This window comes from Enterococcus sp. AZ103, assembly GCF_051714685.1.
Taxonomy (GTDB): domain Bacteria; phylum Bacillota; class Bacilli; order Lactobacillales; family Enterococcaceae; genus Enterococcus_A; species Enterococcus_A alishanensis.
On the sequence record NZ_JBIOSI010000001.1, the window covers coordinates 1036221 to 1092195 of the forward strand.

The window sequence follows — 55975 nt, forward strand, 5'->3', positions numbered from 1 at the left end:
ATCAGAAAAACAAGTTTTTAAAACAACTTGGGGCGGACGTCCCTTGGAAGTTGAAGTTGGCCAACTAGCAAAACAAGCCAACGGTGCTGTCTTAGTACGTTATGGCGATACAGTCGTTTTGAGTGCCGCAGTTGCCTCAAAAGAAGCGAAGAACTTCGACTTTTTCCCATTAACGATTAACTATGAAGAAAAAATGTATGCAGTTGGTAAAATTCCTGGTGGATTTATCAAACGTGAAGGTCGTCCAAGTACCGATGCGACATTAACTGCGCGTTTAATTGACCGTCCGATTCGCCCAATGTTCGCAGAAGGATTCCGTAATGAAGTCCAAGTAACCAATATCGTAATGAGTGTGGAGCAAGATAATTCTCCAGCTATGGCAGCGATGTTTGGTTCATCTTTAGCTTTAGCAATTTCTGACATTCCTTTTGAAGGTCCGATTGCTGGTGTTGAAGTAGGTCGTGTCGATGGTGAGTATGTCTTGAATCCAACAACGGATCAAGCGGCTGCATCTGATATTGATTTAACCGTAGCTGGTACTAAAAAAGCCATCAACATGGTGGAATCTGGTGCTAAAGAAGCTTCAGAAGAAGATATGCTGGGCGCATTATTATTTGGTTTTGAAGCGATTAAAGAAATGGTTGCTTTCCAAAGCGAAATCGTGGCTGCTGTTGGTCAAGAAAAAATGGAAATTGATTTATTACAAGTCAATCCTGAATTGAAAAAAGAAATCTTCGACGAATATTACCAAACAATGAAAACGGCTGTATTAACAGAAGAAAAATTAGCTCGTGAAGATGAAATTCATAAAGTCAAAGAAACAGTTATCGAAGTTTATGCAGAAAAATTTGCAGAAGCTGAAGATGCAGAATCATTGGCAAAAGAAGTGAAACAAATTGCTGAAGACCTTGAAAAAGATGTTGTGCGTGAATTAATCACCATCGACAAAATTCGTCCTGATGGTCGTAAACTAGATGAAATTCGTGCTTTGGATGCAGAAGTTGGTTTATTACCACGGGTTCATGGTTCTGGTTTATTTACCCGCGGACAAACTCAAGCATTATCAGCTGCTACTTTAGCACCATTAGGTGAGCATCAAATTATTGATGGCTTAGGTGTGGAAGATAGTAAACGATTCATCCATCATTATAATTTCCCACAATTTTCAGTGGGTTCAACTGGTCGAGCTGGCTCTCCTGGTCGTCGTGAAATTGGTCACGGTGCTTTAGGTGAACGTGCGTTGGCACAAGTAATTCCAAGTGAAGAGGATTTCCCTTATACTATTCGTTTAGTGGCGGAAGTTTTAGAATCAAATGGTTCTTCTTCGCAAGCAAGTATTTCAGCTGGGACTTTGGCTTTAATGGATGCTGGTGTGCCGATTAAAGCACCAGTTGCCGGAATTGCGATGGGACTTGTTTCTGATGGTGAAAACTATACAATCTTGACTGATATTCAAGGTTTAGAAGATCACTTAGGCGACATGGACTTTAAAGTTGCTGGAACAAAAGACGGAATTACAGCCTTACAAATGGATATTAAAATCCAAGGAATCACGGAACAAATCTTAAAAGAAGCTTTGGACCAAGCGAAAAAAGCTCGTTTTGAAATTTTAGAAGTGTTAACTGAAACAATTGCTGAACCTCGTAAAGAGTTAAGCCCATACGCACCGAAGATTGAAATGATCAAAATTGATCCAGCCAAAATCAAAGATGTTATCGGTAAAGGTGGCGACACAATTAACGGCATCATTGAAGAAACTGGCGTGAAAATTGATATCGATCAAGAAGGTAATGTAAGTATCGCTTCAGCTGATGCTGATATGATTAAAAAAGCCATCAAGATCATTGAAGAATTAACTAAAGAAGTTAAAGTTGGCGAAGTATACTTAGGTAAAGTTGTCCGCATTGAAAAATTTGGTGCCTTCGTGAACTTGATTAAAGGCAAAGATGCTTTGGTTCATATTTCTCAACTGGCAAACGAGCGAGTTGGCAAAGTTGAAGATGTGGTGAAACTTGGCGATGAAGTCTTAGTGAAAGTCACAGAAATCGACCGTCAAGGCCGTGTGAATGCTTCTCGTAAAGTCTTATTAGAAAAAGACGAAGAGAAGAAAGAAGAAAAATAAGAATATTCTCTCATATCGCTTAATTTTCTTTGACAAATGGCAAAATTACGGTGATAATACATTGTGTTTTAGGGGAGTAGCGACATAGTTTTGACTATGCTTTTAGATCAACAACATCAAGTGTGATTACCACACTGGTCTAGAGGAGCAATTTGCAAGACCTAAACAAGCAGCCTGCTGTTTGTTTAGGTCTTTTTTTATAATCGAGGAGGAAGATTATTTTGGAGAAAACAAATCATAGCCAGAAGAAAAAGCTTTCCGTTGCGGGACTTTTGATTGCGATGGGTGTGGTATACGGTGATATTGGAACGAGCCCACTCTATGTAATGAAAGCAATTTTAAATGAACAGGGCGGCCTTGGTAGTGTCACCAATGACTTCGTAATTGGTGTTGTTTCACTAGTCTTTTGGACGGTCATGTTATTAACGACTGTAAAATACGTGATTATTGCTTTGAATGCAGATAACCATGGTGAAGGTGGGATCTTCTCTCTGTATGCTTTGGTTAGAAAAGGCGGAAAATATTTAATTGTACCTGCTATGATTGGTGGCGCCGCTTTGTTGGCCGATGGGGTCTTAACACCAGCAGTAACAGTCACGACAGCGATTGAAGGTTTGCGGGGAATTCCAGAATTTTCGGCGCACTTCGGGATGGATCAAAATATTATTGTCGTGATTACTTTGATGATTTTATTGGTCTTATTCTTTATTCAACGTTTTGGAACTGAATTGGTAGGTCGTGCTTTTGGACCGATTATGTTGTTATGGTTCACTTTTTTAGGCGTGATGGGCTTGATGAATATTCCGTATGATTTTTCCGTGGTTAAAGCCATCAATCCTTATTATGCTCTTCATTTATTGTTTAGCCCGGATAACAAAGCCGGCATCTTTATTTTAGGTAGTATTTTTCTAGCAACTACTGGTGCGGAAGCTCTGTATTCAGATATGGGACATGTAGGCAAGAAAAATATTCGTTTTAGTTGGCCATACGTGATGGCGTGTTTGACTTTAAATTATGCTGGTCAAGCGGCTTGGATGATTCATTCAAAAGGAAATGTGAATCTTCATCAAGTAGAAGAATTAAATCCATTTTTCCAAATTCTACCAGATGGCTGGATTATTTTCGGGGTTATTTTTGCGACGATTGCGGCAATTATCGCCTCTCAGGCCTTGATTTCTGGATCTTTTACCTTAGTCTCTGAAGCGATTAAATTAAAATTATTACCTCGTTTAAAAATTATGTATCCCGGCTCGTCGATCGGACAGATGTATATTCCAGCGATTAATTTGATTTTATGGTTGGCTTGTTCGTTGATTGTAGTGACCTTTAGAACTTCTAGTCACATGGAAGCGGCATATGGTCTATCGATTACAGTAACAATGTTAATGACAACTTTCTTGTTGTATCATTATATGCGGCAAAAAAATGTTTCTCGTTTATTGTCTTATTTAATGATTGTTTTCTTTGGTACTCTGGAAGGCTTTTTCTTTATTTCTAGTATTACTAAGTTTTTCCACGGTGGTTTTGTTGCTGTTGGTATGGCAGGTATAATTTTAATGGTAATGTATATCTGGCATCGTAGTAATCAAATTCAAGAAAACAATGCCGAAGAGGTTTCGTTAAAAGATTACTTACCGCAATTACAAGAATTGAAAGATGATAAACGTATTCCATATTACCAAACCAATGTCGTTTTCATGGTACCAAAATTAGAAAATGATCAGATTGGCAATCAATTTATTTATTCGATTTTAGATAAGCGTTTGAAGCGGGCAAAAGTTTACTGGTTTGTTAATGTGGAAGTAACCGATGAACCTTATACTAGAGAATATAGTATTGATATGATGGGTACAGATTTTATTGTCCAAGTGAAATTGTATCTAGGCTTTAGAATCTCTCAAGATGTGAATGTTTACTTGCGACAAATTATCCACGATTTAATGAGACAAGGGCGCTTAGATAAACAACCACAACATTATTCCTTGACACCAGGACGCCAAGTGGGGGATTTCCGATTTGTCTTGATTCAAGAAGAATTATCGACGGTAACCAATATTCCAAAATGGGATCGACAAATTATGCAGGCTCGTTTAGCAATTAAACGTTATGCCGTTTCACCAGAACGTTGGTTTGGAATTGAATATAGTGATGTTACTTACGAAACAGTACCGTTGGTTTTAGGTCAAGCGCGCAAAACTTGGTTGAAAGAACGGACATAAAAAAGATGCACAGTCTCTCTGATTATTCTTCAGAAAGACTGTGCATTATTTGTTTTTTAGCTTGTTCTTGGTTTTGTTCCTGATCTAATTTTTTTAAATGACGCATGGCTTTAAAATAAGAAGCTAGTAAAACAGCTACTGAACCCATCCAAGCTAGTGGCGGTGCAAAAGCGGCACCAGTATAACCAAATAATGGCGTTAAAATTAGAGCAGCAAAAGAGCGCATTACCAACTCCATAATTCCAGCAATTGTCGGCACTTTTGCTTGTCCCAAGCCTTGTAAGGTATAACGTAAAACAAAGAGAATCGCCAGAATCCAATAAAGAGAACCACTAATATTAAAATAGATTTGGGCCAATTGGAAAACCTTGACTTCACTACGGGCGACAAATAGATTAACTAAATGATCTCCAAAGAAAATCACGCCTAAACCAGCAAAAATACTAAAGCCGATGGTCATTATTAAACATTGTTTCACGCCTAATAAAATACGACCATATTTTTTTGCGCCAAAGTTTTGTGCAGTAAAAGTTGCCATTGTAATTCCAAAAGACATCATTGGTAAAATCGCAAACTGGTCAATTCGACTAGCTGTAGCTTGAGCCGCTACGACATTCGTACCTAAACTATTTAAAGCTGATTGTAATATCACTGCTCCGATAGCAATAATTGATGATTGAAAACCCATCGGTAAAGCAGAATTTAAATGGATTCGAATTTCTTCTTTATCCCAAGTAAAATGTTTGCGACTAATTTGTAACAAGGGGATTTTTCTTTTGATGTAAACCACACACATTAAACTTGCAAAAACTTGGGCAATCACAGTGGCAAAACCTGCACCGGCTACGCCCATATGAAAATGAATAATAAAGATTAAATCCAATACAACATTCACCACTACCGCAATTGCTAAGAAAAATAGTGGGGTGCGGCTGTCGCCTAAGGCACGAATCATATTAGACAGTAAGTTAAAAGCCATCGCCGCAAAAATTCCGGCTAAAATAATAGAAATAAATTGTTGCGCCTGGTCAATAATTTCTACCGGCGTCTGCATAAGCAATAATAAGGGCCGTAAAAAGATTAAACTCAACGTGGTTAAAACTACGGTAACGATCAGACTAATAATCACCGATGTAGCAAAACTTTTTCGAACAGCTAACGGATCTTTTGCCCCAAAACGCTGGGCTGTAATAATCGAAAGCCCTGCCGTTAAGCCTTGAGCAAAACCAATAATCAAAAAGTTTACCGATCCGGTAGCACCAACTGCAGCCAATGCATCTTTGCCTAATGTTTGTCCGACAATTATCATATCCACCATACTATAGAACTGTTGGAAAATATTTCCTACCAGCAAAGGTAAAGCAAAAAATAAGATTAATTTGGCAGGATTGCCATGGGTAAGATCTTTCATTATCTACTCCTTTTTGAGTGAAATCATTTTTGGTTCTACTGATATTACCACAGACTTTTCTGAATGCAAGGGTTATGAAAAAGTTTTTGAAAATTAATTGACATTAACACAGTGTCAACGTTTACAATAGAATAAACAAAGGGGGAAGCGTAATGTTTAAGATTAAACAATTTTCAAAACTGTCAGGAACCAGTAGTCGTATGTTACGTCATTATGAGAAAATGGATTTATTGAAACCCGCTAAAATTGATCCTGATAATAACTATCGTTATTATCAGGCAGAACAATTAACCACCGTCAATAAAATCAAGAAGCTCCAGTCATTTGGTTTTTCGCTGACTTTAATCAAGGAAATTTTAAACCAAGAAAATCCGGTTGATCTTGAGAAATATTTATACACCCGACAGCAAGAGTTGGCAGAGGAATTAGCAGTCATTACCCAGCAAAAAGATAGTTTGGCTCAAATTCAAGCAGAGTTGGATGACCGTCAAAACTTACTAGATTACCATGTGGTCTTAAAAGAATTACCCTCTCGTAAAGTCATGAGTATTCGAAAAGTTATTGCAGATGCCAGCGGTGAAGGCGAGTTATGGCAAACACTTGATGCTGTCGTTCAAGCTCAAAAGATTCAATTTAGTTCGCCACCGTTAGGAGTCAGTATCTATCACGACGAAGAATACCAAGATCAACAGATTGATTTAGAATTGCAAAGTACGGTTGTTGGTGACTATTCAGATATGGAGGAAGTCAAATTTTTTGTAGCTCCAGCCATACAAACAGCTTCGGTAACATTTCAAGGATCCTATGAACAAATGCCACAAGTAATGAATGCATTGGCTCGTTGGTTGGAAACCCAGGATTACGAAATGGCTGGACCGATGTTTAATATTAATCATGTCTCCCCTGCGCAAACGCCTGATCCAGAAAAATGGGTGACAGAAGCCTGTCTCGTTTTAAAATAAAGGAGGAAAAACAATGGCAAGAGCACGTACAAAATCAGAATTACTTAGCTTTTCTCAGGAGAATTACGACAAACTATTTACTTTGATTGACAGTCTGACGCCAGCAGAGCAAGTAGGCATTTTCCCATTCGAAGATCGCGATCGTAATATTCGCGATGTCCTAATTCATCTCTATGAATGGCACCAATTATTGTTGACTTTCATTGCTGAGAATCAAAAGAGCGAGCAGGTGGTTCCCTTTTTACCCGCTCCTTATAATTGGAAAAATTATGGTGAAATGAATCTGGTCTTTTTGGAAAAACACCAAACGACTGAACTGGCGGATGCCAAGAAAATGCTGTCGAAGAGTCACCAAGCGTTGATGGACTTGGTAGCGAATTTTTCTGAAGAAGAACTATTCACCAAAAAATATTTTTCTTGGACCGGTAGCACTTCGTTAGGTAGTTATTGCGCGTCTTCCATGAGTAGTCATTATGAATGGGCTTTGAAGAAAATTCGCCAGTATAAAAAAACTTTAGCTAAGTAATAGATAAAGCCAATGAAATCTGTTCAATAAGATTTCATTGGCTTTTGTTTATTTTGGTTCTTTGATACTCTCAGGATCGATGCCTAAAGCCGCAGCCATGTCTTTATTAACATAGAACGCTAAATCTTTAGCAGACTCTACTGGCATATCTTCAGGATTCGCTTCACCATCTAAGATTTTTGCAGCCATTTCACCTGTTTGGTAGCCTAATGAAACATAATCTACGCCTAAAGTTACTAAGCCGCCTTCTTTAACTTGGTCAACGGAACCGGCAACTAACGGAATTTTTTTCTCTTTAACAACTTCGCCAACTACGGCAGCCGCACTGGCAAAAGTACTGTCAGTTGGGATGTAAATACCATCAGCATCATTGGCTACAGATTCTGTTGCTTGTTGGACATCGTTGGTATTTGATGCAGTCTTGATAGTAGTTTCGATACCCAATTCTTTTAAATATTCGGTTGCGACATCAATTTGCACTTGTGAGTTCACTTCACCGGAATTGTATAATAAGCCAATCTTCTTAGCATCAGGAACGACTGATAGCAATAGATCGATTTGTTTTTTGATGGGTGATAAATTAGTAGTTCCAGAAATGTTGGTACCAGGTTTGTCGTAACTTTTCACTAATTTTGCGGTTTTTAAATCTGTTACAGCAGTAACTAAAGTCGGAATATCTTGTGTTGCTGTGGCTAAACCTTGACCAGCTGGTGTGCCGATACCTAATAATAAATCAGGCTGGTCGGAAACTAATTTTTCGCTCATACTTTGTAAGTTTCCTTGATTACTTTGAGCATTTTGATATTCGATTTCTAGATTTTCACCTTCTGTATAGCCGTTTTCAGCTAATCCTTGGATGAAGCCTTCCCGTGATTCATCAAAAGAACCGTGCTCAACAGTTTGTAAAATACCGATTTTTTTAACTTCGCTTTTTTCATCGGCTTCACCTTGACCACAAGCTCCTAATACTAATAAACTTAACAATCCTAACCCCATTAACATTTTCTTCTTCATATACTTCTCTTCCTCTCCATAAAAAAATCACCCACTTAGAAAAACTAAATGGGTGATGAATCGACGAGAATAGATCGTACATGTTCAGCCATTTAGAATTTCTTCTACGTGGCTGGTGGTACGTTAAAATCCTTTAGCCATCATAGATAGATACAAAACTTCGGTAGTCTGCATCCATCTTGATGAATACAAACCTATCTAAAAAAGCTAAAGAAAAAGCGGTTATTCAGTTGTGAGTAGATTCTGTTTGTCATAAGAATGACCTCCAACTTGTAATTGCTCACTAGTATACATGATAAAAAATGAGATGTAAATAAGAAAAATGGAAATATTTTAATTTTAAACACAGAAAAACGACAACAGAATGAAACTTCTGTTGCCGTGGCTAATTGTTTTATCCTCTTTGGCGAATTTCGCTAGGTAATAAAATGGTTTGTCTAGTACCATCATCGTAAGCATATACTTCACTAGGAAATTCAGTTGAATACATAAAAGGTAAGTCGACGCCCATCTCAACACTATCACCATCTTGCGAAAAATGCATCGTGACATGGCCATTATTATTAATTACACCAAAAGAAAGCATATTGTTTAAAGGGATTACGCCTTTGATGTCTAAGTCAATAATATACCAGATACTATCGATTAATTCGCCAGGTAGACTGGATACAACTCCGACTGAGGCATAACGGCTGCGATTAGAATCAAATGTTTCAAACATTTTGTATCCTCCTTTGGATTAAATTTCTTTTCCAGAAATTTAATCAGATTTTTCAATGCGGATACCATTCTGAATGAGACGAACGGGTACCTTTATCTGCAAAAATTACTTATGTAGTGATTAATTTTATCCTGTTTAAGTAGAAAAAACAAATTTTTGGTTTCCAAATATAAAAAAAGCAGCTATCAAAAATGATAACTGCTTGGGCTTTAAATTATTCAGCTTCTGTTGCGCCGATAACTTCTGGTTCAGCTGCTTCTGCTGGTGCATCAACTTCTTCAGCTGCTTGTGCTTCACTGATGTTTGCGATTTGTTCTTCAGGATCAGTAACCACAGTGTAGTCTGCATCCTTAGGTAGATCAGCAACAGTAATTGATTGGCCAATTTCTAAGTTGGTAATATCTACTTCAATGTTTTCTGGTAAGTTTGCTGGAGTAGCTGAAACAATAACTGTGTATGAAGTTTGGTTCAAGACACCGCCAGCTTTCACGCCAGCTGCTTCGCCGACTAAGCTTATTTCAGTTTCAACTTCAGTTTCTTCAGACATATTTACTGATAAGAATTCTGCGTGAGTTAATACACGTGTGAAAGTATCAGATTGTGTCGCATGTAATAAAGTGTTGATTTTTTTGCCGTTTAAATCTAAAGCAAAAACGGTATTCCCACCATTTTCTCTTAATGCTTTTGATAGTTCAGCTTCATCAATTGAGATTGATGTGCTTTCTACTTGGTAACCATAAACGACTGCTGGGATCTTACCTTCGTGACGTAGTTTGTTACGTAGGGAACGGGGACGAGTTGCTCTTTCTTCAACTTTCAATGTTACTGCCATAACCAAATTCCTCCTTAAAATAGACTGCCTGCTGGTTTGTCAGACAGATTTTTTAAGTGACGGTTATTCTCAGCACGTTGGCTTTGCGAGAACGCAAAAAGACAGCTTTTTACAGCTGCCTAAAAAAAGTCTAAATTCAACTTTCTCCACCAGGTCATTACGCTGTGTATGAGAAACCTTTGACATAATTATGTCGATTCACTTAAGATACAAAGTTAATTTCTTCGTATTAATTAATGTTAGGACACTTTGAGGTATTTTGCAAGGATAAATTACTCACTTTATTTTTTAAACCAGAAAAAAAGAGTTATAATAAAGCAAAAAAAGGAAGACCCATGCGTTTAGATAAAGTTATAGAAGAACAATTGCAGACGACTCGTAAAGCAATGAAGCGTTTGTTTTTAATGCATAAAGTTATAGTTGACGGTCAAATTGAGCGTAATCCAGCTCGCAATGTCGATAGCCAGCTGCATGAAATAATCGTTGATGGAGAAAGATTAGTCACCCAGCAGGTTTATTATTTGTTAAATAAACCATTCGGTGTAGTAACGGCTAAAAAAGATGGGCAATTTCAGACAGTTACTGAGTTGGTGGCACCGATAGATTTTAGAGCCGAGCTTTATCCAGTGGGACGCTTAGATCGTGATACTACTGGTTTATTATTGCTGACGGATAATGGACAACTAGGCTATGATTTATTACAGCCAGGCTTAAAAGTGAGTAAAACCTATCAAGCAGAAATTAATGAGCGGGTTACTGAGGCTGATATTGCTGCTTTTGCTGAAGGGATTATTTTTGATGGCGGCATTGTTTGTCAGCCGGCAAAGTTAAAAATTTTGGCAACAACCGAAAAGTCCAGTAAAGTAGAATTAACGATCCAAGAAGGTAAGTTTCACCAAGTCAAAAAGATGTTTTTAGCACGTGGAAAAAAAGTTACAGCTTTAAAACGTGTGGCGATGGGACCTCTAGTCTTGCCGGCTGATTTAGCACCCGGCGATTACCGCAAGTTAACTGTGCAGGAGTTACAACAATTAAAAATATATTTTAGATAGAGGGAAAAAATGAAATACAACACATTATTATTTGATATCGATGACACATTGTTAGATTTTAAAGCTACTGAAGAAAAAGCCTTGAATCAATTATTTACAGAGTTAGAAGTGAGAAACTTACCGCAAGATAAAGCGGCATACAAATTGATGAACCAAGGATTTTGGCGGGATTATGAATTAGGAAAAATTACCCGTGAAGAATTATTAGCTACCCGTTTTAGCCGTTTCTTCAAAACTATTGGTCGAGAAATAAACGGTCCAGCAACGGAAGATCGCTACCGCCAATTATTAAACGCCGGACATGATTTAATGCCAGACAGTTTGACTGTCGTAGAAAAATTAAGTCAAACTGAAGCACTCTACATTGTGACCAATGGTGTCTCGACAACCCAACGGCAACGTCTAAGTGAATCAGGCTTAGAACCGTATTTTAAAAAGGTATTTATTTCTGAAGAATTAGGTACTCACAAACCAGAAAAAGCTTTTTTTGATCACGTATTTAATGAAATTCCACAAATTGATTTAACCAAAACGGTGATCATTGGCGACTCATTAACTTCTGATATTAAAGGTGGACAAATGGCAGGCATCGATACAATTTGGTTAAATAATTGGCAAGACTCTGCTGAAACAATTAAGCCAACTTATGAAATTACGCGCCTAACAGAACTTTATCCGCTTTTAGACATGAATTGATAGTAGTAATTCTTTATATTTTCGTTATAATAGATAGAATGAAAAAAACGAAAGAGGTTTTAAGTAGATGAGTACAAGGCCAATTATCATCGGGGTAACCGGCGGATCAGGTAGTGGAAAGACCAGCGTCAGTCGGGCAATTTACAATCATTTTCCCGATCATTCCATCATGATGTTGGAGCACGATTCTTATTACAAGGATCAAAGTCATTTAAGTTTTGAGGAGCGGTTAAAGACAAACTACGACCATCCTTTTGCTTTTGATACGGATTTATTAATCACTCATTTAGAAAAATTATTGAAATACGAAGCCATCGAAGTTCCCGTCTATGATTATGTGAACCATACTCGTTCGGAAGCAACCATTGTGGAAGAACCGAAGGAAGTCATTATCTTAGAAGGCATCTTAATTTTAGAGGACGAACGTTTACGAGATTTAATGGACATTAAAATCTATGTTGATACAGACGACGATATTCGGATTATTCGCCGAATCAAACGCGACATGGAAGAACGAGGACGGACACTAGATTCAGTCATTGGACAATATTTAGGTGTCGTCAAACCAATGTATCACCAGTTTATCGAACCTACCAAACGCTATTCTGATATTATTGTGCCAGAAGGCGGCGAAAACCATGTTGCGATTGATTTGATTGCAACGAAAGTGGATTCTATACTCAAATTAGGCTTGGTATAAAGGTGTTTTACTCTTTTTGTTTTTGTGATTTTTGCTCTTGCCCCACTTTTGCCCCGCCATTTAAATTATTAAGCATTTGATTGAACTTATCAATATTGGTCTTTTGTTTATCTTTAGTAATGTGCGAGTAGATATCTAATGTGGTTTTTACGTTAGCATGACCTAATAATAATTGTAGTGATTTTGGGTCAATGCCAGCTTGAATCTGCAAAGCAGTATAAGTATGTCTCAATCCGTGAAGAGTAATTTTAGGTAGATTCAATTTTTGCACAATCACGTTGAATTTACTCCTTACATCTCTTGGAGTGAGGGGCGATCCATCTTTTTTACAAAATAAATATTGTGATTCATGGTAAACTAATGGGAATAGAGCCGTATACTCTTTTCTTTTAGCTATCCATATTTCTAATTGCTTATAGGCTATCTCGGGTAAAGGGACGGTTCTATAAGCACTTTTTGTCTTAGGTGGATATATCTTGTAACTATTTTTTGTTTGATTAGATAATGGTGATCCAAGAGTTTTAGATATATCTATTTCTTTGGTTAATGGATAGTAGTCATTGATACTCAAAGCGCATGCTTCACCAATCCTTAATCCTCCGTATAGCAACAGGTAGAACAAAGCCAATTCTCTTTCTCTCTCTAAATTGAGATATTCGTTTCCCTTCTTCCTTTTCTTATTAATATCCTCAATTAAGAAATTTTGAAATATCTGAATCGAAACAGGCTCCCAGTATTCAATTCGTTCTTGTTCGTTATCGTAGTGCGGAATTTTAGTATCGGCTATAGGGTTTGATTTGAAATAACCATCTTTGACAGCTTTCCTGGCAATCATTTGCCCAATTTGATTGATAGAAACTAGTGTATTTCTTTTATAAATTTTTGATAATTCGTTTATCTTTTTTTGATAAAGATTGTAAGTTAAACTCTTTAGTTTTAAATTTCCCAAAGCTTTTTTTAATGTGTTTAGGTTGCCTTTTCTTGATCTTAATGAAGTTTCTTTTATAGTCGTTTTATAATTTTCAAACCATAAATCGGCAAAGTCATTAAACGAAATATTACTTCTTTTTATTATTACACCATCTCGAACATCAATTAATTTTTCAGAAGCTGCATACTCAGCGTCAGCTCTAGTTGAAAAACCTCCTTCGCTTTTTTCACTTTTTTTACCTGTTATAGGATCTACATAGCGTATCCTATATTCCCAGCCTTTCCCTCTTTTTCTAAAAGTAGCCACAATGAATCCTCCTTATTCAAATTCCATATCAGATATACTCTCATTAAAATCAACTATAATCTCATTTTGTTCAATAAATTCGTTCCATTTTTCCTCTCGATTATACTTATTGCAATCAATGGAACTGTCCAACTGAGCATACATTTTTTCAACAAGAGACTCCCACATTTCTGTCGCTTTATTCTCCAGTTTAAAATTACTCCAACGTTCTTTTGCTTTGCGTTTATTGTTAGTACTTTCGAGATAGTTATGAACTTTCACTGAAAAAATTTTGTACCCTACTTGTTTCTCTAACATTTTTTTAAAATCTGTTTGTCGCATTTTAAATCCTCCTCCTAAAATCTCAAAACACAAACATATGTTCTTTTTTTAGTTAAAAAAATATAGATGCTTTTTTAGATTTGATATTCGATTAGTAAAGATTGAACCATATCTTCAAAATTCGGATCCAAATCACAAGACTCGATAAATTGAATTCGATTAACTTGACGAGGCTCAAGCTCAGTTTCGCAAATATATTTATCTAAGACTTTCCTAACCATGTATTCATTAGCTTCATGCTCCATTGCTGAATGTAAAGAAAAAGCTTCTTTATACGACTTATAATCATTTCTATGAAGAGCAGTATGTCCTAACTCATGTAAAATAGCCTTCTGTTGCTCAAAAAGTGTATAACTATCGTTTACGACAATAATATTGAATAAAATAATATTATGAGCTACTTTATCCAATGAATTGTCATAAACAATTTTTGTATTTAGTTGTCTAACAAGGTCATCGATTTCTTTATCCATGCAAACTTCTCCTTACAAATTACCATCAAGATAAGCTTCGGCTATCTTTTTCAATACATCTCTGTCGTTATCGGACAACGGCTTACCGTCATAACTCATTACAGAATTGATAGCTTCTTCTATGGTTAATTGTCTTTGGTCTTCCGATATTCCGCTGTAAGGGTTATCTGTTCTACCCAATAGGTAATCTGTTGAGACATGTAAATAATCTGCAACTTTTTGTAATGTTTCAGTTTTAGGACTTTGCTTTTTCCATTTATAAATAGAGTTTTTACCAAATCCTATACGCTCCTCCAATTCGGAAATAGAAAGTCCTCGTATTTTCGAAATTTCTTTTACCCTCTCAAAAAGCATAATGTATCACCTTTCTAGACTGCCTCAAGAAAAATAATAAAGTTGGATAAAAATAGTTGACATATCTATCCAGTTGGATTATATTAATCTCGTAAGCTAATTTAATATGCTAACAAGCAATGAGAAAGAAACCTAACAAATATGAACACTTCAAGGTCGCCAAACTAAGAATGTTTATCTGATAAGGATAATTCTATGCTTATTTAACTGTATATAAATATAAGACAGTTGGATAAAAAAGTCAAGAATAATTAGCTAATTTTATTAGCTTACGAATAATATGAAAGGAGTGCTTTTATGTCACATGATTTTATTATCAAAATTAGGATAGCTTTAGCAACTCATAATAAAACTCAGAAGTGGCTTGCCGAAAAGTTGGAAATTTCTGAGGCGTATATGTCAGACATCATGAACGGAAGCCGAAAACCAGATGCACAAGTTGAAAACATAAATATCATTTTAAAAGAGCTTGAAAAAAACAAGGAGATGTAAATAATGGAGACTTTTTTTGATCCTGTCGAATATGCGAAAGAATGTGTTCGTAAGGAAGTCGAAAGACTGATGCCAACAGAAATTTTATTTGCAACTGTGGATATGGAAAAACTAACTATTATTTGCAGTCACAGTAGAACTTATTTAGAACAAAATTTTGTATGTACAAAAGAAGCTAAAGAATTAGAATGCTCTCCAACTACAAAGAGACTTTGGAAATATCCTGAGATTAGAGATTGCTGGCTAAAGTATTGTGATGAAAATGGAGTAAAAAATAAGTAGGTGCTTGTAATGAAAATTAAATCAAATAGCTTCAACATGAAAGTCAGGTATTTAATCCAGTGCCGACGGCAACAATTACAAGTTGATCGTGAAGCACTAAAAAAATCAAAGTTATTAACTGAATACCAGGAAGAACAAATAAAGGAAGAATTAGAAGATTTAAGAGTTTTTGAACTTGAGTTAGGAGGAAGGATTAAATGAGACAAGATTATTGTTTTACAGATTCAATTCCCAGAATAAATGCAAAGCGAGTATCAAGATGTCGGTCAAAAAAAGCTATGTTAACAGGATGTGCAGTAACTAGTTTTCTTGTTGGCGTTTGGCAGGTAGGACTTCTATTTATTGGAGTTTTGGGATTTGCTAACTACGTTCAGAAAATGTGGTGATGAATGATGGGGCATAAATGGATGGGTAAAGAAATACATTATGTAAAAAAATACATCATTTTAGATGAATGTAATAGACCTTTAAATGTTAGACAAATGGCAAAAAAGCTAAATCGCTCTGAAAGTTCCGTACAAACAAAAATAAGGCGACTTCAAGAAGCAGAAGTTTTACCCGCCGTAGACAGAAGTAAATCATTCGAAATGGAAAATCTACCCTTTTCAAAAATTGAGGATAAGCGAATTATTGAGATGTTGAAAAGAATGTTTACCCACGAAGAAATAGGGAAAACCTTAGGAAGAAGTCGACAGTCTATTACGAATAGAATTTATATTTTAAGAAAATACGGAAAATTGAATAATTTGGGAAATAAAAGATGGGATAAAACTGCAGTCGATCTATTACTAAAAAATATAAAGTTCGATGTAAATGGATTCGTTTCGAATTATCATGAGCTCTCAAAAATTTTAGGCGTTCAGGAAAGAGTAATCTCTCACAAAGTAGCTCATTTAAGAAGAGACGGAGTGATTGATGTTAAACCATTGCCAAACACATCTAGCATTAAGCGAATAAATTATATGAGACGTCACAATTCATTCGATTTAAAGACGAACGCAGCGCCACCATTAAGTCTCTATGAAAAAGATGGAACTACCGTAATGCAAGTATTGGTGAAGTCAGTAGAAAAAGATGGTGAGACTTTATTGGAGTACCGTAATCAAAACGGAGAATTACTATTTATAAAAAAAGAGCCTACCTCGTCTGCCAACGAAGTAAGGCAATAAAAATAAAACTAGACAAGGAGAGTGTAACACATGGAAAGAAAAACAGACAAGATAATTGATTATTTAAGAAACCATCCAGTTGATACAAATATAGAGATCGCTGATGCTTTGAAGTTTGATAAAGAATTGGTTAGAAAACAAATATCACTATTTAAAGCTCGTGGATGGATTCAAGTAACTTATGAAAACAAAGTTCGAACAATCATTGTAAAGAAGGAAGATCCCAAATCAATGGTTGAGTATAAGAAGGAAATTTTTACTGAAATGTTACCAACTTTATTATCCGATTTTGAAGAAACCACCAGTATTCAAGAACGGAATATGGTTGCAAAAATGATTTTTAGAGTATTAGAAAACCTATAAGGAGAGTGTACCGCATGAACCCAATCGAACAATACTTTTTTGATAATAATATTGATATTTGGTCAATAAGAAATACAGGGGTAGTTACGTACTTTAATACTTCAAATGGTGAGTACGTTGCTGATCAAAATATGAATCTCTTTCAAATTTATAATAATCAAAAAATATTCATCGATCTTAAGAAGCCTGTATCTATCAGCCATGAGTTTGAGGATTAATTATGTCAGGTTCAGAAAAGAAAGTAGAAAATAATATAAAAAGATATCTTGATTCCTTGAATGCTTATTATTTAAAAGTTCATGGATCAATGTATCAACCAGCAGGTACACCTGACATATTGGCTTGTGTGAATGGTAGATTCGTTGCTATCGAAGTGAAACGTCCGAATGGTGGAGTTTTGAGTGAATTACAAAAAAGCAAATTAAAGAAAATTGAGAATAGCGGGGGTGTAAGTATTGTCGCAAGAAGTGTGGAAGATGTATCCGAAGTGCTCAAATACAAAAATGTTATATAAGTTTCAAAAAAAAATTCTAGATGCGATTGACTCAAATTATCTTTTAGCTATGGATACTGGCACAGGCAAAACAATCACGGCTATTCATCAATATATGAAATACAGCCAAGGCGAGCCAATGCTAATTGTAGCCCCGCCGCAAAAATTAAAAGAAGGCGGATGGCGAAGAGATATCCAAGCGGTTTGTGATTATTACAAAATTGAAATGGAATTCTCTGAAATGAGCTATGGAAAAATTGCTTCTATGTATAAGCTTTATAAAGGTTGGTTTGTCATTTTTGATGAAGCTCATTATATAAAAAATCCAACAAGCCAAAGAGGTAAGGCTGCAGCTAAACTAGCAAAGCAGTCAAGTCATTTTGTACTTTTGACAGCTACTCCAGCAAGCAACGGATGGGAAGATACTTTCAATTATTTCATCATGTTTGGCTACTTCAAATCAAAAAAAGAAATGACAGATCGTTATGCCAAGTGGGGAACAATGTTTCTTGGTAATCGGCGAATTCCTAAAATTGAAGGTTGGATTAATGAAGATCAACTGCATGATAAATATGATTCATTCACAATTTCGATTTCAAAAGATGATGCTTTAGATTTACCGCCGCTAATCATTGAAGATGTGAAATTTAATAAATCAAGTGATTATGAAAAAATATCACGGCATCGTGTTTTAAACGATGAGGAGTTTGATACACCATCAAAACTGGCCCATGGTCTACGCTATCATGCAAATCAGAAAGATAAATTAGATTATGCTGGAATGCTTTGTGAGAGTACGGAAAATAATATCATTATTTTCTACTACTACCAAAAAGAAATAGAAGCATTGAAAACAAAAATTAAAAATAAACGATTTTTTGAAGTAAGTGGAAAGCAGTCTAAATTGCCTTCTAAGGAGACTTGGGAAAACTTGAGGAATAGTGTCACTTTTGTTCAATACATGGCTGGTAGTGCAGGAATCGAATTGCAGTACGCAAATACGGTAATTTTCTACACACCAACATATTCTTTTCAAGATTATTCGCAAGCATTGGGTAGAGCTTATAGAAATGGACAAAAAAAGAAAGTGACTGTTTATCGATTCATTACACAAAGAACCATTGAGGAAGCTGTGTATCAAGCTTTGGAAAATAAACAGGATTTTTCAGAAGAATTATATATGAACACAAGAATGGAGAGTGGAAAATAAATGTTCGGACAACAAAAAGAAGATATAAACGTGACTGAAAAACGTTCAATGTATGTTGGTGGCTCGGATGTACCAGTAATTCTTGGTCTATCCAAATATAAAACGCAGTTTGAATTAGCGAAAGAAAAAGCTGGAATTGTAAAACCAGAACATATATCAAATCCATATATTCAATTTGGCAATAAAATGGAACCTTTGATTAGGGAATACATCAACGCTTTAAACAACTTGAATTTTCATCCAGATACATTTATTGATCAAGACGATATGATTCGTTCAAATGTTGACGGAATTGATGATAAAAACAAGATATTGCTAGAAATAAAAACTCATGGCACAAATCCAACACCAATTATTTATGAAGCGCAAATGCAACTCTATTTTTACCAAACAGGTTGTGAGTATGGCTGGTTGGCAATGTATAAGCGACCAACAGATTTTGACTTAGAATTTGATTCTAAAAATTTGATCATTAAGGAAATTGAACGTGATCAAGAGGCTATTGAAAAAATTCTAGACGCAATTGAGACCTTTTGGATTCGGGTCGAGTACTTAAAAGAAAATCCGAAAATGTCAGAGCGGGATTATTACACTATTGGAAATGATGTAAACAAGATTGTCGCTCGTGTAGAACGTTTCGAACTTGAGATGTTGGAATTTAAAAAGAAAGCCAAATTGTTAGAAGAACAGCAAAAAGCTTTCCGTGATGAATTATATAAAAAGATGGAAGAAGAAGATATCAAGAAAATTGATACTGGAGACATTATTATTACTCGTGTTTTACCGACAGTTAGAAAATCAGTTGATAGTACACGGCTAAAAACAGAAGAACCTTCAATTTATGAAAAGTATTTAAAAGAATCTAAGGTCAAAGGTTCAATTCGCATTAAGGAAAGTGACAGTCGAGGTAAAAATTAAAAGTCAACAGTCAGCTAAAGGAAGATATTGCGGAAAATTATTAATCAAAGGAGAAAAAGTGATGTTTAAACGTAAATACATCTGTAAAGTTATTCAAGGGGTTCAAGTCAAAGATATTGTTTTTGAATCAAAAGATTCAGAGGCTATAGAAAAAGCTAAAAGTTTTGGAATTTTTTTAGAACTAAAACCGTATAAAAAAGAAGAACATTACTACAAAGGTATAATCTTTCATGATCATTAAGTTTGCTAAAGCTTTTCCGCAAAAGAAACATTTAGTGGAATGTGATAAGAGGTGTATTTATGGAAAAGGAAGTAGAAAAACGTGCTGAACAATTTGCGAATTACTGGAGAAATATCAGACCTAATGAAACTGAAGATAAGGATTTTTTACTTAGTGATGCAATTGAGAAAGAGTTAAACAGGACTGGAATATCTTTTGAAAACAAATTAGATGTTTTAAAAAAAGCGATCGAGCTGATTCAACAGCAAAAACCTAAAACAATAGAAGAAAGATACGATAGCATTTGGTTAAATAAAACTTTCTTTACAAAACGAGGATATGACTTAAAGTCGGGTGAAGAAACTATTTTTTGGGATAAATACAGTTTAGATGACTATTGCCAAAATGAAGGAGTGAAAACTCAAGATTTTATTGAATGGGTTTTACAAAAAAAGATAGTCCGCTAACGACGGATATAGCTGAGTCAGTAGTTGGAAGATTTTACTGACTTTAGGAGGTGATTATTTGCAAAGAATTTTAAATTATCCAGGTAGTAAATGGAACATGGCCAGTACAATTATTCAAATTATGCCAGAACACGAAACTTATGTAGAACCTTTTTTTGGATCTGGCGCAGTGTTTTTTAATAAACCAGCTGCAAAGGTTGAAACGATAAATGATGTTGATTCTCGAATAGTAAATTTTTTCAAAGTGTGTCGGGATTATCCGGATAATCTAATTCAGAAAATTCTACTAACACCCCATAGTCGTGAAGAATATTTAAACAGCTATGAAGTGAGCAGTGATCCAATCGAAGACGCTAGAAGATTAATGGTTAGATGCTGGCAAGCGATAGGTGCGAAAACAAGTGACAAAACAGGATGGCGATCAATCATTAATCCTAATGGTCCAAATACAGCTGGCGAATGGGCAGGAGTTTGGGAAAGAATTGAGGAAGTAGCTTTTCGGTTGAAGGGCGTACAAATTGAGCAGCAGGATGCTACGAAATTATTAACCAGGTATAACCGAAAAGGTGTGCTGACATATGTTGATCCGCCTTACTTATTAAGTACCAGGTCGAAGAGACTATATGCATGTGAATACTCAGATAAAGATCATATAGAACTATTAGATGTTCTATGCAATTTCGAAGGATTAGTCATTTTATCCGGATATGATAATGATTTGTACAATCGAAAACTCAGCAGCTGGTATAAATTGTCATTCAATAGTAAAGCGGAATCTGGTGCTAGCAGGCAAGAAGTTTTATGGTGCAATTATGAACCAAGTGGCCAGCTATCATTATTCGGTTAACGAAAGATATTACGAAATGAGGTGAAATAATGACAGTGAAGAAAGAAGTCATTCCAAATTTATATGATCGAGTTATGGTAACTGATGATAATGAAGAATCATGGAGAATGGGGCAATTAGTTAATATAGAAGATCAATATTTTACAGTAGGATTTTATAATCCAAATAGTGGCGATTATTGGATAGATATTTTTGATATAGATGACGAAAATGTAAAAATTACATTAAGTTAGTTCACAAAAAACGGATATAACCACCAAATTAGAAAAGAGGAAAAAAAGATGAAAATTAAAACAAATAACCCTTATTTCGATAAGGTGTATGAAACTAGTCAATTCACTAAGGAGCATTGGTTAGCTTTTCTTGCTAACTACAGACGTGGAAATGAGGATTTTTTCATGTTTGTTGATAAAAATAGTGGAGAAATAGTTACAGTCAATCCTAAAAATTTTGCAAGTATTGAGGTAGAGGATTAATTCCGCAAACCACGATTGTGGTTTATGCAATATCGATGTATGGAGCCAAAGAGACAAACATGCAAGAGCTGGGGAAGTATGTAAAGAAGATTAACGAAATAAGAAAGGAGGATACAGGATGGGAAGATCAGAAATTACTGAAGAATTAAGTAATTTGGTGAGAAAGAAATTATCAAATACAAGTAATTTTTGGGCTGAAGAAGTTGAGTTGGACTTTGGAAAGTACCGTGTTGATTTTATTGGATTTAAACCTCATGATATTTTACGCCTTGGAATGGGACCAGTAGCTATTGATAAAGGTATTTTTAGTTTTTATGAGGTCAAATCATCGATGGCAGATTTCACCTCTGGTTTTGGAAAAAATTTTTTGGGTGATGAGAACTATCTAGTTTGTGAACGAAATTTAGCAGATCAACTACATCAAAAAGAAATGCTGCCACAAGGTGTCAAAGTATTAGTACCTAACAAGCCGAAAACAGCCTTAATTGTTGCATTTGATACATCTAATTGTTTTGGTAAATGGGAATCAAGGACTAAGACATCCAGCGAGTTACTGTGGAATATGATAAGTGCTCGGAAAAGTAATAAGGTGGGTAACTCTTAATCATCTGTGAGGAATTCTTTGAAAAAGAAAAATGACGAAAAAGTCCGTTAATGACGGATTTAGCTGACTAACAAAAAGGAGAATTAGATGAATTATCTAACTTTATATATATTACTGATTGGCGCTCATACGGTTGGTGATTATGCCTTACAGAGTAGCTATATCGCTGTTGAAAAGACGAAAAGTTTATATGTGCTGTTTGTACACGCAATGATCTGGACTACAACAATAAGTGTAATGTGGTTGGTTTTTGGTTTTAGTTTAGATACCAAAATCATAGTTGGAATATTACTAGTACCGCATTTTTTAATGGATTATTTGAAAGCTCAAAGCAAAATTTTCCCTAAAATTGTAAGCAACAAAAAATTGCAATTAGTTATAGATCAAAGCTTTCATTACATTCAAATATTAATATTTTTAGGTTTAACAACAGCCCATTAACAACGGATATAAAGGATGCCATGATTTGACTGCTGAGGTAAGATATTCGAAAAATATTTGAAGGAGTGAGGAAATGAATAAATCATTAGTAATTTGGTTTAAAGATGGAAAAACATCATATTTTGAACAGGTAACGAATTTTGTAGAATTTTGTAGTGATTTTAAAGCAGATGTTGCCTATGTAAAATTTAATTATTTTGGAGTGACATCGCAAGTGAAAAGAGCTGCGCAATTTAATCTTAATCAAATTGCAGGATATGCGATTGAAAATTGATTCCGCTAACCACCAAGATTATGGAATTTGAAAGGAGATAAAAATGACAGATGAAAATTTAAGTGAAAAAGAAAAGCCCAGGGTCATGAATACAGACCCAGAGCATAAATGCGCTATTTGTAACAGAGAAGCATCATTAGAACTCGAGGACGGAAATTTTATTTGCGATAATTGTGCTCAAATTCAACATGAATTGAGCCAAGAAATTTAAAGTCTATTCCAAATATCAACAAAGCTTTGAGCATCTATCTCAAGATTACGGAATGAGGTGACAAATGAAAACTAGCCGACACATACTCAAGATTTTACCCGAGTATTATGAACCAGTTGTAAATCATATCAAGACTTTTGAGATTAGAAAAAATGACCGAGATTTTAAAACAGGGGACTGGATAAAATTACTTGAATTCGATGGCAAGAATTACACAGGAAATTATGTTAACGCATTAATCACTTACATCACTTCTTACGAGCAAAAAACTGATTATGTTGTGTTCTCAATTCAAACACTCAGTTTTGGTGTTCACAATAGCGATAGCATTAAGCAGCTAACTCAACCTAGGAAGGAGATGTAATTTTGTTCGATTTATTCAAGAAGAAAAAAGAAATTACTAGCAATGAAACAGAACTTACTGACAATATTCCAGTTAGTAATTTAAAAAATTATGTTGTCCAAGGCTACGAAAAAGAAAAAGAGTTATTAGAGGATATAGGTGACAAAGCGAGAGAAATATTGCGCCTAAGAGACTCATTGAAAGAGTTCGATGCTTTGAAGGTGGTCCTTGAGAAAAAAGAATCTGATATAAGACGATTAGAAACGGATTTAAAGTTAGCTGAAAAATATAAGGACCTAAACACTGAGTTGAACGATAAAATAAATACTCTTCAAATCGAAAAACACAATCTTTTAAAAGAAAAAGCAGAAATCACTAGTTCACTAGAATCACAGTTTAGTCAGAAGCTTTTAGCGTTCAGCGATGACTTACTTGAAAAATTTTCTGAATTGGTAACGAATTACAAAGGTAATTTAAGTAAGCAAGAGGCTAAAGATATTTTGGATAGTTTACTTTATGTGAAAACCAAAGAAGTCAGCTAACTCAGCCTTTTACGGAAAGGAGCAATTCAATGCGAGAAATTAAATTTAGAGCGTGGGATAAGCGAAAAAAATTGATGCGTGAAGTAGCTGTTTTAGATTTTAATAAAAACGGGAATATTAGCGGTATTCAATACTGGAAAACACCATATGATCTTCAATCACTTCATGCTAATTATATCAATGTAATGCAGTACACAGGACTTAAAGACAAAAATGGTACTGAGATTTATGAAGGGGACATTGTTAGATATGTGGATGGCGAGTGTAGTTATACAGGAGTTGTCGAGGTTGATTGTTACACATTCTACATTAATGGAGTAGGACCATTAGATTCGTTTGACTTTTTGGATGTTTCAAATACTTTTGATGGCACAACTTCATTAACAATCATCGGCAACATCTACGAAAATCCAGAGTTGTTGGAGGTTCAAAAATGACTAATTTCAGAATAGGAATAGCCTTCTCTATATGTATCTTCTTTCTCATGATTACTTGGTTTGGCTCCTACAAATCCATTTTTATAAATTATGATTCGGCAGTGGTTGGAATCGGTTGGAAATTGCTTTTAACAGCATTGTTCATATTTTTAATTTGGTTAAATGTTAGAGGCTTATTCCGCTAACGTCGGCTTTTACAGAAAAAGGAGATATAAACAATGATTAGGTCTTTAAAAACAACAAGTAAATTTTATGCTTCTACTAGGAAAGAAGCAGATGATCATATCGAAAAAATGATTAAGGAATCAGACGGTGTAGTAACTGGTCAAAAAGTGAATCAAAAAGAACACAAAGAGGCTGGAACTTACTACGAGTTTGAAGTGACAGAAGAATTAAATAAGAGCAAAGATATTTTGGATAATGGATTTTTATCCTAGAAGGAGGAACAAATGAGTATATTACCTGATAACAAACCACAAACGCCTAAAGATACACCTCGAAACTATTTTATTTGGGGTCCAACGATGGGTGGTAAATCGTTTCTTGCATCTCAATTTCCTAATCCGTTAATTTTTAATACGGATGGTAATGCAGAAGCCAACACTGTGCCATCAGTTCAGTTACGAAATATCAAGGATACGAACGGCAAAATCAAACGTTCAGTGATTGAACAATTGGATAAGTTAATAACAGCACTTCAAACGGAAAAACACACTTATGAAACAGTGGTGCTAGATGTAATTGATGACATTGTTGTCATGATCGAACAATATATTTGTGATCGTGAAGGAGTTGAAACTTTAGGAGATATTCCATATGGAAAAGGGTATGCCGCATTTACTAATATTTTTCAGTCATTAGTTATTGAATTGAAATCTCTGCCTATGAACGTCATTTATATCTCAAGAAATGCCACAAAAATGGAAGGACAAACTGAAATTGATATTCCTTCTTTGAAAGAAAAACATCAGAATATCGTCAACGGTAATTGCGACCTATCTATTCAATGCAAAAAAGTAGGTAAGAATTATATTCGAGTAGCAAAAGCACGCCGTAAAGATTATATGCGTGATCAAGTTGATGACAAAAATATCTTAAAAATTCTTGATTCAATCACTGGAGTTTTTGGAAGATCACAAAGAACTACTAAAAAGCAGCAAGATGAAATTGTAAAAGAAATTGAAAAGAATGAATCGGTTTTAGCTTCCAATGAAGAAAAACCCAGTGACGAAAATCCAAAGGAAACTAAAACAGTTGGAGCAGCTAACGAAAAAACAAAAAAGACAGCTCCAGCTAATCAACAGGCATCAAATGTTTCAAAAGCTACTAATGCAGGGGAAACTAAACGTATTCGCCCACAAATCTAATCAAAGAAAAAACATACTAGAAAGAGGTAAATGATATGGGATTACAAGATTTAGCAAATGAAGTATTGGCGGATTTCAATCCGAAGACAGACGATCCAAATGCTGGAGGTTTTGACGGACTGCCAGATGGTGATTACGATGTGCAATTAGAAAATGTTGAACATAAAGTATTTAACAGTGGTTGGGAGGCAGTGTCTTTTACGAATGAAGTAACTGTTGGAGAAGCTGCAGGGCGTAAAGAATTTGTCAGCCTAGGATTTGATGAAAGTAAAGTGCCTTCATTTGTACTCACAAAAAATATTAAGTTAGTTGGGAAATTAGCAAGTGTTATTGGACTTCAATTAACAGATGCAGACTGGGAAGATGAAACCTCATTAGCAGCAGCTTTTAAAGATGGATTAGGTTCCCAATTTATTTTAAAAATCACATCTTCAGAAAATAAAAAGGACCCATCAAAACCGTATAAAAATTATGATTTTATCCCATACGATGATCCAAATGATCAACCAATTGATAATGGTGCGATTGATATTAGTGATGAAGATATTCCATTTTAATCAGGAAAGGAGTTAGCCAATGTTTACTTTTTATTGGTTGTATCGAAAAGATAATGATTGGCTGGCGATTTTTAAAACAGGAACGGATATTGTTGTAGCTAATAATAAGGAGAGTCTAAATCAGGCTCTCTCAAATGTTAGCTATTTAGTCAGCTATGACAATTACCAAAATAGTGATAAGTTTTTGGCCAAGATTTTAAGTGATGATAAAAGTACATTTTTACAAAAATTTCTCTCAATAGATTTAAGCCAAGAAAATAAAAAATGTACCATTGAAGAGATTGCTTTTAATTTAAGGATGAGTCTTAAGACAAAGGACATTCAAGAGTTTTGTTTAAAAAGAATAGCTGTGTGCGAGGCAATTTTTAAAGAACGAGAGGAATATCTTGAAACCAAGTTTGAAATAGTCAAAGAATTCAAGTTACCTAGTAGAGCTATAACCAAAACTAGGGCTAATTTAGCAGCAACTATTTTAGAAGCCAAGAAAATTCCTAAACGTTCTAATATTCTGATGTTTGACTTTGACCAATACATTCCACTAAACGAGATTCCAGAAAGACTGATTCATTTTTACGAGTCAATAAAAAAAAGGTATCAAAACACTTTGGAAGAAAAATTGAAAAACGAAAAATTCAAAATGACATTGGCTGGTTTAACTCATATTTATGGTGTTGGTGGCGTTCATGCTGCAAAAGAGAAATATTTTGGCGAAGGTCACTATTTATTAATAGATGTGAAACAATTTTTTCCATCCATTATTTTGAATAATCATTTTTTAAGTGACGGTGTACAAAAACCAGAACTGTTTGATCTGCTGTATAAAAAGAAAGTAACTACTGGAAAACAAACATATAAAACGCTGATTAATGCAGTAAATGGATCAATGAATAATCCTTACTCAAATATGTATGATCCTAGAAGGTACTATTCTGTAACGATAAATGGTCAGTTAATTATTACACATTTAATTAAAGTACTAGAAAACTTTTTCGAAGAATTAATCCAAACAAATACCGATGGAATATTGGTAAAAATCAATCCGATAATGAAAAGTATTATTTCTGAAGTTTTAGATTTATGGTGCAAAAAATATCGTTTGGAAGTCAGTATTACTGAAATAAAAAAAGTCTGGCAAAAGGGTGTAAATGATTACGTTCTTCAAAAAAATGATGACAGCTATGTTCGCAAGGGTATTTTTTCAGAAGGAAATTATTTATCTAATAGTTTACCAGTGGTGACTAATGGATTGTTTCAATCGGTAGTTAATGGAGTAAAACCACAGGAATATATAATTAGCCAGTTTAAGAATGGGTCTCTTGAAGACTTTTATTATATAGGGAAATTACAGGGTGATTTTCGAAGCATTGAGCAACAATTTATTGATAAATACGTGAAAATGAATAATACAGTATGCGGGATTGCGACAAATAATAAAAAATTTGGTGGCTTGTATCAAGTGAAAAAAGATTTACATTCAAAGCTTCCAGGATCCCCTCCGAACTTTATGAGTTTTAATCAAGCATCAAAAAAAGATTTAGATACCTCGTGGTATATAGAACAAATAGAGAAGAATTCTTTTTAAATCTGAAAGGCGGTGAAAAAATAGTGTGTTAAAGTTTATCAAACTTGAGTCTGGTGAAAAAAAGCCTGATCAAAAAAGCCTTGATGATTTTTATACAGACCTCTCAAAATTAAATAATGCAGCAATTCTTCTAAATAGTGAAACGGTTGTTGTTGATTTTGACAGTCATGTAAATATAGGTTTTAAAATTTTAGAAAAATATCCCACACTTGCCTTTGAGACGAAAAGAGGGATACACCTCTACTACAAACGGCCAGTACAAATTAATGGCCATAAAGTATTGTTGAGAAATTGGACCAATAAGTTGACCACTTCTGGAGCAGCAGTTGATTATAAAACAGGAAATAAATCTACTGCTACTATAAAACAAAATGGGAAAATGCGGAAAATTCATGGAAGTATTGAAATGTTTGATGATTTACCAACGCTACCGTTTGAACTATTACCGCTGAAGCTAAAAAATGTTTTATCTGATATGAAGGAAGGCGCACGAAATAGTTCCCTCTACTCTCACTTAATGGCTGTAAGGGAAATGTATGAGTTAGATTATGATACTTTGACTAACATCGCTAAATTTATCAATGAGTTTGTTTATGCAGAACCATTACCGGAAAGTGATATTTATTCGTTGGTTAACTCAGTAAGTGAAAAAGAACTCCGAGAGCAACTTTATTTGGACCCAAAGGATATGATTGTAACGAGTGAGGCTTTGGCGGAAGAGTTGGAAATTAAATTTTTTAATGGGTCTTTATTTCATAAAGAGAGTAATTATTGGATTAACGACCAAAACAAATTACTTAGAAAAATCGATCAACGAATCAAGCTGTTACCTCACAAATGGAAAAATCTCATTGCATTATTTCCAGTGAAAGGGGAGTTAGTGGAAGTGTACGATTTTCCCATTCAATTCCGTAATAATTTCATGCTAGATGGTGGCGAAATTATTCCGATGGCCACTAAAGAATTTACACCATATTTCTTAGATGTTGATTACGATCCGGATGCTTATGATAAAACAGTTGATGATTTCTTAGACTTTTTATGTAGTGATAAGAAAGATTTGAGAGTCATTGTGGAAGAATTACTCGGTCACATTTTAATGACTGCAGGTTTTCCGCATAAAGTATTTTTCTTGGTAGGTTCCAGTGGCGCTAATGGAAAATCTACTTTTCTCGAGATGTTGAATGCGTTTATTGGTGATTTGGGATTAAACCTTGCGTTAGAACAATTTAATGATCAAACATCAGTTATGGAGCTAGAAGGAAAACTTGTCAATGTCGGAGACGACATCGATGCTGGCTATATGGAAAAATCTATGAATTTCAAAACGTTAGCTTCAGGAAATACCATTATGGTACGACCTATTTATTCAAAGCCTTATAAATTGAAAAACAAAGCAACTCTTATTTTTACTGCAAATGAGATGCCGACTTTTAAAGATAAATCTGGAGGAATTGCAAGACGTGTCGTAGTTATTCCTTGTGAGAATAAAGTTAAGACTGCCGATCCAAAAATTGATGAAAAACTTTCAACTGATAATGCTAAATCATATCTTTTAAATGTTGCTTTGGCAGCTTTAGATCGTATCAATAAAAATGGTGGACAGCTTTCCACTTCCGAGACTGTTACGAAAGTGACAGAGGAATATTTTGTAGAAAGTGATTCAATTTTAGGATTTATAAATCAAAAGGCCGTCGATGAAAATTTAACAACAAAAGCTGTGTACACTGATTACTCAAATTTTTGTGAAGAAATAGGAGCAAAACCTTATTCTCAGACTAAATTTACACAGCGATTAAAGTCTTTAGGTTATGAAAAAAAGGAACGGCGAATGATGGGAAAACGATACTTTTCATATAAATATAGTGAAAATGAATAGTCCACACTTTTTGATTTAGTCCATACTTTATCCACACTTTTTTTTCAAAAGTATGGACTGGTCAAACCATTGGTATATCTAGTTTTGTTTGCTTAAATCCATACTATCCATACTTTTCTTTATTACTTAAAGAAAAAAAGAGGATATATGTATATTAATAATATATATAAAGGGGTTGGGTCAAAAAGTATGGATTCTATGGATTTTTTTATCAAAGCCTTGAGAGAGTAAGGCGCAAACAGTCCATACTTTGATTTTAAAAGTATGGATAAAGTGTGGATAATCCATACTTTTTTGTAAATTAAATCGAAAAGAAGGTGATACATCATTTATGAGTGGGTAAATTCAATAATTTCTATTGATGAAGATTTGACTGAGTTAAAAATTGATTTACAAATCAATCAACGAGAATTAAAACGTTGGTCAAATTATACCGATGGAAATGATGGCGACCTTGCAAAGCATCAGAAGTTTTTAACTGCTTTGCACAAACAAGCTTACTTGAAGGAAGTGATTCAAGATTTGAATGATCGTATAAAAGCTTTAGAATCTGAGCGAGAAGAAATAATTAAACTAATTGATCAGTTCAATGGACTTAATAATAAAATATTAAGAATGAAGTATGTCGAAGGACTAACCCTAGAGGCGATAGCAAATGAGACTGGTTATAGCTATTCGTACATTAAAAGTAAACACGCTGAATTGATTCGTATGATAAAGTTTACCAAAAAGGTATAGTACGTACAGTACCAAGATAGTACCGACACCTTGATTTTTATATGATATTCTATTAGTGTCGAAAGATTAAAAATTACTAAGGCAGCTAAACCAAATTTAAAAACAGAAAGCGAGGAAATTCTGTTTCTAAATAATTCAAATTCTACACATTGCTGTCTTAAGTGATTTTGAAAGTTAAATAAAATAATATTGAAAAATTCTATTCATTTGGTTATCTTTGAGTTAGAGGTGTTGCCAAATGAAAAAAGTCCCCCGGTTTATTAAAAATTTAAAAAAAATTAAAAATTTTTTACAGTATAATTTAACAGATATCGCAATAGGGTGCATATCAGTTGCGTCATTATTATTTATCATTTTAGATAAATGGATATCGATTTTGCTGAAAGACAAGAATAATGAAAAATTTTTTCTTATACTTGCTATAGTAACAATTACTGTTGTGATCTCAGAAATCCTCTTTATTATAGTAGTCGCAAATTATTCACGTAAAAAAGGATTAGTAACTTATGTATTTTCACTTTCAGCATTTGCATCAGTAACTTTATTCTTAATGATGCTAGTTAGTATTCCAACTAATTTATCTATAATAGGATTTACAATAGCATCATTCTTTTTTGGTTTTACATTTTCTAAAATTGCGGTTCCAGCAGCAAGAAATTTTAAAGCAGAGTATTTAAATGAAACATCTGCAAAGGATAAAATGCCTATTATTATTAATTTGATTATCTTCTTATTGGGTGTACTAATCGGAAGATAGTTCATGCATGAAATTAATAACAAATGAAGAATTTTTAACACAAGAAGTAAAATAAATACTTGAAATTTTCAAGATCGCTTAGGCGGTCTTTTTATTTTGGGAGGAGAAATCATGTTTAAACTATCAGATATTATAAGTAAAAGTGATTTGAAGAAGTTGGAGACTTTAAAAAGTAAACTGGATATGAATAAGAAGCAGTCCTAGCGGGCTGTTTTTATTTTGCGTTCAAGAAGAATTAGCAATGAAAAAAGTATTAGATCGTGTCAAAAGATTATTTGGTAAAAGAAATGGATTAGTTACAACCTAGAATAGGTATCTTTATTATACATAGAAAGGTGGTGGGGTCATGGCGAGGTCTAAACACGAAAAGTGGGTAACCAGAGAAGGCTTAATACTATTAGAAGGTTGGGCACGTGATGGCCTTTCCGATGAACAAATTGCGAGTAATATGGGTATTTCTACAGCTACTCTTTACAATTACAAGAAAAAGTATTTAGAGATTTTAGAGGCCCTAAAAAGGGGAAAAGAAGTTGCTGATTACGAAGTAGAAAATGCTTTATTTAAAAGTGCGTTAGGGTATGAATATATCGAAGTTACGAAAGAACGTATTGTAGATAGCGGTCAAAAGAAACGACACAATGGCGTATCTGAGTTAACAGAAGAAGAGTGGGAACTATCCCAGGCTTATTTTAAATTTGAGTGTGCTTATTGTGGCAAGAAAAGTAAACTAACTAAAGATCATTTGGACCCATTAAAAAATAAAGGGCTGTTGACTGCAAGTAATATTATTCCTGCATGTTCATCGTGTAATTCATCAAAAAAAGATAAACAATGGCAATCATGGTTCAGCAAGCAAAAATTCTATGACAAAAAACGAGCAGAAAAAATTGTTGATTATGTCAATTTTATTTTATCTTTACCTGTAAAAAGTGATGATGACGAATTGGGTGAGTTAGTTGTAACAAAAGAAGTTGTAAAACAAGTGCCACCTAATCCAACTTCAATTATTTTTTGGTCTAAGAATAAGCGACCTGATAAGTGGCGTGATAAGATTGAAAATAGAATTAGTATAGATGGTGAGAAAAATAAATTTGATGACATCGTGAATCAGCTAGGCGGTGAGGGACTTGAAGAGTAGCTTTCCTTTATCACCTAAATATATTGATTTTATCAATACTGTTGAAAATGTTGATGCCGATTTCTTAGAAGGTACTACCGCTGCTGGTAAAACAACTGTTGGTGTTGGTGTGAAGTTTATGCGTATGGTTAGTCGTAGTAAAAAGAGTTTTCATATCATCGCAGCTAAGACGACTGGTGTAGCTGAAAAGAATATTATTCAACAAGATAATGGCATATTGGATATCCATAAAGATGCCCAGTATTTTGGTAACGGTGATAAAAATAATAAGATTCCTCACATCAAATTTGAGGGTAAAATTATTTACGTTTTAGGTTATGACAATAAATCAAAATGGCAGTTAGTTTTAGGTGGTCAATATGGTTGTGTCTATATTGACGAGGTGAATACTGCAGACATTGAGTTCGTTCGTGAAATGTCTACTCGTAATGAATACTTGATGGCTACACTTAATCCAGATAACCCAATGTTGCCAGTATACAAAGAATTTATTAATCGTTCCCGACCATATCAGAAATATGCAAGTGATGTACCAGAAGAAATTATGAGAGATTTAGTTGAACCGGTAGTGCCTAATTGGCGTTACTGGTTTTTTAGTTTTAAAGATAATGCTAGCTTAACTGCTGAGGATATTGAAAAGAAGAAACGCTCTGCGCCTCCTGGTACTAAGTTATATAAGAATAAGATTCAAGGACTACGTGGGAAGGCGACAGGTCTTGTGTTCATGAACTTTGATATGAAGAAGCACACTATAAAAAGTGGCTATATCAAAGAACGAATCATGGACAATGAAATTAAATTTGTTAAATTCACTGCAGGATTAGATACGGCATACTCAGCAAATAGTCCAGATACGATTGCGATGATTTATCAAGGGATTACTGATAAAGGTGTTCTGTATACGTTGGATGAAAAAGTATACAACAATGCAGAGTTGCAGACACCTATTGCACCATCAGACACAGTACATCGCTTCATCGAGTTTCTTGAAAGGAACCGTGAAACGTGGGGCTTTGCTAAAGATGTTTTTATTGATAGTGCCGATCAAGCAACTATCACTGAATTAAATAAATACAAACGTCAACATGGCTCACTTTACAATTTTACTAATGCGTATAAAAAGACAACTATCATCGATCGAATCAATCTGCAAGTAGGATGGATAGCTGAAGATTCTTATTTTGTTTGTGACCATTGTAAGCATCATCTGTTTGAATTGAACAATTACAGTTGGAAAGAAGACAAAGATGAACCAGAGGATAGCAACGACCATACGATTAATGCCAATCAGTATGCATGGTTACCATACAAACATCTGATTGGAAGAAGGGAATAACTTATGGGATTTATGGACAACATCAAAAATCGTGTTAAAAACTGGCTGAATATTCAAGATGGCCAACCGAGTATCATTACAATTTCAGAGCTACTAAACTTTCCTCAAAATGTTGCCAAGAATCGTATTTGGTATCGTGGCGATTCTTATGAGCTAGAACAGCTTTATAAGCAGATTGGTAATCGATCTGTTGGACTTACTTTTTGGGGTGCCAGATCAACACCAGGAATGGAAATTAGAAAAATTCACACTGGTATTCCAGGTCTTATTGTAGATCGTTTGGTGGAGATTACATTAGCTGATTATAATGAGCCAGAGTTTGACGACCCTGACCATCAAGAGATTTGGGAGAATATTGTAAAAGAAACTAATTTCGAAAATCAGTTAGAACGTGCATTGAAAGAGGTTCTTTACGTTGGTGACGGTGCTTTTAAAATTAGTTTTGACCCGAAGGTTAGTGAGTATCCCATTATTGAGTGGGTGCCAGGCGATCGAGTAGATTTTGTGTATCAACGTGGCAAAGTGAGAGAAATTATTTTTAAAACGTTCTTTACTGAAGGACAGAAGAACTTTACTTTGTTAGAACACTACGGGTATGGCTATATCACTAATGAGCTTTATCATGACGGTAATATCAAGAATTTAGATGCAACCAGATTTACTGAATCATTAGAGGACTTCAAATTTGATGACGAGATTATTTTAGGTGTTTCACTAACGATATATGAAAGCTCAAAATGGGAGGGTCGAGGTCAATCAATATTTGACCGTAAAATTGATTCATTTGATGCGCTAGATGAGTCTTGGAGCCAATGGATTGATGCATTAAGAGCGGGGCGAACCAAACAATATATCCCAGAGGTCTTTTTACCTCGTGATCCAAACACAGGTATGGTGATGGCACCAAATTCTTTTGATAATCGGTTTATCAAAACTGATAATGATGCTCGTGAGAATGCCGTTAACAAGATTGATATCCAACAAGCCGCTATTCCTCATGATAGTTACTTAGCAACTTATGTAACTGCATTGGATCTAGCCTTACAAGGCGTTATCAGTCCATCAACACTTGGTATTGATGTGAAGAAGCTAGATAATGCTGAAGCGCAACGGGAAAAAGAAAAAGCAACACTCTATACACGTGCAGCAATTATTACAGCCATGGAAAACTTTATTCCGCATCTCATCTATATGACTATTAATTCTTTTAACGTTATGCAGAAGAAACCAATAGTAGATGTAGACGTCAGCATACCATTTGGTGAATATGCGAATCCTTCTTTTGAGTCTCAAGTGGAAACAGTCGGTAAAGGTAAGACGCAAGGCATCATGAGCATTGAGGCTGTTGTTGAAGAGCTTTACGGTGATTCTAAAGATGATGAATGGAAAGCTGAAGAAGTCGCCCGATTGAAAAATGAGCAAGGCATTGCTGAATTTGATGATGAGCCAAGTTTAAATACATCTTTGGGGGACTTTTCTATTCAGACAGATGATCCTAAAGGAGATGAAAAAAATGATAGTGACGATCCTAAACAAAACATACCAAATGAGCCAGAAGGAAGCACAGGGGCTTCTTAAAGTAGCATCTGATCAAGTACCTTTTGGAATATATGCAGTGGTACAAGCAGGTAAAATCTCTTTAGAAAACATTCCCTGTGCAAGCATTACTCAATTGAAAGAGAAAAAAAGAGAATTTAAGCAAGCTGGCATGAAGGTATACGCCAATGGCTTATGATGTTGGCAGAGCCTTCGAACGTATAGAGCAAGAATTGATTGATTCAATGATGCGCAACATGAAACGTCATCGGCTGGAGGAAATCGATTCTGATTTACAGTGGTCCCAGTGGCAAGCAGCACAACTTCAAGAACTGCAAAAATTTAAGCAAAGAAATTCAATGAAATATAATAAGCAGTTCAAAGAAATAAATCAAAATATCCGTAATGCGATTATTAAAGCCAAAGCAACCGGAGAAATGACTGAAGAAGTTGCAATACTTGAAGCATTGCAAAAAGGTTTCGTGACACCTAAGCGACCAAAAGGAATGTCCGGTTCTTTTTTTCGTATCAACGAGCGAAAAATGAATACACTGCTAAATGCCGTTGAAAAGGATATGAAAAAAGCAGAACAAGCTGTTTTGAGGTTTACAAATGACCAATATCGCCAGATCATTTTTGATGCGCAAGTATACGCTAATTCTGGTGCTGCAACTTATAACAAAGCAGTAGATATGGCGACTAATGACTTCTTAAAACGAGGCATTAATTGTATCCAGTACAAGAATGGTGCGCAAGTAAACATTGCTTCTTATGCTGAGATGGCAATTCGTACTGCAGCTAAACGTGCTTATCTTCAAGGTGAAGGACAAAAGCGAGAAGAGTGGGGCATTCATACAGTTATTATGAACAAACGATTCAACGCCTGTCCTTTGTGCTTACCCTTTGAAGGTAAGGTATTAATTGATGATGTTTGGAGTGGTGGTAGTACCAAAGATGGACCTTATCCATTAATGAGTAGTGCAATGTCTGCGGGGCTCTATCACCCAAACTGCAAAGATATTCATACAACTTATTTTCATGGTATTAGTACACCACCAGATGATAGGTTTAGTAAAAAATCACGTGCAGGTGTCAAAAAAAGACAAAAGCTTGAGAATTTAGTGAGTTATGCAGATCGTCAGAAAGAAAAGCAAGAACGGTTAAATCAACATAGTTTGGATGAAGAGAATCAACAAAAAGCTTTCCAGAAAAGAATCGCTTGGGAACAACGAAGCAATGAGGCAAAAGATAAATTAAAAGTTTTGGAAGAAAAAACTAAATTGAACCTTCATGAAAACAAATTTAATCAGTTGCTGGAAGATATTGAAATAGATATTCTAGAAAAAGAATCTTATGAGCATCTTAAACCTGATAGATTTGAGAATTTTATCAAGAAATATGGTAAAATTAGTAATAAGAACAGGGGAATACTCTGGGATTCTGATAGTGGTTATATACAAACCACAAACAGTTTTAAGTTAAACAGAAAGCTACGTGGTCTGAATGGTATGGAGCCTGGGCCTGATTCAGAAAAAACAATCACAGTATTAGATGAATTGATTGAGGCAAACAGGCTTGAGGAGAATATTTTAGTAGATCGTTGGGTAAAAGAAGATTGGTTGCAGTCTGTCGCAAGTGAAAATAAGGTTACAACTAATTCTGAATTCTTGAACCAAGCAAATAAGGGAGCACTCACTTATTCAGATAAGGGATTTGTTTCCACTAGTCTTATTTCAGAAAAAAATGTTATGAACAAAAGAAATATTAGACTTCAAATTCAAGTTCCAGCAGGATCTAATGCCTTTGTCACTGATAATATTTTTGAGAGTGAAATGATATTGAATCGAGATAGTCATTTTCAAATTATCAAGGTTGACGTTCAAGAAGTAAACGGTCGAAATATCACTAATGTTCTGGTGAAATTGTTAAAGGGAGAGTGATTGTATGTTTGATGCAAAAAGTTTACTTGCAGAAATGGGTGTAGATCCAAGCAAACAATACGAAAAAGAAGACTTTACTAATATGTCTGATCGTGAACTAGAACAACTACGATTTACTGATTTAGATAAAGTTGAATTAGAATTACTAACAAATGAAATAAAAAAACGTAAAAAATAGGCACTTAACTATTGCTGAATGGTTAGGTGCTATTTTTGTGCTTTAAAGTCATGAGAAATCATGGCTTTTTATTTTGTCCGAAGACATTAAACTACGTGGAGACACCAGCGTCAATAACTGAAATAGGGAGACACCCTAAAAACTGAGAGGAGTCAAAACAATGAATAAACTATTATTACCCATGAACCTTCAAATGTTTGCTGAACCAGCGGGAGAACCAAACCCGGGAGACAGCTCTCAATCAGGTCAGCAGCCAGCCGGAGGTCAGGCAACACCGCCAGCTTTCGATTATGACAAACTGGCTAGCGTTATTTCAGGTAAACAGAATGTAGCTGAAGATACCGTTTTGAAGAGTTACTTTAAACAACAAGGTTTAAGTAAAGAAGAAATGGATCAAGCGATTAATACATTCAAGGAACAAAAGGCGGCAAATACTCCTGATGTTAACGCGCTACAAGCACAGGCAGAACAAGCACAACAATTAGCAGTAAAAGCTCAGTTGGACGCAAAAGCTCAAATGGCGGCTATTCAATTAGGTGTTGATGTCAAAGTTTTACCTTATGTATTAAAAATGGCTGACTTATCAAGTTTGACAATTGAGTCAAAAGATGAAGACTTTACTGCAGCTCTAAACAAAGTATTGGAAGATGTTCCGGCACTAAAAACAAATGCAGTAGCTTCAACTGGTTTTCAAGCGGTTGGGTCCGCAGGTCAATCACAGGCACAATCAGCAACAGAAAATCAACTTGACCGAATTTTCGGTATAAAAAACAAATAAAAAGGAGATTGATTTATTATGGCAGTTTTAGAATATGTAACACAGTTTTCAACACGAATTTTGGATATGTATGGGCATGAACTGATTTCAGATGCCTTATTCCATTCTAATCAGGATATCAACATTATTGGAGCGAAAGAAATTAAAATCCCTCGTATTACAGTTTCTGGTTATAAAGATCATGACCGCACAACTATGGGATTTAACGGTGGGAATTATTCAAATAGCTTTGAAACTAAGTCTTTGGATCATGACCGTGATATTGAATTCTTTATTGATCCAATGGATGTTGACGAAACAAATCAAATTATGTCTATCGCAAATATTCAAGCTCGTTTTGAAAAACGACAAGCAATTCCTGAATTAGATAGTTACACTTTTTCTAAACTATATTCAGAAGCAAAACGCGTTGGAGCTACAATCAATACAGCCGCAGTTACTCGCACAAATATCCTAGCGGATTTTGATGATAATTGTGAAAAATTTGAAGATGCTGGTGTACCTTTATCTCGTTGTATCTTGTATTGTACTGCAGCTTACAAGAAAGAATTGAAGAACGCTGAAGGTATTCAACGCACGTTATCAGTTGATGGTGGTGGAAACGGTATTGATCGTCGTGTTCATTCAATGGATGACCTTGGTGAAATTAAAGTGGTGCCGATTGAACGATTTAAAACAGCTTATGATTTCACTGATGGTTATAAAGCTGATGCTACTGGTAAACAAATTAATTACATCCTTGTTGATCCCGAAGCGCAAGTGTCTCGTGTGAAATACTCATACATTAATACTTACACTCCTGGTCATGATTCGCGGACAGCGGACAATTACTTGTATCAAAACCGTCGTTTCAACGGGACGTTTGCCTTAGATCAAGAGTTGAAACAAGCTTGTATTATTAATGCGGAGGCCTAGACTATGAAAGCAAAAAAAGAAAATAAAGTTTATACAGTAGATGAAACGCAAAAACAACGGTATTTAGACACTGGATTTGATATTTACAGTGATGAAGGGGAATTGCTAGAGCATTCTCCTTTAAAACTGATTAAGTACTCTGAATACGATAAAGTCTTCAAAGAGAAAGATGCTTTACAGAAAGAGTTGGATGATCTAGGAACTGACGATATTGCCAAACAGTTAGTAGCAGTAAAAAAAGAAAACACCTCACTGAAGAAGGAACTAACAAAGATTAAGGAAGCAGATGGAAAAGCTGCAGCTGAAAAAGAAACTAAAGAAGGTGAATAACCATGTTTGAACTTTATGCCGATGAAGATTTTTACAAGAATAAATATCTTGGAAAAGTAACAGATGACTTGGAAAGAAAACTTAGACAGGCGCAACGTCATATTGATTCTCTAACCTTTAATCGTATCGTCGGCAAAGGTTTTAGCAATCTCACCAGCTTTCAACAAACTTTGATTAAAGAAGTAATCTGTCTTCAAGTTGATTTTGAAGATGAGAATCAAGATCTTTTAGATTCTGTTGTATCTTCTTATTCGATAAATGGTGTATCCATGAATTTTGGTGATAGCTGGAATGTGGTTGTTCAAAGTGGCATAGCGATGCAGCGTTCTACCTACGAATTATTAAATCAAACAGGACTAACTAGGCGGGTGATCCGATGAAATTTCCGTCACTGGTCCCAAAGAGTCTTTGTAAAACACCTATTCATGTATTTATTCAACAAGAAGGTATTTCAGAAGATGGTGAGCCATTAGAAGCTGTTACAAATGATTTGGTTTGTAATTATCAAGACGTTGCGAAAACTATTTTAACTGAACAGAAAAAGCTCGTTCAAATTGTTGGACGGGCTTATTTCATTGGTGATATTGCGCCGGATATTCCGATTATTAGCGGTGGCACAGTTAAAGTATTTGATGTACAACGTCGAATTGCTCAAGGAATGAAGGCTCGTAATCCAGATGGTACTGTTAATTACACACGATTAGACTTGGAGTGATTTTTTTATGAAAGTTCATTCAACAGTAAAAATGAACACGCCTGTAATCAATCGTTTGGCCAAAGCACAAGTTCAAGCCTTAGAAATGACGACCGAAGCTTTGCATACAGAAATTGTTCAAGCGCAAGTTGTTCCATTTGATAAAGGTACATTACAAGGTGAAGGGTTTGCCCCAGATTATGCAGACTCTTCAAGAGGTCGTACTAGTCTGGTACACAGCACACCATATGCAAGAAGAGTGTATTTCCATCCTGAGTATAATTTCAATACAGCAACCAATCCGAATGCAAAAGGAAAATGGCTAAGTGATTGGATGCCTGGGGGGAAATTAGCTGGGTTTGCACCAGATGCCTATAAGAAGTTTTATCGTAAGATTACGGGGGTGTGAGGATGCTGACTTTAGCAGATGTTAGAGATTGGATTAAAACATTAAATGTTGGCCAAAACTTTTATATCGGAAAATTAGACAATAAACAGGAAGAATCTATTGGCGTTTATCAGCTTAGCACGAGTCCTCCCCGTAGGACACTTGGTGGTAGGAGCATGACAAGCTATGAAAGAAAAACTATTAGTATTTTGATTCATTGGAATAAAAACGCAAAGAAAACTGAACAAGTAGCGCAGTTACTTTATTCAAAAATACTAAGTAGCGAGTCAGTAGTTATTGCTGGATTATCGATTCAATATATCCAACTGTTAACAAATGAACCTGTAGATGTCGGTACTGATGATGCAGGTGTTTATGAACGAGTCATTGAACTTGATTTGTTTTATCAAATAAAAGAAAGTGAGTGAATTAATTATGGCAGCAAAAACAGGGGTTTATCCCGTTTATGAAAACCAGTTTCAAGTAGATACTTCTGGGACTGGTACAGCGAGTTTAAAAAATATAGCAGATATGGAAAGCTTCAGTGTAGCATTTGATAATGGTGTAGAAGAATGGAAACCATTTGATCACGCTGGATGGACGCGACGTTTGATGACAGCTAAGTCAGTCACTATTTCTGTCTCAGGAAAAAGAAATGTTAGCGACCCTGGTAATGATTATATGGCTGGTTTGGCATTTAAAAATGGTAGAGATGCAGAAGCAGATTTCCAATGGACTTTTCCAGATGGTACTAAAGTAATGTTCAAGCAGGCAGTGGTGAACATCAAAGAATTAGGGGCAGGCGACAGTACGGCTGTTGGTCCGTTAGCATTTGACATAATGAGTAATGGAAAACCCTTAGTTACACCTGCAGCATAATTTTGAGGAGTAGAAGCTACTCCTCTTTTTTTGGAGGTCATTATGACGTATGAAGTAATTTCCCCTTTTGTGGATTGTGAGACAGGAAAAGAATACGCAATTGGTGATGAATACAAGAACGAAAAAACAACACGGTTAAAAGCATTATCTACTCATGAAAATGTGACTAGAAAACCCTTGATTAAAAAAATAACTAAACCAAAAGAGAATGGAGAATTAAATCATGACTAAAGTTATGGACATTACTGATCAATTGAATTTTGAAGAAAATCCAAAAATTAAAGTGAAAGATCAAGAATTAGAGGTCAATGCAGATGCAACAACTGCTTTAAAGCTAATGGGCATTATCGGTGATGGAACTCAAATGAACTTAGAAGGTATCTCAGAAATATGTCATTTACTTTTCTCAGAAAAAGAGTTCAAAAAAATTGAATCCATGAATTTACAATTTAAAGATTTCACGACCATTGTAAAATCGGCTATGAGCTTAGTGACAGGTGAGGTCTCTTCGGGAGAGTAACGAGCCGTACTATGACTTATTTGATGATTTTGATTTGATTGTATCATCTATGAGATCACAGTACGGTCTTTCAATCTATAGCCATGAATTCAAACAGATGAAGTGGAAGGAATTTAAAGCTTTGATTTCAGGCCTTGATGGGGAAACACCTTTAGGTAGAGTCGTTCAAATTCGTAGTGAAGAAGATCCAAAAATGCTGGAACATTTTTCAGAAGGACAGCATAAAATTCGTAATGAATGGAGATTACGGTTATCTAAAGAGAAAACTGACGTTGAACTCAATCAAGTTTTGGATGAATTGAAAAATGCCTTTGTGGAGATGTCCAAATGATAAATGAGAAAAGAAAAAAGGTTTGTTGTCCCCATTGTGGCTATAAAATGCCTATTTTTTATGGAGTTGACAGCAAAGCAAAGGACCTATACATCAAATGTAAAGGAAGAAAGTGCGGGAAAATATTTGAAATAAAAATAAATGTCAAGTAGAGCCATTATGCGCCGATGACCTTTATATAAGGTAGGTGGGATAATATGGCTGAGTCGGTTGGACAAATCGGACTTGATTTAGTTGTGAATAAGAATGGTTTTCAACGCGAAATGTCTGGAATACAATCGATTGCTTCTAAAGCTGGCAAAACACTAGCGGCGGCATTTGCTGTAAAGAAAATCGTTGATTTTGGTAAGCAAGCGATAGATTTAGGATCAGATTTAACGGAAGTTCAAAACGTTGTTGATGTGACCTTCCCATCAATGACAAAACAAGTAGACGATTTTGCTAAAAATGCAGCAAGCTCCTTTGGATTATCTGAGACAATGGCGAAACAGTACACTGGGACTTTTGGAGCAATGGCCAAAGCTTTTGGTTTTGGCGAACAATCAGCATATGAAATGTCTAGTGCATTAACTGGTTTATCTGGAGATGTGGCTTCGTTCTATAATATTAGCCAAGATGAAGCATACACAAAATTAAAATCAGTATTTACTGGTGAAACTGAAACGTTAAAAGATCTCGGAATCGTCATGACGCAAAATGCTTTAGATGCATATGCCATGGCCAATGGATTTGGAAAAGTGACCAAGGATATGAGCGAGGCTGAAAAGGTAGCTTTGAGATTTCAATTTGTCTCTCAACAGTTGACTTTGGCTTCAGGAGATTTCTCACGTACATCTGGTGACTGGGCTAACCAAGTTCGTCTCTTAAAATTGCAGTTTCAGTCATTTATGGCAACTGTTGGTCAAGGATTGATTAATCTTTTCTCACCAGTTTTAAAAATAATCAATGTGTTACTAGGTAAATTAATTACCTTAGGGAATGCTTTTAAGTCATTTACTGAGTTAATTACAGGAAATAAATCTAGTGGACAGTCCGGTGAAGTTGTTCCAGGAGTGCAAGATGCCTCTGGGGGTCTTCAGGAAGCTACAGAAAGTGCAGATGACCTTGGTGCTGCTACAGAAGATGTAGGGAAAAAAGCTAAAAAAACAGCTAAAGAAATGCAGTCTCTTTTTGGATTTGATGAAATTAATAAATTATCAGATCCAACAAGTGATTCAGATGATGATGACGATTCTGGCAAAGATGATGGATCAGGATCCGGAGCAGGGGAAGCAATTAAAGGTGCAGTTGTCGATATGGGACAATTGGCCGAAGGTGAAAATATTCTTAGCAAGTTTGCAAGAGATATTCTTGAACGGTTTAAGGAGTTAGCTGATTTATTTAGTAAAGGATTTAAAGCAGCATTTAAAGCTGAAGGACTTGAGAGAATAAAAGAAGCTTTAGAAAGAATTGGTAAAACTCTAAAAGAAATTTTTACTGATGAAGATGTCGTAAACTCTTTTAATCGGATGTTGGATAAAATCGCTTATGCCTTGGGACAATTTGTCGGCTCTATTGCTACAGTTGGCTTAGCAATCGGTGTATTTCTAGCTGAGAGTATTGCGAATGGTTTGGAACGCCAAAAAGACAGACTTAAACGTGCATTAGTAACTGTTTTTGATGGAATCGGAGATATCGCTGAGTCAATGGGGAATATTGCTCAAGACTTATCTGAAATATTTTACGATGTGATGACCTCAGAAGGAGCAATACGTATTGGTAGCTCAATTGTTTCTGCTGTTTTATCAGCAGGAGCTGGTATGTTGGAATTAGGCGTTAAATTTGCGCGAGATGTTATGAAAGGTTATGAGAATTATGTAAAAGGTGTAAAACTAAACTACACAATTGCCATAACAGGTACTCTCGATGCAATCGCTCCAGTATTTGAGACGATTGAAAAAACAATTAATGATTTATCTGATACTTTAAATGAAGTATACGACAAACATATCCAGCCAGTAATTGAAACACTTTTTGAAGCTTGGACAAGAATAGCAAATGCTTTTTGGAAGGGGTATAACGAGCATATTTTACCTGTTTTAAAAGAATTGGGAGAAAAGTTTACTACCCTTTACGATGAGCATGCAAAGCCTATGATTGAAAGTTTAGGTAATGCCATTGGTAAAATCGCTGATATGTTCAAGCTTTGGATAGAGGCAATGACGCCAGTATTTGAATGGATGGCTGAAAATATTGCTCCTATATTAGCCCCTATTATTGAATTAATCGGAACGGCTTTAATAAACGCATTAGGTTTTATTATCGATCTTTTAAAAGGATTGTTAGACATTTTATCTGGCCTGATTGATTTCATTGTAGGTGTCTTTACCGGAAACTGGGAATTAGCTTGGAATGGAATAAAAGATATTTTTTCTGCAGTATGGGATATTATTTCTGGGTATGCCCAATATATTTTAGATCAAATTATGCTACAGTGGTCAACTATTTCAGAATTTTTTGGAGAGATTTTCAGAGTTGCTTGGGAATTAATTCAAATGGCTTGGAGCGGTGTAGTTGAGTGGTTTTCACAATTGTGGCAAGGAATATGCAATGTCTTTGCGTTAGTTGGTCAATGGTTTCAAGATAGGTTCCAAGAAGCCTATCAAGCAATTCAAAATGTATTTTCATCGATTGGCAATTGGTTTAGTCAACGTTGGCAAGATGTTTGTAATGTCTTTTCAAGTGTAGGTAATTGGTTTGGTGATAGATTTAGAGAAGCTTATAACGGTATTGTCAATGCCTTTAGTAGTATAGGAAACTTTTTTGATGGCATTTGGCAAACGATTAGAGACAAATTTACGTCTATCGGCTCAATGATAGGTGAAGCTATTGGAGGATCATTTAAAAGTGTTTTGAATGGTGTTTTAAGCTTTGTTGAAGATACCTTAAATAATGGAATTGGCGTTATAAATAGTGCCATTGATTTTATTAATTCGTTGCCAGGTATTTCAGTTGGGAGTATGGATTATGTTAGCCTTCCACGACTTGCCCAAGGTGGCTTTGTTAAAGCCAATACACCACAGCTAGCAATGATTGGTGATAATAAGCATTATGGAGAAATAGTTGCGCCAGAAAATAAAATGTTAGATATGGCAAGAAAAGCAGCGGAATTATCTAATAACGGTGGAAGTAACGCAGAAGTTATTGCTCTTTTAAGAGCTTTACTAGATGCAATACTTGCCCTAAATTTAACAATTGATGGTGAAGATATTACGAAACTTATCGTAAATAAGATAAATAATATTACAACTCGCACAGGAGAATCACCATTACTTTATTAGGAGATGAAACATCATGAGTGAGATTATAGCTTCCGGGGTAGCTTTACCTTCACCAACAGAAATAGGTATCTCTGATGAAGTTATCTGGTCCTCTGGGACTGGTAGAAATGCAAATGGAGATATGGTTGGAGACCTGATTACAGAGAAAAAAACCGTGTCCATAAAGTGGGGGATATTAACATTAAGTGAATTGAATAAAATTCGAAGTTATATTCAGAGTGGATTTTTTCCTGTGCAAATACTCGGTTATAATCTGACAGTCTACAGAGGAACTATCCAATCAGAATACTTAGGACAACTAAGTGACGGTGTTACTTATTATAAAAGTGCATCAGTTAATCTAATTCAAAAATAGAATTGAGGTGAGGTGAATTGTTAAAGGTTTCAAGTGATTTTCACGCAGCATTTAAAGATTCGGAACGAGAAGTTGTTATTAAAGTAGCTTTAAACGGCATTGAGTATAATGCAGGCAGTATTAAAGAAGTAAACTACTCAACCGGAGCTTTTGGCGGAGATAAGTTTCAAATTGGTTCAATTCAATCAGCAGCAGTTAAAATCACTTTCACTGAAATAATTGAAGGTCTAAAAGAATTAGATGAATTAAAAATCGAAATTGGTGTAAAGATAAAAGGTTCAGGGACACCTTCAAACATTGATTATATTGCAAAAGTAGGATGTGCAAAAGTAGGAAAAACAAGATTAGTTAGTTATGTTCCTGATAAATTTGAATTTGTCCCTTTAGGAACATTTTATATTAGTGATCGAGTAGACCCTAACAGAAATGAAGGAACAACCACTTTGGAAGCTAGAGATGGCTTTATTTTTATGGAGGGTGCTTATGAATCGAAGCTCTCCTATCCAACTCGCTTAGCCAATGTAGCAATAGAAATCGCCAACAAGAGCGGCATTACAATTGATCCAGTTTCATTTAATCACTTAAGTACCTATACAATATCTAAACCTGAAGGCTACACTTATAGACAAGCGATTGGTCTGATTGGTCAGTATGAGGCTGGGTTTGTATGTTTTGACAGGAATGGTCAACTGGCCATCCGACAATTGACAGATCCAAAATTTTTTATAGCACCAAGTGAGTATTTCTTAAAAGGTTTGACGAAAAATGAATTGCTTTTTCAACCAAAAGGTATTTCTTGTAAAGTCATTAAAAAGAAAGACGGTTCTAGCAATGAAACCATTACTTTACAAGCTGGTTCCACCAATGGTCCACAGATTACTATAGAGAACAATACAATGACACAGTCTTTACTTGAACAGATATTTGCAAAAGTTAGGAACCTTAATTATTATCCCATTGATCTTAAGTGGCGAGGAAATCCTGCACTAGAAGTAGGAGATTGGGTTACTATGACTGATAGGCAAGGTAAGCAGTTTAAATCTCCTATTTTGAATTACACATTGGTGTTTGACGGAGGCTTAACATCCACTATTAGTGCTGATTCTAAGTCTCAATCGGGAAGCGTTACTGCCTTTAAAGGTCCGCTGCAACAACAATTAGAAAATATTGATTATAGACTAGACGCCGCTGGAAAAAACAATGTTTACAGTGGTACAGCGAAACCTAAGAATCCTCAAGAAGGAGATATTTGGTTTAAAAAAGATGGTCCAGATGATGAGATTTGGGTTTATCAAAAATTAGAAGATGGAAGTTTCGATTGGGTACAGACTACATCAACTCGAATGGCTGATGATATCAAAGAGCAGATTGAAAATGCCACGCCATCAGATGAAATAGTGAAGACCATTAATTTAAGTCCTGAAATGGATGGAAAAGATTGGCTGAAAATTAGTGGGGCTAAGATTTGGCTAACCAATGAAACGAAAATTGATAAAGCAATTATTACATCTGCCATGATTGCAGATGTAGATGCTGGAAAGATTCGCACAGGGACATTGGATGCTAGTCAGATCACAGTAACTAACATAAACGCTGATTCAATTTCGACAGGTACTCTCAGAGGAGTCAATATTATTGGGGTAAAAATCACTGGTAGTACAATTTCTTCTATATTAGGCAATTCAGAAATTACAATAGCAAATGGTAGTTTAAAAAACCTGTGGGAGGGCAAACTTTTTTCTGAAATGTCGGGAAACTCTTTTGAATTGTATAAGACAAATGGATCATCAGTTTTAGGAGGGTTATATCGAACTACGTATTTAGAGACAGGAAGAGAATATTTAAATATTTCAGCATATTCAGGGACTGATTTATGGTTAGGTCGATATGATTTAGGCAGTGGTTCTCATATTGGATCGATAAAAGTAAATGGTAATACTGGATTGGTCAGTTTATATAATACAGAGTTTGGTGCTGACATAAATGGTAATGATAAAGCTATAAAAAATGTCTGGTTACCTGGTTTTAAAGTTCCCAACAATGCGCCAGTAAATTTTTATTCCACTTTGAATATGAACGGATTTTCCATTTATAATCAATCAGACATTAGGTTAAAAGAAAATATCGAAGCTACTTTAATTGATGGCATTGAAGAGACTAAGAGACTTCAATTTGTAGAATTTAATAGAAAACAAAACTTTCAAACTAAAAATTCAAGTATGCAGCCAAATAATCAACGAGAGCTTGGATTAATTGCACAGCACACACCTTTTCTATCTGCAAATGGTGAGAGTGACCATTATTTAAAAATAGATGTTACGAAGCAAATTATGTTGAATAGCTTAACAAACAAACAAATAATTGAAAGATTGGAAAATCTAGAAAAAAGAATAGCAACATTACAAAAAATTGATGGCAATACGTAATTACTTTTTTTAAATACTTACCTTAAGGGGTGATTTTATGGAAATTAATGCAGAACAATTAATTGAGGAATTAATAAAAAAAATAAGTATGCTTGAATTAGAAAATGCAAAACTAACAGTTGCCTTAAACAGCCAATCAAAGCCAATTAAAGATGACAAAGTAGGTGAAGACTAGTGGCTTACACGAAACAAACATGGAAACAATATGATGACAACAAAACAGAAGAACAGAATATTCAGGATGGCGCTGTTGTAACAGCAGAGAGAATGAACCATATTGAAGAAGGTATTGACCAACAAGCACCTTTAACCGACTTTACTACACACAAGAATGATAAGACAAATCCCCACGGTGTAACAAAATCACAAGTTGGGCTAGGTAATGTTGATAATGTTCAACAAGCGCCTTTAACCGACTTTACTACACACAAGAATGATAAGACCAATCCCCACAGCGTAACAAAAGCACAGACAGGCTTGGGCAATGTAGATAACTATTCCACAGCTAATCAAGCTGAGGCTGAGCTAGGCACTTCATCAAGTAGATTTATGACACCGCTAAGAGTATTTCAAGCAATTGCCAAGTGGGCCTCTGGTAAGTTTATGGAATTGACCGGGAATCAGACAGTTGCTGGAACGAAGAATTTTTCATCGCAACCATCTTTTAATGGTGCTTTATTAATGCCTTTGGATTCAAAAGGTGTAGTTAGATATAAAATGAGTGCAAGTAATTCTACAAACATTGCTTCTGGTGGTGTGGATATTATCAGGTTTGGTGATTTGGTAATTGTAACTGGATTATGTTCTTTAAATAAAGCTGTAGGTAAAGATGGAGATGTTTTTGGAAATTTTGTTCCAGATGAACTTGTCCCAACACAAGATATTTATCAAGGAGTTTTTATGTGTTCGTGGGGAGGTAATGGCTCTTCTACAGCGACTGAAATAAGAAGTATAATTACGAGATATGGTAGATCATGGTTCGCGGCAGATCAACCCATCACCAATACTTGGATAAATATATGGGGTTCTTATCAAGTTGGTAAAGGAGAAACGCCAATTAAAGACAGTAGTAGTTTGTTTGGTAAAAGATAAAGGAGGGAATAAAATTGAAAACAATTTATAAAGTATTATATCCCATTGGTTTTGAAACTGTAGAGGTTGGAGACACGTATCAAGCACAGGTGCCTTATACGGAAGTTACACCTCTTGTTTTAAAAAATGAACAGTCACAATATTTTGACTTTCCATCTAGCAAGTGGGAAGAAGCTACAACTCAGGATGTTTCAAAACAATTAAAACTATTGGAGAGTCTTTCTACAGGCATTCAAAAAGAAAATGCAGAATTGAAAGAAAAACAAATAAATTTAGATGCACAATTAACAGATGCACAGATTGCCATTGCAGAAGTTTTTGAGATAGTCGCTGGAGGTGAAGCAAATGGCTAAAATCTATGCCAGTTTAATCCAGAAAGGGTTGAAAACAATTGAACAAGTACCAGATAAAATTAAAGACGAAGTCCAAGCTATCCTTGATTCAGAGATTGAAAATTAGGATGGCTTTTTTGATGCTTAGAAAAGAGGTGAACACCATGGCTGCAGTATACGCAACCTTAGTTATTAAGGGTAAACGAGTAATCGCTGAAGTACCTGAAAAAATTCGTGAACAAGTAAAAGAAATTCTAGTTGATATGGATCTGCCGGAGTTGGCTGGGGAATAATTGATGGAGAGTTGGTGAACAATTTTGGGATATATAAACGAGGCTCAGGAAACACTAGACTGGGCACAAAGAAATAATCAAATATTTTTGATTATGTTTATTGTTGTCTTTACCGTACTGTTATTAGTTTTGTATGTGGCATTTAAGCTTCTAGTAACTGAAAGAAAAGAATCACAAAAAGAAAGAAATAGTTACCTAGAAACCATTCAAAAACAACAAAACTTGGTGAGTGAACAACAAGCTTTGTTGGAGGATGAGAAAAGAATTTTTGAAAATATGAGTAAAGACATTACAGAAATTAACTTTAAATTGGATCGTGTTGTAATTAAGAAGGAGTGAAACAAATGGATTTAACAAGTTTGAAGGAATATGTTTTAGTATCACCACTCTTAGCTTGTCTGGTAGTGGGCTATGTAATCAAACACACACCAGCTTTAGATAAAGTGGCTAATGAGTATATTCCAGTCATAGTCACAATCTTAGGAGCGATTCTGGGGGTACTTGCCACTGGATTGACACTTGAATCAGTAGTATACGGTGCTATCAGTGGTTTGGCTTCTACTGGATTGCATCAAGTGTTTGGCAGTTTGATTGATCGGAAGGAGGATGACTAATGATTGAAGTAGGTAAAAAAGTAACTTTGATAGGTGCTTTTAAAGTAAGAGAAAAGCAAGATGATTACATTATTTTCGACTCTTTTGAAAAAGGAACTATTGATTTAACTGAAAAGTATAGTGAAAAAGGTTATCAGGAATATGATGCTGAAGGAAAAGAGAAGAACTTCGATGGATTTACTGAAGGGGACTTCTTTAAATTTAATGGAGAACTAGAAGTAGTTCGTAGTAATGAATTATTTACCAAATTAAAAGTAATAGATGGAACCATTATTTCAGTCCCTAATCACAAGATTGTGGAGGTGGAATAGATGGCTCTTTTTTATTCTGGAATAGCTGGTAAGAGACCAGGGAAGGCTAAGGGCTGGGTGCTTCACAATGACGCTGGCAGTCAAGCGGCAACTGCGGCATACTATCGCGCATGGCTGCCTACACATGATGCCTATTTAGGATTTGCCCACGCATATACAGCGAGTGATGGTACGCATTTTGCTGAAGACTATGATTATATGGCCTACCACACTGCTAATTCCGAAGGTAATATGTGGTATTTAGGTATAGAATTTTGCCAATCGATGGGCAACGAAAATACTTTCCGACAAAATGAACAAGATGGATTTAAGGTCGTAGCAAGATGGTTTATTGATGAAAATATGACACCGAACCGATCGACAGTAAAGCTACACAGAGAGTTTTCAGCAACTGCCTGCCCTCACCGTTCTTGGGCGTTACATGGTCAATCGACAAATGCAGTTAAAGATTACTATATTGCTCAGATTGTTCTAGCGATGGCAGAGCTTAAAGGTGTTACAGTCAAAAAAGAAGAACCTAAAAAACAGGAGGATGAAGATATGATTTATGCATTTGCAAATAGAAACGCAATTTTTTATGTACAAGGACCAAAAGTGAGCGTGTTACACAGCGAGGCTGATTGGAATGCCATGCAAGCAATATACTCTCAAACACACGATGGAAAACAGATTAAAGTATTTGACTGGATGGACAATAATTCCACGGCAGATGCAGTTTTTCGGACTTTAGGATACTATGAAGATGAGGCATTCAGAAATTCAGTTACTGATGGTATTGAAAATATCAAAAAGAATTTAAAATAGCATATAATTGGCAATATTAGAAAAAAGTTGATATTATTCTAATGTCCAAATAGTTTTTATCGCTTAAAAGAGAGCAACGGAAATCAGATCACTTTTAACAAAGTGAATCTGGTACAAATTCTGTTACTCTCTTTTTTAGTTTATTAACAAAAAATACCGCCACCTCAAAAGAGATGACGGATTGCAGTATAGATAATCATTTAAGGAGAGGCTCGAACCTCTAACAAAATTCTACCAAATATGTATACTAACACAAGCCGTACCCTTAGCTCAGTTGGTTAGAGCAGACGGCTCATAACCGTCCGGTCGTAGGTTCGAGTCCTACAGGGTACATTTATTTATAGGTTTAATAATTCTTTTTTCTTCGCATCAAATTCTTCTTGAGTAACAATTCCCATATCAACTAGTTCTTTCAATTCTTTTAGCTCTTTAATTATATCTTCTCTTGATTTAGGCTCTTCTATACCTGTTTCTTGATCAATTTCGATTTCTGTAGAAACAGTTTGAAGGGATAATAACTCGTTATAGTCTCTGGTATCAGCATTAATCGTTAGCGTAATAGAACGGTCATCTGAAATTCTCTTTAAATTTATCTTAGCTAAGGATTTCACCTCTACAGCTTCAGTTGTTTGTGTAGTGTTACTATTGTGTCTTGTAGTTTTGTTTCCTTTAACTTTCTTTTTATCTTTGCCTTTTGACCCTGCGTAGGCACCAACTACCGTTCCAACAGGACCAAGCATTGTACCAATAACTGCACCGGCCGCTATTCGACCAGTCTTTCCTTTTTTAACAGTATTTTCAGTAGTATCTGTTGATGATCCACCGGCTGTTTGACTTGCTAGTACTGTCTTATATTTTGCACCATTAAATTCTGTTGACAGCAGATAATAAAAATCAGGATTTTTTGGGTTAATGGCAATTCTATTATCATTCAATTGAACGATTGTTACTGGTCCTGAAACGCCAATAGCAGAACCACCCGCTGCAACATCAATAGTGACTTTTGTGTATATACCCGTAGTTTTAATATCGTCTTTACGTAAACGAAGATCATTATGCTCGTTCTCTAAATTTCTTCCCAATTCAGCATATCTAGTATTAATATCTTCGATGGAAATGTTTTTTGAATTAAACATATTTAAACCCAGGTCCCTTTTAATACTTGAATGACATTCAGTACAAATTTTTTTGTCGTCCAGTAATCTCACTGTGTTCAGGATATTTAGTGTGTTATCACAATACCAACATGTTGTTTCACCTTTCATAAAAAATCACCCCTTTTTAACTATTCTAGCACAACATCAGCAAATGAAAAAAATTAAAAAAAGTATTTTAACTTGCCCCACTTTTGCCCCGCTTTTTTTAAATATGCATGTTTCAATATAAAAAGACAATACGCTAAATATTGATTTTATAGCGTTAGCATACAGGTATAATCCAATATAACGCCCTGAATAAACTGATTTGATTGCAACGAAAGTAGCTACCTTTCTAAATCACGACTAGTCGAGAGAGTTCTCGGCTTTTTATTTTGACTGTATTTTTGATTCATGAGATAGTACTTCAAAAAGGAAGTGCCCTTATGACAATGGTTTTTACGAATTTTCCAGTTAGTGATTTACAGAAATCTATCACTTTTTATCAGAAGTTGGGATTTAAATTGAATGAAGACATGCAAAACGAACAATCAGCTGCTATGATGTGGGACGATAATTTCTGGGTCATGTTATTGTCACACGAATTTTATCAACAATTTATCGGTGAAAAAAAATTGATTGATACCAAACAATACAATACTTCAATGACTGCTTTTAGCATGAATAATGTAGCGGAAGTAAAACAATTTGGAAAATTAGCAGCTGATAATGGCGGTAGTACTTTTCACTTAGAATTAGGTTTTTCTGAAGAACAATTGTATCAGTTAGAAGTAGAAGATTTAGATGGTAATCAATTACAGCCTATTTGGATGAAAGTTTAATCAAAGGAAACACCTGACAAATGTAACGATTCAAAGGAGTTAGATCAAAAAGCTAACTTATTAAGATCGCTACAAAATTGTCAGGTGTTTTTTATAAAAAAACGATTCAGCCAAAAGACTGAATCGTTTAAGAAAATATCTTATAGGTAATATTTTTTAGCAACTGTTAAGTCATCGTTTAATTCATAAACTAAAGGTTGACCAGTTGGAATTTCTAAGTCCATGATGTCTTCATCAGAAATACCTTCAATATGTTTAGCTAAAGCGCGTAATGAATTACCGTGAGCTGCTACTAAAACAGTTTTATTGTCTTTTAGAGCTGGAGCAATTTCATCTTGCCAGAAAGGTAAAGCTCTTTCTAAAGTAACTTTTAAGTTTTCGCCACCCGGCACGTCACGAGGATCTAAGTCAGCGTAACGACGATCGTTTGCTGCAGAACCTTCGTCAGTTGCTTCCATTAATGGAGGTAATACATCGTAAGAACGGCGCCAGATGTGTACTTGTTCATCACCATATTTTTCAGCAGTTTCTTTTTTGTTAAGACCTTGCAATTTACCATAATGACGTTCGTTTAAGCGCCAAGATTTAACAGTTGGAACCCAAAGTTGATCAGATTCTTCTAAAATATAGTTACAAGTTTTGATGGCACGAGTTAAAACTGAAGTATAAGCAATATCAAATTCGATACCCGCTTCTTTAATTTTACGTCCGCCTTCTTTTGCCTCTTCAACACCTTCTGGAGCTAAGTCAACATCTGCCCAACCAGTGAATTGATTTAATTTGTTCCATTCGCTTAATCCGTGACGAGAAAATACTAATTTTGGCATGGATAAATCTCTCCTTGTGTAATTTATTTCTGAAATTTTCATACTACCGCTACATTGTACAATTTTTTTGGTGAATTTGCTATTAATCTTAGCAACTTAAATTTAAAAAAAGTTTTTATGGGACTTCAATTGTTTTTGGTCCATCAGGTGTACCAACAATCACGCGAGCAATCATATCTAAGAACAATCCATGTTCGACTACGCCAACTGTCTGATCCAATTCATCTGCTAAAGCATGAGGATCTTCAATCACTTCAAGATTTAAGTCAATAATATAATGGCCACCATCAGTTGTTAAGATATCACCATTTTCTGTTCGACGCCAGCCAGGATGATAGTCCTTGTTTTGGAAATGACGGAATAAGTTTTCGCTACCGAAGGGAACGACTTCAACTGGTAACGGAAATTTACCTAATTGGTCTACCACTTTACTCTCGTCAACAATCCAAATGACTTCATTAGAATAAGTTGCGACAATTTTTTCGAATAAAAGAGCGGCACCGCCACCTTTAATCCCATGAAAGTCTGAACTAATTTCATCAGCGCCGTCAATTACTAGGTCAACATGATCAACATCATCGATGGCTTTTAAAGGAATTCCCAACTCCAAAGCATGCTCTTCTGTCTTCAATGAAGTAACCACACCAATAATATTTAAACCTTCTTCTTTAACCCGACGTCCCAATTCTTTCACCATGTAATAGGCGGTTGAGCCAGTACCTAAACCGACAATCATGCCGTCCTTAACATATTTGGCACTTTCAAGGCCTACTAATTCTTTCAAGTTCATTTGAAAAATCCCACTTTCTATACGTTTTCCTTATTGTAACCGCTGTTACATGAAAAAAAAAGGAATACTTTCATTAAACAAGTAAAAAAATATTTTTTAAACTAAAAAAAAGCAGCAGAGCTTGTTGACAGCCAAAATGTCCCATGGTATGCTATCAAAGGTGCTTTGTGAACAGGTCTCTCAGAAAGAGACGTGCTGACTGTGTCAAGGTACGTTTGATAATGGATGCACAGATGATGCATTATTTTTTATCGCCAAAAAAGAACCACCTGGATGTGTGGGTCTAGTCATGGCGAATCGAGGAAGGAGGAACAAGGAATGCCTACAATTAATCAACTAGTACGTAAACCTCGTAAATCAAAGGTGGAAAAATCTAATTCACCAGCATTGAATAAAGGATATAACAGCTTTAAAAAAGTTCAAACGAATGTCAATTCACCTCAAAAGCGTGGGGTAGCAACTCGTGTCGGCACTATGACACCTAAAAAACCTAACTCAGCGTTACGTAAATATGCTCGTGTTCGTTTATCAAACTTAATCGAAGTTACAGCTTATATTCCA

Annotated in this window: 76 protein-coding genes and 1 tRNA gene (2 of these 77 only partly in view); 66 read left to right on the forward strand and 11 right to left on the reverse strand. The window is 35.3% G+C overall.

The annotated features are described in order from the left end of the window. Positions 1 to 2122 carry the 3' portion of a polyribonucleotide nucleotidyltransferase gene (pnp, locus tag ID741_RS05310; protein WP_438719327.1) on the forward strand. The gene continues 5 nt to the left of window position 1, outside the view, so only the last 2122 of its 2127 coding nucleotides appear in the window; the start codon falls outside the window, past its left edge; its stop codon occupies positions 2120 to 2122. Positions 2123 to 2403: 281 nt separating this feature from the next. Then, positions 2404 to 4341: a KUP/HAK/KT family potassium transporter gene (locus ID741_RS05315; RefSeq protein ID WP_438720452.1), complete on the forward strand. Its 1938-nt coding sequence runs from the start codon at positions 2404 to 2406 to the stop codon at positions 4339 to 4341. 22 nt (positions 4342 to 4363) lie between these two features. Here ID741_RS05315 and ID741_RS05320 read toward each other — a convergent pair whose 3' ends face one another. Further along, entirely contained in the window at positions 4364 to 5752 is a 1389-nt protein-coding gene (locus ID741_RS05320) for an MATE family efflux transporter (RefSeq protein ID WP_438719329.1), read from the reverse strand. A 152-nt stretch (positions 5753 to 5904) separates the two neighbouring features. Here ID741_RS05320 and ID741_RS05325 point away from each other — a divergent pair, with 152 nt between their 5' ends. Both ID741_RS05325 and ID741_RS05330 read left to right on the forward strand, forming a co-directional pair. After that, the gene (locus ID741_RS05325) at positions 5905 to 6714 is read left to right on the forward strand and encodes a MerR family transcriptional regulator (RefSeq protein WP_438719330.1); all 810 of its coding nucleotides are present in this window, start codon (positions 5905 to 5907) and stop codon (positions 6712 to 6714) included. Between the two features lie 13 nt (positions 6715 to 6727). After that, positions 6728 to 7240, forward strand: a complete 513-nt coding sequence (locus ID741_RS05330) for a ClbS/DfsB family four-helix bundle protein (RefSeq protein WP_438719331.1) — start codon at positions 6728 to 6730, stop codon at positions 7238 to 7240. A gap of 48 nt (positions 7241 to 7288) precedes the next feature. On the opposite strand, the gene ID741_RS05335 is transcribed toward ID741_RS05330, so the two are convergent. The 3 genes from ID741_RS05335 to ID741_RS05345 form a co-directional block, all read right to left on the reverse strand. Beyond that, on the reverse strand, positions 7289 to 8254 hold the full coding sequence (locus tag ID741_RS05335) for an ABC transporter substrate-binding protein (protein ID WP_218326557.1): 966 nt from the start codon (positions 8252 to 8254) through the stop codon (positions 7289 to 7291). Positions 8255 to 8648: 394 nt separating this feature from the next. After that, the gene (locus tag ID741_RS05340) at positions 8649 to 8975 is read right to left on the reverse strand and encodes a DUF960 domain-containing protein (RefSeq protein WP_438719332.1); all 327 of its coding nucleotides are present in this window, start codon (positions 8973 to 8975) and stop codon (positions 8649 to 8651) included. A 214-nt stretch (positions 8976 to 9189) separates the two neighbouring features. Next, positions 9190 to 9807, reverse strand: coding sequence for a 50S ribosomal protein L25/general stress protein Ctc (locus ID741_RS05345; protein WP_218326555.1), 618 nt, complete (start codon positions 9805 to 9807; stop codon positions 9190 to 9192). 335 nt (positions 9808 to 10142) lie between these two features. Here ID741_RS05345 and ID741_RS05350 point away from each other — a divergent pair, with 335 nt between their 5' ends. The 3 genes from ID741_RS05350 to udk all read left to right on the forward strand — a co-directional run bounded on the left by ID741_RS05350 (position 10143) and on the right by udk (position 12255). After that, positions 10143 to 10859 (forward strand): 16S rRNA pseudouridine(516) synthase, encoded by a 717-nt coding sequence (locus ID741_RS05350; RefSeq protein WP_218326554.1) that lies wholly within the window; start codon positions 10143 to 10145, stop codon positions 10857 to 10859. Between the two features lie 9 nt (positions 10860 to 10868). Further along, positions 10869 to 11555, forward strand: a complete 687-nt coding sequence (locus ID741_RS05355; protein ID WP_218326553.1) for a YjjG family noncanonical pyrimidine nucleotidase — start codon at positions 10869 to 10871, stop codon at positions 11553 to 11555. Positions 11556 to 11622: 67 nt separating this feature from the next. Next, positions 11623 to 12255: a uridine kinase gene (gene udk, locus ID741_RS05360; protein WP_438719333.1), complete on the forward strand. Its 633-nt coding sequence runs from the start codon at positions 11623 to 11625 to the stop codon at positions 12253 to 12255. Positions 12256 to 12262: 7 nt separating this feature from the next. On the opposite strand, the gene ID741_RS05365 is transcribed toward udk, so the two are convergent. The 4 genes from ID741_RS05365 to ID741_RS05380 form a co-directional block, all read right to left on the reverse strand. After that, positions 12263 to 13492, reverse strand: coding sequence for a tyrosine-type recombinase/integrase (locus tag ID741_RS05365; protein ID WP_438719334.1), 1230 nt, complete (start codon positions 13490 to 13492; stop codon positions 12263 to 12265). Positions 13493 to 13504: 12 nt separating this feature from the next. After that, complete coding sequence (locus tag ID741_RS05370; RefSeq protein ID WP_438719335.1) at positions 13505 to 13813, reverse strand: hypothetical protein; 309 nt, start codon at positions 13811 to 13813, stop codon at positions 13505 to 13507. A gap of 74 nt (positions 13814 to 13887) precedes the next feature. Next, entirely contained in the window at positions 13888 to 14286 is a 399-nt protein-coding gene (locus tag ID741_RS05375; RefSeq protein WP_438719336.1) for an ImmA/IrrE family metallo-endopeptidase, read from the reverse strand. Positions 14287 to 14298: 12 nt separating this feature from the next. Next, positions 14299 to 14640, reverse strand: coding sequence for a helix-turn-helix domain-containing protein (locus tag ID741_RS05380; protein WP_438719337.1), 342 nt, complete (start codon positions 14638 to 14640; stop codon positions 14299 to 14301). 297 nt (positions 14641 to 14937) lie between these two features. On the opposite strand from ID741_RS05380, the gene ID741_RS05385 reads away from it, so the two are divergent. From ID741_RS05385 to ID741_RS05665, 57 genes are all read left to right on the forward strand, one after another. Continuing rightward, entirely contained in the window at positions 14938 to 15132 is a 195-nt protein-coding gene (locus ID741_RS05385; RefSeq protein WP_438719338.1) for an XRE family transcriptional regulator, read from the forward strand. A 3-nt stretch (positions 15133 to 15135) separates the two neighbouring features. After that, complete coding sequence (locus ID741_RS05390; protein ID WP_438719339.1) at positions 15136 to 15414, forward strand: hypothetical protein; 279 nt, start codon at positions 15136 to 15138, stop codon at positions 15412 to 15414. Between the two features lie 9 nt (positions 15415 to 15423). Continuing rightward, positions 15424 to 15615, forward strand: a complete 192-nt coding sequence (locus ID741_RS05395) for a hypothetical protein (RefSeq protein WP_438719340.1) — start codon at positions 15424 to 15426, stop codon at positions 15613 to 15615. Positions 15616 to 15821: 206 nt separating this feature from the next. Continuing rightward, positions 15822 to 16583 carry a helix-turn-helix domain containing protein gene (locus ID741_RS05400; protein WP_438719341.1) on the forward strand — a complete coding sequence of 254 codons (762 nt, stop codon included), beginning with the start codon at positions 15822 to 15824 and terminating at the stop codon, positions 16581 to 16583. Between the two features lie 30 nt (positions 16584 to 16613). Further along, a complete protein-coding gene (locus ID741_RS05405; RefSeq protein ID WP_438719342.1) occupies positions 16614 to 16946 on the forward strand; it encodes a hypothetical protein in 333 nt (110 codons plus the stop codon). Positions 16947 to 16960: 14 nt separating this feature from the next. Next, complete coding sequence (locus ID741_RS05410; protein ID WP_438719343.1) at positions 16961 to 17164, forward strand: hypothetical protein; 204 nt, start codon at positions 16961 to 16963, stop codon at positions 17162 to 17164. 2 nt (positions 17165 to 17166) lie between these two features. Next, a complete protein-coding gene (locus ID741_RS05415; protein ID WP_438719344.1) occupies positions 17167 to 17460 on the forward strand; it encodes a VRR-NUC domain-containing protein in 294 nt (97 codons plus the stop codon). Next, the gene (locus ID741_RS05420; RefSeq protein ID WP_438720453.1) at positions 17450 to 18649 is read left to right on the forward strand and encodes an SNF2-related protein; all 1200 of its coding nucleotides are present in this window, start codon (positions 17450 to 17452) and stop codon (positions 18647 to 18649) included. The genes ID741_RS05415 and ID741_RS05420 overlap by 11 nt, the downstream gene beginning before the upstream one ends. Next, positions 18650 to 19567, forward strand: a complete 918-nt coding sequence (locus tag ID741_RS05425; RefSeq protein WP_438719345.1) for a YqaJ viral recombinase family protein — start codon at positions 18650 to 18652, stop codon at positions 19565 to 19567. 61 nt (positions 19568 to 19628) lie between these two features. After that, entirely contained in the window at positions 19629 to 19808 is a 180-nt protein-coding gene (locus ID741_RS05430) for a hypothetical protein (RefSeq protein WP_438719346.1), read from the forward strand. Positions 19809 to 19867: 59 nt separating this feature from the next. Then, entirely contained in the window at positions 19868 to 20254 is a 387-nt protein-coding gene (locus ID741_RS05435; RefSeq protein ID WP_438719347.1) for a hypothetical protein, read from the forward strand. A 58-nt stretch (positions 20255 to 20312) separates the two neighbouring features. Further along, positions 20313 to 21101: a DNA adenine methylase gene (locus ID741_RS05440; RefSeq protein ID WP_438719348.1), complete on the forward strand. Its 789-nt coding sequence runs from the start codon at positions 20313 to 20315 to the stop codon at positions 21099 to 21101. 29 nt (positions 21102 to 21130) lie between these two features. Continuing rightward, positions 21131 to 21334 carry a hypothetical protein gene (locus tag ID741_RS05445; protein WP_438719350.1) on the forward strand — a complete coding sequence of 68 codons (204 nt, stop codon included), beginning with the start codon at positions 21131 to 21133 and terminating at the stop codon, positions 21332 to 21334. A 48-nt stretch (positions 21335 to 21382) separates the two neighbouring features. Next, positions 21383 to 21577 (forward strand): hypothetical protein, encoded by a 195-nt coding sequence (locus ID741_RS05450; RefSeq protein ID WP_438719351.1) that lies wholly within the window; start codon positions 21383 to 21385, stop codon positions 21575 to 21577. Positions 21578 to 21695: 118 nt separating this feature from the next. Then, positions 21696 to 22181 (forward strand): hypothetical protein, encoded by a 486-nt coding sequence (locus tag ID741_RS05455; protein WP_438719352.1) that lies wholly within the window; start codon positions 21696 to 21698, stop codon positions 22179 to 22181. Between the two features lie 87 nt (positions 22182 to 22268). After that, positions 22269 to 22622, forward strand: coding sequence for a DUF3307 domain-containing protein (locus ID741_RS05460; protein WP_438719353.1), 354 nt, complete (start codon positions 22269 to 22271; stop codon positions 22620 to 22622). Positions 22623 to 22695: 73 nt separating this feature from the next. After that, the gene (locus ID741_RS05465; protein ID WP_438719355.1) at positions 22696 to 22896 is read left to right on the forward strand and encodes a hypothetical protein; all 201 of its coding nucleotides are present in this window, start codon (positions 22696 to 22698) and stop codon (positions 22894 to 22896) included. A gap of 43 nt (positions 22897 to 22939) precedes the next feature. After that, the gene (locus ID741_RS05470; RefSeq protein ID WP_438719274.1) at positions 22940 to 23107 is read left to right on the forward strand and encodes a hypothetical protein; all 168 of its coding nucleotides are present in this window, start codon (positions 22940 to 22942) and stop codon (positions 23105 to 23107) included. 64 nt (positions 23108 to 23171) lie between these two features. After that, on the forward strand, positions 23172 to 23471 hold the full coding sequence (locus ID741_RS05475; protein ID WP_438719275.1) for a DUF3850 domain-containing protein: 300 nt from the start codon (positions 23172 to 23174) through the stop codon (positions 23469 to 23471). A gap of 2 nt (positions 23472 to 23473) precedes the next feature. Then, the gene (locus tag ID741_RS05480) at positions 23474 to 23992 is read left to right on the forward strand and encodes a hypothetical protein (protein ID WP_438719276.1); all 519 of its coding nucleotides are present in this window, start codon (positions 23474 to 23476) and stop codon (positions 23990 to 23992) included. 29 nt (positions 23993 to 24021) lie between these two features. After that, the gene (locus tag ID741_RS05485) at positions 24022 to 24429 is read left to right on the forward strand and encodes a YopX family protein (protein ID WP_438719277.1); all 408 of its coding nucleotides are present in this window, start codon (positions 24022 to 24024) and stop codon (positions 24427 to 24429) included. A 218-nt stretch (positions 24430 to 24647) separates the two neighbouring features. After that, entirely contained in the window at positions 24648 to 24866 is a 219-nt protein-coding gene (locus tag ID741_RS05490) for a hypothetical protein (protein ID WP_438719356.1), read from the forward strand. 12 nt (positions 24867 to 24878) lie between these two features. Beyond that, positions 24879 to 25796, forward strand: coding sequence for an AAA family ATPase (locus ID741_RS05495; protein ID WP_438719357.1), 918 nt, complete (start codon positions 24879 to 24881; stop codon positions 25794 to 25796). Between the two features lie 35 nt (positions 25797 to 25831). Further along, entirely contained in the window at positions 25832 to 26353 is a 522-nt protein-coding gene (locus tag ID741_RS05500; RefSeq protein ID WP_438719358.1) for a hypothetical protein, read from the forward strand. Between the two features lie 19 nt (positions 26354 to 26372). Then, on the forward strand, positions 26373 to 27935 hold the full coding sequence (locus ID741_RS05505) for a hypothetical protein (RefSeq protein ID WP_438719359.1): 1563 nt from the start codon (positions 26373 to 26375) through the stop codon (positions 27933 to 27935). A gap of 25 nt (positions 27936 to 27960) precedes the next feature. After that, complete coding sequence (locus tag ID741_RS05510; RefSeq protein WP_438719361.1) at positions 27961 to 29814, forward strand: DNA primase family protein; 1854 nt, start codon at positions 27961 to 27963, stop codon at positions 29812 to 29814. Between the two features lie 369 nt (positions 29815 to 30183). Further along, on the forward strand, positions 30184 to 30552 hold the full coding sequence (locus tag ID741_RS05515; protein ID WP_438719362.1) for a sigma-70 family RNA polymerase sigma factor: 369 nt from the start codon (positions 30184 to 30186) through the stop codon (positions 30550 to 30552). Between the two features lie 238 nt (positions 30553 to 30790). Then, positions 30791 to 31309, forward strand: coding sequence for a hypothetical protein (locus ID741_RS05520; RefSeq protein WP_438719363.1), 519 nt, complete (start codon positions 30791 to 30793; stop codon positions 31307 to 31309). Between the two features lie 346 nt (positions 31310 to 31655). Then, positions 31656 to 32447, forward strand: coding sequence for an HNH endonuclease (locus ID741_RS05525; RefSeq protein ID WP_438719364.1), 792 nt, complete (start codon positions 31656 to 31658; stop codon positions 32445 to 32447). After that, positions 32428 to 33783 (forward strand): terminase, encoded by a 1356-nt coding sequence (locus ID741_RS05530; protein WP_438719365.1) that lies wholly within the window; start codon positions 32428 to 32430, stop codon positions 33781 to 33783. Before ID741_RS05525 ends, ID741_RS05530 begins: the two co-directional genes overlap by 20 nt. A 3-nt stretch (positions 33784 to 33786) precedes the next feature. Beyond that, positions 33787 to 35361 (forward strand): capsid protein, encoded by a 1575-nt coding sequence (locus ID741_RS05535; RefSeq protein WP_438719366.1) that lies wholly within the window; start codon positions 33787 to 33789, stop codon positions 35359 to 35361. Positions 35362 to 35507: 146 nt separating this feature from the next. Continuing rightward, complete coding sequence (locus ID741_RS05540; RefSeq protein ID WP_438719367.1) at positions 35508 to 37259, forward strand: phage minor capsid protein; 1752 nt, start codon at positions 35508 to 35510, stop codon at positions 37257 to 37259. A 4-nt stretch (positions 37260 to 37263) separates the two neighbouring features. Then, positions 37264 to 37437, forward strand: coding sequence for a hypothetical protein (locus tag ID741_RS05545; RefSeq protein ID WP_438719368.1), 174 nt, complete (start codon positions 37264 to 37266; stop codon positions 37435 to 37437). A 160-nt stretch (positions 37438 to 37597) separates the two neighbouring features. Next, on the forward strand, positions 37598 to 38215 hold the full coding sequence (locus tag ID741_RS05550) for a hypothetical protein (protein WP_438719369.1): 618 nt from the start codon (positions 37598 to 37600) through the stop codon (positions 38213 to 38215). Between the two features lie 18 nt (positions 38216 to 38233). Next, a complete protein-coding gene (locus ID741_RS05555) occupies positions 38234 to 39130 on the forward strand; it encodes a capsid protein (RefSeq protein ID WP_438719370.1) in 897 nt (298 codons plus the stop codon). A 3-nt stretch (positions 39131 to 39133) separates the two neighbouring features. After that, positions 39134 to 39460, forward strand: a complete 327-nt coding sequence (locus ID741_RS05560) for a hypothetical protein (RefSeq protein ID WP_438719371.1) — start codon at positions 39134 to 39136, stop codon at positions 39458 to 39460. Positions 39461 to 39462: 2 nt separating this feature from the next. Then, the gene (locus tag ID741_RS05565; protein ID WP_438719372.1) at positions 39463 to 39840 is read left to right on the forward strand and encodes a hypothetical protein; all 378 of its coding nucleotides are present in this window, start codon (positions 39463 to 39465) and stop codon (positions 39838 to 39840) included. Further along, positions 39837 to 40175, forward strand: a complete 339-nt coding sequence (locus ID741_RS05570) for a hypothetical protein (RefSeq protein ID WP_438719373.1) — start codon at positions 39837 to 39839, stop codon at positions 40173 to 40175. Before ID741_RS05565 ends, ID741_RS05570 begins: the two co-directional genes overlap by 4 nt. A 7-nt stretch (positions 40176 to 40182) precedes the next feature. Further along, positions 40183 to 40563, forward strand: a complete 381-nt coding sequence (locus tag ID741_RS05575; RefSeq protein ID WP_438719374.1) for a hypothetical protein — start codon at positions 40183 to 40185, stop codon at positions 40561 to 40563. A 2-nt stretch (positions 40564 to 40565) separates the two neighbouring features. Continuing rightward, positions 40566 to 40970 carry a minor capsid protein gene (locus ID741_RS05580; RefSeq protein WP_438719375.1) on the forward strand — a complete coding sequence of 135 codons (405 nt, stop codon included), beginning with the start codon at positions 40566 to 40568 and terminating at the stop codon, positions 40968 to 40970. Between the two features lie 7 nt (positions 40971 to 40977). After that, a complete protein-coding gene (locus ID741_RS05585) occupies positions 40978 to 41421 on the forward strand; it encodes a phage tail tube protein (protein WP_438719376.1) in 444 nt (147 codons plus the stop codon). 42 nt (positions 41422 to 41463) lie between these two features. After that, positions 41464 to 41652 (forward strand): hypothetical protein, encoded by a 189-nt coding sequence (locus tag ID741_RS05590; RefSeq protein ID WP_438719377.1) that lies wholly within the window; start codon positions 41464 to 41466, stop codon positions 41650 to 41652. After that, a complete protein-coding gene (locus tag ID741_RS05595; RefSeq protein ID WP_438719378.1) occupies positions 41645 to 41941 on the forward strand; it encodes a hypothetical protein in 297 nt (98 codons plus the stop codon). Before ID741_RS05590 ends, ID741_RS05595 begins: the two co-directional genes overlap by 8 nt. Continuing rightward, complete coding sequence (locus ID741_RS05600; protein WP_438719379.1) at positions 41919 to 42272, forward strand: Gp15 family bacteriophage protein; 354 nt, start codon at positions 41919 to 41921, stop codon at positions 42270 to 42272. Before ID741_RS05595 ends, ID741_RS05600 begins: the two co-directional genes overlap by 23 nt. A 197-nt stretch (positions 42273 to 42469) precedes the next feature. After that, on the forward strand, positions 42470 to 45592 hold the full coding sequence (locus ID741_RS05605; RefSeq protein ID WP_438719380.1) for a hypothetical protein: 3123 nt from the start codon (positions 42470 to 42472) through the stop codon (positions 45590 to 45592). Between the two features lie 13 nt (positions 45593 to 45605). Further along, a complete protein-coding gene (locus ID741_RS05610) occupies positions 45606 to 45947 on the forward strand; it encodes a DUF6711 family protein (protein WP_438719381.1) in 342 nt (113 codons plus the stop codon). Between the two features lie 17 nt (positions 45948 to 45964). Continuing rightward, positions 45965 to 48373: a gp58-like family protein gene (locus ID741_RS05615; protein WP_438719382.1), complete on the forward strand. Its 2409-nt coding sequence runs from the start codon at positions 45965 to 45967 to the stop codon at positions 48371 to 48373. Between the two features lie 37 nt (positions 48374 to 48410). Continuing rightward, entirely contained in the window at positions 48411 to 48548 is a 138-nt protein-coding gene (locus tag ID741_RS05620) for a hypothetical protein (RefSeq protein ID WP_438719383.1), read from the forward strand. Beyond that, positions 48548 to 49465 carry a hypothetical protein gene (locus ID741_RS05625; RefSeq protein WP_438719384.1) on the forward strand — a complete coding sequence of 306 codons (918 nt, stop codon included), beginning with the start codon at positions 48548 to 48550 and terminating at the stop codon, positions 49463 to 49465. Before ID741_RS05620 ends, ID741_RS05625 begins: the two co-directional genes overlap by 1 nt. Before the next feature lie 14 nt (positions 49466 to 49479). After that, positions 49480 to 49818, forward strand: coding sequence for a hypothetical protein (locus tag ID741_RS05630; RefSeq protein ID WP_438719385.1), 339 nt, complete (start codon positions 49480 to 49482; stop codon positions 49816 to 49818). Further along, positions 49811 to 49924, forward strand: a complete 114-nt coding sequence (locus ID741_RS05635; RefSeq protein ID WP_438719386.1) for a CD1375 family protein — start codon at positions 49811 to 49813, stop codon at positions 49922 to 49924. The genes ID741_RS05630 and ID741_RS05635 overlap by 8 nt, the downstream gene beginning before the upstream one ends. 37 nt (positions 49925 to 49961) lie before the next feature. Next, positions 49962 to 50090: a CD1375 family protein gene (locus ID741_RS05640; protein ID WP_438719387.1), complete on the forward strand. Its 129-nt coding sequence runs from the start codon at positions 49962 to 49964 to the stop codon at positions 50088 to 50090. Between the two features lie 24 nt (positions 50091 to 50114). Further along, positions 50115 to 50429 carry a hypothetical protein gene (locus ID741_RS05645; RefSeq protein ID WP_438719388.1) on the forward strand — a complete coding sequence of 105 codons (315 nt, stop codon included), beginning with the start codon at positions 50115 to 50117 and terminating at the stop codon, positions 50427 to 50429. Between the two features lie 5 nt (positions 50430 to 50434). Next, complete coding sequence (locus ID741_RS05650) at positions 50435 to 50704, forward strand: phage holin family protein (RefSeq protein ID WP_438719389.1); 270 nt, start codon at positions 50435 to 50437, stop codon at positions 50702 to 50704. Further along, the gene (locus ID741_RS05655; RefSeq protein ID WP_438719390.1) at positions 50704 to 51015 is read left to right on the forward strand and encodes a hypothetical protein; all 312 of its coding nucleotides are present in this window, start codon (positions 50704 to 50706) and stop codon (positions 51013 to 51015) included. The genes ID741_RS05650 and ID741_RS05655 overlap by 1 nt, the downstream gene beginning before the upstream one ends. Then, entirely contained in the window at positions 51016 to 51819 is an 804-nt protein-coding gene (locus ID741_RS05660; RefSeq protein WP_438719391.1) for an N-acetylmuramoyl-L-alanine amidase, read from the forward strand. Between the two features lie 259 nt (positions 51820 to 52078). Next, positions 52079 to 52152, forward strand: a tRNA-Ile gene (locus tag ID741_RS05665). Between the two features lie 5 nt (positions 52153 to 52157). Here the strand turns inward: ID741_RS05665 and ID741_RS05670 are convergent. Beyond that, positions 52158 to 53084, reverse strand: a complete 927-nt coding sequence (locus tag ID741_RS05670; RefSeq protein WP_438719392.1) for an SHOCT domain-containing protein — start codon at positions 53082 to 53084, stop codon at positions 52158 to 52160. Between the two features lie 317 nt (positions 53085 to 53401). Between ID741_RS05670 and ID741_RS05675 the strand changes: the two genes are divergently transcribed. Further along, the gene (locus ID741_RS05675) at positions 53402 to 53797 is read left to right on the forward strand and encodes a VOC family protein (protein WP_438719393.1); all 396 of its coding nucleotides are present in this window, start codon (positions 53402 to 53404) and stop codon (positions 53795 to 53797) included. 140 nt (positions 53798 to 53937) lie between these two features. On the opposite strand, the gene ID741_RS05680 is transcribed toward ID741_RS05675, so the two are convergent. Next, positions 53938 to 54624 carry a 2,3-diphosphoglycerate-dependent phosphoglycerate mutase gene (locus tag ID741_RS05680; RefSeq protein WP_218326550.1) on the reverse strand — a complete coding sequence of 229 codons (687 nt, stop codon included), beginning with the start codon at positions 54622 to 54624 and terminating at the stop codon, positions 53938 to 53940. A gap of 115 nt (positions 54625 to 54739) precedes the next feature. Beyond that, positions 54740 to 55414: a ribose-5-phosphate isomerase RpiA gene (gene rpiA, locus ID741_RS05685; RefSeq protein ID WP_438719394.1), complete on the reverse strand. Its 675-nt coding sequence runs from the start codon at positions 55412 to 55414 to the stop codon at positions 54740 to 54742. Positions 55415 to 55732: 318 nt separating this feature from the next. Between rpiA and rpsL the strand changes: the two genes are divergently transcribed. Further along, positions 55733 to 55975 carry the 5' portion of a 30S ribosomal protein S12 gene (rpsL, locus tag ID741_RS05690; protein ID WP_218326546.1) on the forward strand. Its footprint extends 171 nt past the window's final position, so only the first 243 of its 414 coding nucleotides appear in the window; the start codon lies at positions 55733 to 55735; its stop codon lies beyond the right edge, outside the window.

Bases quoted from the DNA above. Each gene is read 5' to 3' on its own strand.
- ID741_RS05315 (WP_438720452.1), top strand. From the start codon at position 2,404: ATGGGTGTGGTATACGGTGATATTGGAACGAGCCCACTCTATGTAATG.
- ID741_RS05320 (WP_438719329.1), bottom strand. From the start codon at position 5,752: ATGAAAGATCTTACCCATGGCAATCCTGCCAAATTAATCTTATTTTTT.
- ID741_RS05325 (WP_438719330.1), top strand. From the start codon at position 5,905: ATGTTTAAGATTAAACAATTTTCAAAACTGTCAGGAACCAGTAGTCGT.
- ID741_RS05330 (WP_438719331.1), top strand. From the start codon at position 6,728: ATGGCAAGAGCACGTACAAAATCAGAATTACTTAGCTTTTCTCAGGAG.
- ID741_RS05335 (WP_218326557.1), bottom strand. From the start codon at position 8,254: ATGAAGAAGAAAATGTTAATGGGGTTAGGATTGTTAAGTTTATTAGTA.
- ID741_RS05340 (WP_438719332.1), bottom strand. From the start codon at position 8,975: ATGTTTGAAACATTTGATTCTAATCGCAGCCGTTATGCCTCAGTCGGA.
- ID741_RS05345 (WP_218326555.1), bottom strand. From the start codon at position 9,807: ATGGCAGTAACATTGAAAGTTGAAGAAAGAGCAACTCGTCCCCGTTCC.
- ID741_RS05350 (WP_218326554.1), top strand. From the start codon at position 10,143: ATGCGTTTAGATAAAGTTATAGAAGAACAATTGCAGACGACTCGTAAA.
- ID741_RS05355 (WP_218326553.1), top strand. From the start codon at position 10,869: ATGAAATACAACACATTATTATTTGATATCGATGACACATTGTTAGAT.
- udk (WP_438719333.1), top strand. From the start codon at position 11,623: ATGAGTACAAGGCCAATTATCATCGGGGTAACCGGCGGATCAGGTAGT.
- ID741_RS05370 (WP_438719335.1), bottom strand. From the start codon at position 13,813: ATGCGACAAACAGATTTTAAAAAAATGTTAGAGAAACAAGTAGGGTAC.
- ID741_RS05375 (WP_438719336.1), bottom strand. From the start codon at position 14,286: ATGGATAAAGAAATCGATGACCTTGTTAGACAACTAAATACAAAAATT.
- ID741_RS05380 (WP_438719337.1), bottom strand. From the start codon at position 14,640: ATGCTTTTTGAGAGGGTAAAAGAAATTTCGAAAATACGAGGACTTTCT.
- ID741_RS05385 (WP_438719338.1), top strand. From the start codon at position 14,938: ATGTCACATGATTTTATTATCAAAATTAGGATAGCTTTAGCAACTCAT.
- ID741_RS05390 (WP_438719339.1), top strand. From the start codon at position 15,136: ATGGAGACTTTTTTTGATCCTGTCGAATATGCGAAAGAATGTGTTCGT.
- ID741_RS05395 (WP_438719340.1), top strand. From the start codon at position 15,424: ATGAAAATTAAATCAAATAGCTTCAACATGAAAGTCAGGTATTTAATC.
- ID741_RS05400 (WP_438719341.1), top strand. From the start codon at position 15,822: ATGGGTAAAGAAATACATTATGTAAAAAAATACATCATTTTAGATGAA.
- ID741_RS05405 (WP_438719342.1), top strand. From the start codon at position 16,614: ATGGAAAGAAAAACAGACAAGATAATTGATTATTTAAGAAACCATCCA.
- ID741_RS05410 (WP_438719343.1), top strand. From the start codon at position 16,961: ATGAACCCAATCGAACAATACTTTTTTGATAATAATATTGATATTTGG.
- ID741_RS05415 (WP_438719344.1), top strand. From the start codon at position 17,167: ATGTCAGGTTCAGAAAAGAAAGTAGAAAATAATATAAAAAGATATCTT.
- ID741_RS05420 (WP_438720453.1), top strand. From the start codon at position 17,450: ATGTTATATAAGTTTCAAAAAAAAATTCTAGATGCGATTGACTCAAAT.
- ID741_RS05425 (WP_438719345.1), top strand. From the start codon at position 18,650: ATGTTCGGACAACAAAAAGAAGATATAAACGTGACTGAAAAACGTTCA.
- ID741_RS05430 (WP_438719346.1), top strand. From the start codon at position 19,629: ATGTTTAAACGTAAATACATCTGTAAAGTTATTCAAGGGGTTCAAGTC.
- ID741_RS05435 (WP_438719347.1), top strand. From the start codon at position 19,868: ATGGAAAAGGAAGTAGAAAAACGTGCTGAACAATTTGCGAATTACTGG.
- ID741_RS05445 (WP_438719350.1), top strand. From the start codon at position 21,131: ATGACAGTGAAGAAAGAAGTCATTCCAAATTTATATGATCGAGTTATG.
- ID741_RS05450 (WP_438719351.1), top strand. From the start codon at position 21,383: ATGAAAATTAAAACAAATAACCCTTATTTCGATAAGGTGTATGAAACT.
- ID741_RS05455 (WP_438719352.1), top strand. From the start codon at position 21,696: ATGGGAAGATCAGAAATTACTGAAGAATTAAGTAATTTGGTGAGAAAG.
- ID741_RS05460 (WP_438719353.1), top strand. From the start codon at position 22,269: ATGAATTATCTAACTTTATATATATTACTGATTGGCGCTCATACGGTT.
- ID741_RS05465 (WP_438719355.1), top strand. From the start codon at position 22,696: ATGAATAAATCATTAGTAATTTGGTTTAAAGATGGAAAAACATCATAT.
- ID741_RS05470 (WP_438719274.1), top strand. From the start codon at position 22,940: ATGACAGATGAAAATTTAAGTGAAAAAGAAAAGCCCAGGGTCATGAAT.
- ID741_RS05475 (WP_438719275.1), top strand. From the start codon at position 23,172: ATGAAAACTAGCCGACACATACTCAAGATTTTACCCGAGTATTATGAA.
- ID741_RS05485 (WP_438719277.1), top strand. From the start codon at position 24,022: ATGCGAGAAATTAAATTTAGAGCGTGGGATAAGCGAAAAAAATTGATG.
- ID741_RS05490 (WP_438719356.1), top strand. From the start codon at position 24,648: ATGATTAGGTCTTTAAAAACAACAAGTAAATTTTATGCTTCTACTAGG.
- ID741_RS05495 (WP_438719357.1), top strand. From the start codon at position 24,879: ATGAGTATATTACCTGATAACAAACCACAAACGCCTAAAGATACACCT.
- ID741_RS05500 (WP_438719358.1), top strand. From the start codon at position 25,832: ATGGGATTACAAGATTTAGCAAATGAAGTATTGGCGGATTTCAATCCG.
- ID741_RS05505 (WP_438719359.1), top strand. From the start codon at position 26,373: ATGTTTACTTTTTATTGGTTGTATCGAAAAGATAATGATTGGCTGGCG.
- ID741_RS05520 (WP_438719363.1), top strand. From the start codon at position 30,791: ATGAAAAAAGTCCCCCGGTTTATTAAAAATTTAAAAAAAATTAAAAAT.
- ID741_RS05525 (WP_438719364.1), top strand. From the start codon at position 31,656: ATGGCGAGGTCTAAACACGAAAAGTGGGTAACCAGAGAAGGCTTAATA.
- ID741_RS05535 (WP_438719366.1), top strand. From the start codon at position 33,787: ATGGGATTTATGGACAACATCAAAAATCGTGTTAAAAACTGGCTGAAT.
- ID741_RS05540 (WP_438719367.1), top strand. From the start codon at position 35,508: ATGGCTTATGATGTTGGCAGAGCCTTCGAACGTATAGAGCAAGAATTG.
- ID741_RS05545 (WP_438719368.1), top strand. From the start codon at position 37,264: ATGTTTGATGCAAAAAGTTTACTTGCAGAAATGGGTGTAGATCCAAGC.
- ID741_RS05550 (WP_438719369.1), top strand. From the start codon at position 37,598: ATGAATAAACTATTATTACCCATGAACCTTCAAATGTTTGCTGAACCA.
- ID741_RS05555 (WP_438719370.1), top strand. From the start codon at position 38,234: ATGGCAGTTTTAGAATATGTAACACAGTTTTCAACACGAATTTTGGAT.
- ID741_RS05560 (WP_438719371.1), top strand. From the start codon at position 39,134: ATGAAAGCAAAAAAAGAAAATAAAGTTTATACAGTAGATGAAACGCAA.
- ID741_RS05565 (WP_438719372.1), top strand. From the start codon at position 39,463: ATGTTTGAACTTTATGCCGATGAAGATTTTTACAAGAATAAATATCTT.
- ID741_RS05570 (WP_438719373.1), top strand. From the start codon at position 39,837: ATGAAATTTCCGTCACTGGTCCCAAAGAGTCTTTGTAAAACACCTATT.
- ID741_RS05575 (WP_438719374.1), top strand. From the start codon at position 40,183: ATGAAAGTTCATTCAACAGTAAAAATGAACACGCCTGTAATCAATCGT.
- ID741_RS05580 (WP_438719375.1), top strand. From the start codon at position 40,566: ATGCTGACTTTAGCAGATGTTAGAGATTGGATTAAAACATTAAATGTT.
- ID741_RS05585 (WP_438719376.1), top strand. From the start codon at position 40,978: ATGGCAGCAAAAACAGGGGTTTATCCCGTTTATGAAAACCAGTTTCAA.
- ID741_RS05590 (WP_438719377.1), top strand. From the start codon at position 41,464: ATGACGTATGAAGTAATTTCCCCTTTTGTGGATTGTGAGACAGGAAAA.
- ID741_RS05595 (WP_438719378.1), top strand. From the start codon at position 41,645: ATGACTAAAGTTATGGACATTACTGATCAATTGAATTTTGAAGAAAAT.
- ID741_RS05605 (WP_438719380.1), top strand. From the start codon at position 42,470: ATGGCTGAGTCGGTTGGACAAATCGGACTTGATTTAGTTGTGAATAAG.
- ID741_RS05610 (WP_438719381.1), top strand. From the start codon at position 45,606: ATGAGTGAGATTATAGCTTCCGGGGTAGCTTTACCTTCACCAACAGAA.
- ID741_RS05620 (WP_438719383.1), top strand. From the start codon at position 48,411: ATGGAAATTAATGCAGAACAATTAATTGAGGAATTAATAAAAAAAATA.
- ID741_RS05635 (WP_438719386.1), top strand. From the start codon at position 49,811: ATGGCTAAAATCTATGCCAGTTTAATCCAGAAAGGGTTGAAAACAATT.
- ID741_RS05640 (WP_438719387.1), top strand. From the start codon at position 49,962: ATGGCTGCAGTATACGCAACCTTAGTTATTAAGGGTAAACGAGTAATC.
- ID741_RS05650 (WP_438719389.1), top strand. From the start codon at position 50,435: ATGGATTTAACAAGTTTGAAGGAATATGTTTTAGTATCACCACTCTTA.
- ID741_RS05655 (WP_438719390.1), top strand. From the start codon at position 50,704: ATGATTGAAGTAGGTAAAAAAGTAACTTTGATAGGTGCTTTTAAAGTA.
- ID741_RS05660 (WP_438719391.1), top strand. From the start codon at position 51,016: ATGGCTCTTTTTTATTCTGGAATAGCTGGTAAGAGACCAGGGAAGGCT.
- ID741_RS05670 (WP_438719392.1), bottom strand. From the start codon at position 53,084: ATGAAAGGTGAAACAACATGTTGGTATTGTGATAACACACTAAATATC.
- ID741_RS05675 (WP_438719393.1), top strand. From the start codon at position 53,402: ATGACAATGGTTTTTACGAATTTTCCAGTTAGTGATTTACAGAAATCT.
- ID741_RS05680 (WP_218326550.1), bottom strand. From the start codon at position 54,624: ATGCCAAAATTAGTATTTTCTCGTCACGGATTAAGCGAATGGAACAAA.
- rpiA (WP_438719394.1), bottom strand. From the start codon at position 55,414: ATGAACTTGAAAGAATTAGTAGGCCTTGAAAGTGCCAAATATGTTAAG.